The 57,671-nt window shown below is 64.2% G+C and carries 51 protein-coding genes (1 of these 51 running past the window's edge); 25 read left to right on the top strand and 26 right to left on the bottom strand.

Annotated elements, in window-relative coordinates; all coding sequences use genetic code 11:
- The 3 genes in view from VF617_RS14390 to VF617_RS14380 are tightly spaced (at most 35 nt apart) and all read left to right on the top strand, a layout consistent with a single transcriptional unit that may run on beyond the window.
- Nucleotides 1-521, top strand: the 3' portion of a protein-coding gene (locus VF617_RS14390) for an aldehyde dehydrogenase (protein WP_331015598.1). 898 nt of this gene lie to the left of the window's left edge; the window shows 521 of its 1,419 coding nt (coding positions 899-1,419); its start codon lies beyond the left edge, outside the window; it ends in the stop codon at nucleotides 519-521.
- 35 nt (nucleotides 522-556) lie between these two features.
- Complete coding sequence (locus tag VF617_RS14385) at nucleotides 557-1,393, top strand: p-hydroxycinnamoyl CoA hydratase/lyase (protein WP_331015597.1); 837 nt, start codon at nucleotides 557-559, stop codon at nucleotides 1,391-1,393.
- Nucleotides 1,394-1,399: 6 nt separating this feature from the next.
- Nucleotides 1,400-3,490, top strand: coding sequence for an acetate--CoA ligase family protein (locus VF617_RS14380; protein WP_331015596.1), 2,091 nt, complete (start codon nucleotides 1,400-1,402; stop codon nucleotides 3,488-3,490).
- A gap of 7 nt (nucleotides 3,491-3,497) precedes the next feature.
- On the opposite strand, the gene VF617_RS14375 is transcribed toward VF617_RS14380, so the two are convergent.
- The 6 genes from VF617_RS14375 to VF617_RS14350 all read right to left on the bottom strand — a co-directional run bounded on the left by VF617_RS14375 (nucleotide 3,498) and on the right by VF617_RS14350 (nucleotide 7,651).
- Nucleotides 3,498-3,947 carry a MarR family winged helix-turn-helix transcriptional regulator gene (locus VF617_RS14375; protein WP_331015595.1) on the bottom strand — a complete coding sequence of 150 codons (450 nt, stop codon included), beginning with the start codon at nucleotides 3,945-3,947 and terminating at the stop codon, nucleotides 3,498-3,500.
- A 166-nt stretch (nucleotides 3,948-4,113) separates the two neighbouring features.
- The gene (locus tag VF617_RS14370; RefSeq protein WP_331015594.1) at nucleotides 4,114-4,365 is read right to left on the bottom strand and encodes a hypothetical protein; all 252 of its coding nucleotides are present in this window, start codon (nucleotides 4,363-4,365) and stop codon (nucleotides 4,114-4,116) included.
- Between the two features lie 117 nt (nucleotides 4,366-4,482).
- Nucleotides 4,483-4,731: a hypothetical protein gene (locus VF617_RS14365; protein WP_331015593.1), complete on the bottom strand. Its 249-nt coding sequence runs from the start codon at nucleotides 4,729-4,731 to the stop codon at nucleotides 4,483-4,485.
- Complete coding sequence (locus tag VF617_RS14360) at nucleotides 4,670-4,999, bottom strand: MFS transporter (RefSeq protein ID WP_331015592.1); 330 nt, start codon at nucleotides 4,997-4,999, stop codon at nucleotides 4,670-4,672. The genes VF617_RS14365 and VF617_RS14360 overlap by 62 nt, the downstream gene beginning before the upstream one ends.
- Before the next feature lie 77 nt (nucleotides 5,000-5,076).
- Nucleotides 5,077-6,798: a GH39 family glycosyl hydrolase gene (locus VF617_RS14355; RefSeq protein ID WP_414714063.1), complete on the bottom strand. Its 1,722-nt coding sequence runs from the start codon at nucleotides 6,796-6,798 to the stop codon at nucleotides 5,077-5,079.
- Between the two features lie 256 nt (nucleotides 6,799-7,054).
- Nucleotides 7,055-7,651 carry a hypothetical protein gene (locus VF617_RS14350; RefSeq protein WP_331015591.1) on the bottom strand — a complete coding sequence of 199 codons (597 nt, stop codon included), beginning with the start codon at nucleotides 7,649-7,651 and terminating at the stop codon, nucleotides 7,055-7,057.
- A 302-nt stretch (nucleotides 7,652-7,953) separates the two neighbouring features.
- Between VF617_RS14350 and VF617_RS14345 the strand changes: the two genes are divergently transcribed.
- Together VF617_RS14345 and VF617_RS14340 are read left to right on the top strand one after the other, a co-directional pair.
- Entirely contained in the window at nucleotides 7,954-8,232 is a 279-nt protein-coding gene (locus VF617_RS14345) for a hypothetical protein (RefSeq protein ID WP_331015590.1), read from the top strand.
- 355 nt (nucleotides 8,233-8,587) lie between these two features.
- The gene (locus VF617_RS14340; protein ID WP_331015589.1) at nucleotides 8,588-11,356 is read left to right on the top strand and encodes a LamG-like jellyroll fold domain-containing protein; all 2,769 of its coding nucleotides are present in this window, start codon (nucleotides 8,588-8,590) and stop codon (nucleotides 11,354-11,356) included.
- A gap of 76 nt (nucleotides 11,357-11,432) precedes the next feature.
- Here the strand turns inward: VF617_RS14340 and VF617_RS14335 are convergent, their stop codons facing one another.
- Both VF617_RS14335 and VF617_RS14330 read right to left on the bottom strand, forming a co-directional pair.
- On the bottom strand, nucleotides 11,433-14,570 hold the full coding sequence (locus VF617_RS14335) for a TonB-dependent receptor plug domain-containing protein (RefSeq protein WP_331015588.1): 3,138 nt from the start codon (nucleotides 14,568-14,570) through the stop codon (nucleotides 11,433-11,435).
- Between the two features lie 232 nt (nucleotides 14,571-14,802).
- Entirely contained in the window at nucleotides 14,803-15,630 is an 828-nt protein-coding gene (locus tag VF617_RS14330) for an AraC family transcriptional regulator (RefSeq protein ID WP_331015587.1), read from the bottom strand.
- 285 nt (nucleotides 15,631-15,915) lie between these two features.
- Here VF617_RS14330 and VF617_RS14325 point away from each other — a divergent pair, with 285 nt between their 5' ends.
- Entirely contained in the window at nucleotides 15,916-16,302 is a 387-nt protein-coding gene (locus tag VF617_RS14325; protein WP_331015586.1) for a hypothetical protein, read from the top strand.
- A gap of 25 nt (nucleotides 16,303-16,327) precedes the next feature.
- Here VF617_RS14325 and VF617_RS14320 read toward each other — a convergent pair whose 3' ends face one another.
- Nucleotides 16,328-16,987 carry a hypothetical protein gene (locus tag VF617_RS14320; protein ID WP_331015585.1) on the bottom strand — a complete coding sequence of 220 codons (660 nt, stop codon included), beginning with the start codon at nucleotides 16,985-16,987 and terminating at the stop codon, nucleotides 16,328-16,330.
- A 192-nt stretch (nucleotides 16,988-17,179) separates the two neighbouring features.
- Between VF617_RS14320 and VF617_RS14315 the strand changes: the two genes are divergently transcribed.
- Both VF617_RS14315 and VF617_RS14310 read left to right on the top strand, forming a co-directional pair.
- Nucleotides 17,180-19,453, top strand: coding sequence for an ATP-grasp domain-containing protein (locus VF617_RS14315; RefSeq protein ID WP_331015584.1), 2,274 nt, complete (start codon nucleotides 17,180-17,182; stop codon nucleotides 19,451-19,453).
- Nucleotides 19,434-20,117, top strand: coding sequence for a hypothetical protein (locus tag VF617_RS14310; RefSeq protein WP_331015583.1), 684 nt, complete (start codon nucleotides 19,434-19,436; stop codon nucleotides 20,115-20,117). The genes VF617_RS14315 and VF617_RS14310 overlap by 20 nt, the downstream gene beginning before the upstream one ends.
- A 6-nt stretch (nucleotides 20,118-20,123) precedes the next feature.
- Here VF617_RS14310 and VF617_RS14305 read toward each other — a convergent pair whose 3' ends face one another.
- Both VF617_RS14305 and VF617_RS14300 read right to left on the bottom strand, forming a co-directional pair.
- Nucleotides 20,124-21,452: a pectate lyase gene (locus VF617_RS14305; RefSeq protein WP_331015582.1), complete on the bottom strand. Its 1,329-nt coding sequence runs from the start codon at nucleotides 21,450-21,452 to the stop codon at nucleotides 20,124-20,126.
- A 19-nt stretch (nucleotides 21,453-21,471) separates the two neighbouring features.
- Complete coding sequence (locus VF617_RS14300) at nucleotides 21,472-24,804, bottom strand: TonB-dependent receptor domain-containing protein (RefSeq protein WP_331015581.1); 3,333 nt, start codon at nucleotides 24,802-24,804, stop codon at nucleotides 21,472-21,474.
- Nucleotides 24,805-25,218: 414 nt separating this feature from the next.
- Here VF617_RS14300 and VF617_RS14295 point away from each other — a divergent pair, with 414 nt between their 5' ends.
- Entirely contained in the window at nucleotides 25,219-26,157 is a 939-nt protein-coding gene (locus tag VF617_RS14295; protein WP_331015580.1) for an alpha/beta hydrolase, read from the top strand.
- A gap of 465 nt (nucleotides 26,158-26,622) precedes the next feature.
- Here VF617_RS14295 and VF617_RS16525 read toward each other — a convergent pair whose 3' ends face one another.
- Nucleotides 26,623-26,865: an ankyrin repeat domain-containing protein gene (locus tag VF617_RS16525; protein WP_414714072.1), complete on the bottom strand. Its 243-nt coding sequence runs from the start codon at nucleotides 26,863-26,865 to the stop codon at nucleotides 26,623-26,625.
- 212 nt (nucleotides 26,866-27,077) lie between these two features.
- Here VF617_RS16525 and VF617_RS14290 point away from each other — a divergent pair, with 212 nt between their 5' ends.
- The 6 genes from VF617_RS14290 (at nucleotide 27,078) to VF617_RS14265 (ending at nucleotide 31,181) form a co-directional block, all read left to right on the top strand.
- Nucleotides 27,078-27,962 carry a helix-turn-helix domain-containing protein gene (locus tag VF617_RS14290; protein WP_331015579.1) on the top strand — a complete coding sequence of 295 codons (885 nt, stop codon included), beginning with the start codon at nucleotides 27,078-27,080 and terminating at the stop codon, nucleotides 27,960-27,962.
- 146 nt (nucleotides 27,963-28,108) lie between these two features.
- Entirely contained in the window at nucleotides 28,109-28,459 is a 351-nt protein-coding gene (locus tag VF617_RS14285) for a hypothetical protein (protein ID WP_331015578.1), read from the top strand.
- On the top strand, nucleotides 28,456-28,977 hold the full coding sequence (locus tag VF617_RS14280; protein ID WP_331015577.1) for a hypothetical protein: 522 nt from the start codon (nucleotides 28,456-28,458) through the stop codon (nucleotides 28,975-28,977). Before VF617_RS14285 ends, VF617_RS14280 begins: the two co-directional genes overlap by 4 nt.
- Nucleotides 28,974-29,603, top strand: coding sequence for a hypothetical protein (locus tag VF617_RS14275; protein WP_331015576.1), 630 nt, complete (start codon nucleotides 28,974-28,976; stop codon nucleotides 29,601-29,603). The genes VF617_RS14280 and VF617_RS14275 overlap by 4 nt, the downstream gene beginning before the upstream one ends.
- A gap of 70 nt (nucleotides 29,604-29,673) precedes the next feature.
- Complete coding sequence (locus VF617_RS14270) at nucleotides 29,674-29,895, top strand: hypothetical protein (protein ID WP_331015575.1); 222 nt, start codon at nucleotides 29,674-29,676, stop codon at nucleotides 29,893-29,895.
- A gap of 119 nt (nucleotides 29,896-30,014) precedes the next feature.
- Nucleotides 30,015-31,181 (top strand): glycoside hydrolase family 88/105 protein, encoded by a 1,167-nt coding sequence (locus tag VF617_RS14265; RefSeq protein WP_331015574.1) that lies wholly within the window; start codon nucleotides 30,015-30,017, stop codon nucleotides 31,179-31,181.
- Between the two features lie 34 nt (nucleotides 31,182-31,215).
- Here the strand turns inward: VF617_RS14265 and VF617_RS14260 are convergent, their stop codons facing one another.
- A complete protein-coding gene (locus VF617_RS14260; protein WP_331015573.1) occupies nucleotides 31,216-31,986 on the bottom strand; it encodes a FadR/GntR family transcriptional regulator in 771 nt (256 codons plus the stop codon).
- An 87-nt stretch (nucleotides 31,987-32,073) separates the two neighbouring features.
- Between VF617_RS14260 and manD the strand changes: the two genes are divergently transcribed.
- Entirely contained in the window at nucleotides 32,074-33,285 is a 1,212-nt protein-coding gene (gene manD / locus VF617_RS14255) for a D-mannonate dehydratase ManD (protein WP_331015572.1), read from the top strand.
- Here manD and VF617_RS14250 read toward each other — a convergent pair.
- Nucleotides 33,275-33,973 carry a LamG domain-containing protein gene (locus tag VF617_RS14250; protein ID WP_331015571.1) on the bottom strand — a complete coding sequence of 233 codons (699 nt, stop codon included), beginning with the start codon at nucleotides 33,971-33,973 and terminating at the stop codon, nucleotides 33,275-33,277. The two genes, manD and VF617_RS14250, sit on opposite strands and share 11 nt — an antisense overlap.
- A 13-nt stretch (nucleotides 33,974-33,986) precedes the next feature.
- Nucleotides 33,987-35,555: an aldehyde dehydrogenase (NADP(+)) gene (locus tag VF617_RS14245; RefSeq protein ID WP_331015570.1), complete on the bottom strand. Its 1,569-nt coding sequence runs from the start codon at nucleotides 35,553-35,555 to the stop codon at nucleotides 33,987-33,989.
- A 147-nt stretch (nucleotides 35,556-35,702) separates the two neighbouring features.
- Here VF617_RS14245 and VF617_RS14240 point away from each other — a divergent pair, with 147 nt between their 5' ends.
- From VF617_RS14240 to VF617_RS14225, 4 genes are all read left to right on the top strand, one after another.
- A complete protein-coding gene (locus VF617_RS14240) occupies nucleotides 35,703-36,476 on the top strand; it encodes a FadR/GntR family transcriptional regulator (protein ID WP_331015569.1) in 774 nt (257 codons plus the stop codon).
- Nucleotides 36,477-36,552: 76 nt separating this feature from the next.
- A complete protein-coding gene (gene araD1 / locus VF617_RS14235; RefSeq protein WP_331015568.1) occupies nucleotides 36,553-37,542 on the top strand; it encodes an AraD1 family protein in 990 nt (329 codons plus the stop codon).
- A gap of 47 nt (nucleotides 37,543-37,589) precedes the next feature.
- A complete protein-coding gene (locus VF617_RS14230) occupies nucleotides 37,590-39,134 on the top strand; it encodes an alpha-N-arabinofuranosidase (protein ID WP_331015567.1) in 1,545 nt (514 codons plus the stop codon).
- 4 nt (nucleotides 39,135-39,138) lie between these two features.
- Complete coding sequence (locus VF617_RS14225; protein ID WP_331015566.1) at nucleotides 39,139-41,463, top strand: glycoside hydrolase family 127 protein; 2,325 nt, start codon at nucleotides 39,139-39,141, stop codon at nucleotides 41,461-41,463.
- Here the strand turns inward: VF617_RS14225 and VF617_RS14220 are convergent, their stop codons facing one another.
- Nucleotides 41,464-42,471 carry an aldose epimerase family protein gene (locus tag VF617_RS14220; protein ID WP_331015565.1) on the bottom strand — a complete coding sequence of 336 codons (1,008 nt, stop codon included), beginning with the start codon at nucleotides 42,469-42,471 and terminating at the stop codon, nucleotides 41,464-41,466. It abuts the gene before it with no gap.
- An 87-nt stretch (nucleotides 42,472-42,558) separates the two neighbouring features.
- Here VF617_RS14220 and ytfQ point away from each other — a divergent pair, with 87 nt between their 5' ends.
- The 5 genes from ytfQ (at nucleotide 42,559) to VF617_RS14195 (ending at nucleotide 50,138) form a co-directional block, all read left to right on the top strand.
- Complete coding sequence (ytfQ, locus tag VF617_RS14215; protein ID WP_331015564.1) at nucleotides 42,559-43,530, top strand: galactofuranose ABC transporter, galactofuranose-binding protein YtfQ; 972 nt, start codon at nucleotides 42,559-42,561, stop codon at nucleotides 43,528-43,530.
- Nucleotides 43,505-45,019 carry a sugar ABC transporter ATP-binding protein gene (locus VF617_RS14210; RefSeq protein WP_331015563.1) on the top strand — a complete coding sequence of 505 codons (1,515 nt, stop codon included), beginning with the start codon at nucleotides 43,505-43,507 and terminating at the stop codon, nucleotides 45,017-45,019. The genes ytfQ and VF617_RS14210 overlap by 26 nt, the downstream gene beginning before the upstream one ends.
- Nucleotides 45,016-46,002 (top strand): ABC transporter permease, encoded by a 987-nt coding sequence (locus tag VF617_RS14205; protein WP_331015562.1) that lies wholly within the window; start codon nucleotides 45,016-45,018, stop codon nucleotides 46,000-46,002. The genes VF617_RS14210 and VF617_RS14205 overlap by 4 nt, the downstream gene beginning before the upstream one ends.
- Nucleotides 45,999-46,940 (top strand): galactofuranose ABC transporter, permease protein YjfF, encoded by a 942-nt coding sequence (yjfF, locus tag VF617_RS14200; protein WP_331015561.1) that lies wholly within the window; start codon nucleotides 45,999-46,001, stop codon nucleotides 46,938-46,940. Before VF617_RS14205 ends, yjfF begins: the two co-directional genes overlap by 4 nt.
- Before the next feature lie 81 nt (nucleotides 46,941-47,021).
- A complete protein-coding gene (locus VF617_RS14195) occupies nucleotides 47,022-50,138 on the top strand; it encodes a PAS domain S-box protein (protein ID WP_331015560.1) in 3,117 nt (1,038 codons plus the stop codon).
- On the opposite strand, the gene VF617_RS14190 is transcribed toward VF617_RS14195, so the two are convergent.
- The 10 genes from VF617_RS14190 to sufB form a co-directional block, all read right to left on the bottom strand.
- The gene (locus VF617_RS14190) at nucleotides 50,125-50,598 is read right to left on the bottom strand and encodes a GreA/GreB family elongation factor (RefSeq protein ID WP_331015559.1); all 474 of its coding nucleotides are present in this window, start codon (nucleotides 50,596-50,598) and stop codon (nucleotides 50,125-50,127) included. The genes VF617_RS14195 and VF617_RS14190 overlap by 14 nt on opposite strands.
- A complete protein-coding gene (locus VF617_RS14185) occupies nucleotides 50,598-50,960 on the bottom strand; it encodes an iron-sulfur cluster assembly accessory protein (protein WP_331015558.1) in 363 nt (120 codons plus the stop codon). Before VF617_RS14185 ends, VF617_RS14190 begins: the two co-directional genes overlap by 1 nt.
- Nucleotides 50,960-51,433, bottom strand: a complete 474-nt coding sequence (locus VF617_RS14180; protein ID WP_331015557.1) for an SUF system Fe-S cluster assembly protein — start codon at nucleotides 51,431-51,433, stop codon at nucleotides 50,960-50,962. The genes VF617_RS14185 and VF617_RS14180 overlap by 1 nt, the downstream gene beginning before the upstream one ends.
- Nucleotides 51,430-52,608: a cysteine desulfurase gene (locus tag VF617_RS14175; RefSeq protein ID WP_414714071.1), complete on the bottom strand. Its 1,179-nt coding sequence runs from the start codon at nucleotides 52,606-52,608 to the stop codon at nucleotides 51,430-51,432. Before VF617_RS14175 ends, VF617_RS14180 begins: the two co-directional genes overlap by 4 nt.
- Nucleotides 52,609-52,682: 74 nt before the next feature.
- Nucleotides 52,683-53,888, bottom strand: coding sequence for a SufD family Fe-S cluster assembly protein (locus VF617_RS14170; RefSeq protein WP_331015555.1), 1,206 nt, complete (start codon nucleotides 53,886-53,888; stop codon nucleotides 52,683-52,685).
- Nucleotides 53,885-54,208 (bottom strand): hypothetical protein, encoded by a 324-nt coding sequence (locus VF617_RS14165; protein WP_331015554.1) that lies wholly within the window; start codon nucleotides 54,206-54,208, stop codon nucleotides 53,885-53,887. The genes VF617_RS14170 and VF617_RS14165 overlap by 4 nt, the downstream gene beginning before the upstream one ends.
- Entirely contained in the window at nucleotides 54,205-55,041 is an 837-nt protein-coding gene (gene sufC, locus VF617_RS14160; RefSeq protein WP_331015553.1) for a Fe-S cluster assembly ATPase SufC, read from the bottom strand. The genes VF617_RS14165 and sufC overlap by 4 nt, the downstream gene beginning before the upstream one ends.
- Nucleotides 55,025-55,516 carry a hypothetical protein gene (locus VF617_RS14155; protein ID WP_331015552.1) on the bottom strand — a complete coding sequence of 164 codons (492 nt, stop codon included), beginning with the start codon at nucleotides 55,514-55,516 and terminating at the stop codon, nucleotides 55,025-55,027. The genes sufC and VF617_RS14155 overlap by 17 nt, the downstream gene beginning before the upstream one ends.
- Nucleotides 55,513-56,040, bottom strand: coding sequence for an endonuclease domain-containing protein (locus VF617_RS14150; protein WP_331015551.1), 528 nt, complete (start codon nucleotides 56,038-56,040; stop codon nucleotides 55,513-55,515). The genes VF617_RS14155 and VF617_RS14150 overlap by 4 nt, the downstream gene beginning before the upstream one ends.
- Nucleotides 56,037-57,509, bottom strand: a complete 1,473-nt coding sequence (sufB, locus tag VF617_RS14145; RefSeq protein ID WP_331015550.1) for a Fe-S cluster assembly protein SufB — start codon at nucleotides 57,507-57,509, stop codon at nucleotides 56,037-56,039. Before sufB ends, VF617_RS14150 begins: the two co-directional genes overlap by 4 nt.
- Nucleotides 57,510-57,671 lie beyond the last annotated feature (162 nt).

Below are 57,671 nucleotides of genomic sequence, written 5' to 3'. Positions count from 1 at the left end.
CGATGCCCTGTGGCGACCCGCGCGAGGGCAACACGCCGCTCGGGGCTGTGGTGGATCAGAAGACGGTCAAGGCTGTCCGCGGCCTCATCGAGGATGCCCTTGCCAACGGGGCGGAGCAGCTGGTCGGCGGGGAGACGAGCGGCGTGCTGATGCCGGCTCACGTGATCGACAAGGTCACGCCAGGCATGCGCCTCTTCCGCGACGAGAGTTTCGGCCCCGTGGTCGGCATCATCCGTGCGAAGGACGAAGAACAAGCCGTCACGCTGGCCAACGACACCGAATATGGACTGTCCGCGGCGGTGTTCACACGCGACACCGCTCGGGGCCTGCGGGTTGCCCGCCGGATCAAATCGGGCATCTGCCACGTCAACGGTCCTACGGTCCACGACGAGGCCCAGATGCCCTTCGGCGGCACCAAGGCATCTGGATACGGCCGCTTCGGCGGCAAGGCCGGCGTGGACGCCTTCACCGAGCTGCGCTGGATCACCATCGAGACGCTGCCCGGACACTTTCCGATCTGACGCCGAAAGCGTCCCCTAGCCACGAAGGATCAGCCATGACCGAGACCAGTTCCAACGGCGTCGTCGCCTATGAAGTGATCGACCGTATCGCCTGGGTGAAATTCAATCGACCCGACAAGCGTAACGCCATGAGCCCGACGCTGAACCGCGACATGATGGAGGTGCTCGACCTGCTCGAGCACCGGGACGACGTGGGCGTGTTGGTGCTGACCGGCGAGGGTGCGGCGTGGACCGCCGGCATGGACCTCAAGGAATATTTCCGCGAGACCGAAGCCTTGGGCCTGGCTGGCACGCGCAAGGCGCAGCGCGAGAGCTATGGCTGGTGGCGGCGGTTGCGCTGGTATCAGAAGCCGACGATCGCCTGCGTCAACGGCTGGTGCTTCGGCGGAGGCTACGGCCCGCTCTTCGCATGCGACCTCGCGTTCGCCGCTGAAGAGGCCCAGTTCGGCCTTAGCGAAATCAACTGGGGAATTCTCCCCGGGGGCGGCGCGACCAAGGTGGCGGTCGAGCTGATGCCGTTCCGCAAAGCGATGTACCACGCGATGATGGGCGAGAATATCGACGGCAAGACGGCAGCCGAATGGGGGCTGGTCAACGAGGCCCTGCCCCTGATCGCCCTGAAGACGCGGGTGACCGAAGTCGCGCAGGTGCTGCTCAAGAAGAATCCGGTGGCGCTCAAGGCGACCAAGGACGCCGTCCGCCGCGTCTCAACGATGAGCTATGACGATGCCGAGGATTATCTGATCCGCGCGCAGGAAGCGGCCAATTCCTACGATAATGAAGGGCGCAAGGAAGGCCTGCGTCAGTTCATCGACGAGAAGAGCTACAAGCCCGGACTGGGCGCGTACGACCTCTCGAAGCAGAAGGCCTGATCGCTCGTGGGCGAACGATCGCTGGAACGGCTGCTCAATCCGCGCTCGGTGGCGATTGTCGGTGCGTCCCCAACGCCCGGGGCCCTCGGCAATTCGGTGCTCGCCAATCTCGAACGACACGGCTTCCAGGGCGACATTCACCTGATCAACCCCAAGCGCGACGCGATCGGCGGGCGATCCTGCCTCAAGTCGATTGCGGAATTGCCAGAGGGCGTCGATGCCGCCGTGCTCGCAATACCCGGGCCGGCGGTGTTGGGCGCAGTGCGCGAATTGGCGGAACGCGGAGTCGGCGCGGCAGTGATCTTCGCCGCGGGTTTCGCTGAAGGCGGCGAGGACGGCCTTGCCGCACAACGCGAGATTGCGCGCATCGCTGACGAATGCAGCATGGTGATCGAGGGGCCGAACTGCCTCGGCATGACGAATTTTGTCGCCGGAATTCCCCTGACTTTCGTGGAGACGCCGCTGCACCCGTTCTCCGGCGAGGGCATTGGCATCGTCTCGCAGTCGGGGGCGATGGCGGTGGTGCTCGGCACCACGCTGATGGCCAAGGGGCTGCCGATCTCCCTTTCGATATCGACCGGCAACGAAGCCGCCAGCAGCGTCGAGGATTATGTCGAGCATCTGATCGCCGATGCCGACACCCGAGTGATCGCGATGATCGTCGAGCAGTTCCGCAAGCCCGTGCGTTTCCTCGCGCTCGCCGCACGAGCGCGCACGGCGGGCAAAACGATCGTGCTGCTCCACCCCGGCAAATCGAGCGCCGCGCGCGAATCCGCGGCCACGCATACCGGCGCGATGGCAGGCGACTATGCGCTGATGCGCGCCAAGGTCGAACGGGCGGGCGTGGTGCTGGTCGATGGGCTTGAGGAACTGGGCGACGTGGCCGACATCGCCCTGCGCGCACGTCCCGTCGGCGCAGGCGGCATAGCGGTTCTAACCGAAAGCGGCGCGTTCAAGGCGCTCACGCTGGACCTGTGCGAACAACTCGGGCTCGATCTTCCCGCCATGGGGGAGTTGACCACCACGAGTATGCGGAATGCCATCCCGGACTTCATCCCGGTGAGCAATCCAATGGACCTCACCGCACAGGCGCTGGTGGATCCCGATCTGTATCGCCGCACGCTCGAACCCCTGCTCGCCGATCCGACCTATGCCGCGGTGGTGCTAGGCATCATCCAGACCGACGAGACGACGGCGGCGCGCAAATTCCTCCCGATCATCGACGCGATCCGCGCGCTCGCCCCGCAAAAGCCCGTGCTGTTCGCGGGTCTCGACGACGGGGCCGCATTCAACCCCGATTATCTTTCTGGGCTGCGCGCGCTCGGCGTGCCCTATTTCCCCTCCCCCGACCGCGCCCTCCGCGCGCTCGCACATCTCTCACGGCTTTCGGGGCGGGAAATGGCGGCGAGCGACGCGCTCCCCATCGCGATCCAAATGTCCGCCGGCGTGGTTCCGGAATATCGCGCCAAGGCATTGCTCGGGCCGATCGGCATTGCCTTCCCCGAAGGCGGGTTCGCGGCGACGCTGGACGAAGCCCGGTCGATCGCCGCGCGGGTGGGCTATCCCGTGGCCATCAAGGCGCAGTCAGCGGCGCTCAGCCACAAGAGCGATGCGGGCGGCGTCATCCTTGGCATCGGCGATGCGGGGGCGCTCGCCGCGGCTTGGGACCGATTGTTCGAAAATGTCGCTGCCTATGACTCCGCCATCGCTGTGGACGGCGTGCAAATCGAGAAAATGGGGGCACGCGGCGTGGAACTGATCGTAGGCGCCAGGAACGATCCTGAATGGGGCCCGATCCTCCTTGCGGGTTTCGGCGGTGTTCAGGCCGAATTGCTCCAGGATGTCTGCCTGCTCGCGCCCGACCTTACTCACGCCGCGATCGTTGGCGAGCTCCGCCAGCTCAAAAGCGGCGCCCTGCTCGACGGCTATCGCGGTTCTCCCGCGTTGGATGTCGATGCTGTGGCGACGCTTATCGCTACTCTCGGTCGCATCCTGCTGGGCACACCTGCCATCCGCGAGATCGACCTGAATCCGGTCGTCGTCTATCCGGTGGGACAAGGCGTCGTCGCGCTTGATGCGCTGATACTCGCCGAGTAACAGGCGCCTATCGTTCCTTCGCCTCGATCCTCGCCAGCAGCGAGAGCAACTGCGCCCGGTCATCGGCGTCGAAACCCGACAGCATTTGCTCCTCATGCTCGCGGATGCGCGCGAGGCTTTGAGCAAGCTGCGCCTTTCCCGCCGGCGTCATGGCCAGCGCAAATGCGCGGCGATCGCCCGCAGGCACCTTGCGCTCGATCCAGCCGCGATCGACCAGCTCGTTGATGATCGCCACCATATTGGCGCGCTGGATGCCGAGCACGCGGCCCGCCGCACCCTGATTGATCCCCGGGTTCGCATCCACCACCGAGAGAATGCCAAACGGCACCTGGCGCATCCCGGTACCTTCGAGCGCGCGGGCGAAATCGCCGGCGAACGTGGACGACGCGCGGCGCAGGTGATAGCCGACGAGTTCGGTGAGGACACCCAGCTCGACATGCTCGTTCTGCACTGACACCAGCTTTCCACCCTCCGCTAGGGCCGGCTTATCGTGACTCAAGCGAGGCACGCAAGGCCGGCAGCAGCCTGATCGGCCGATCATGACAGGCGCTTGCAGCTCCGATGCCCGGAGTCGCTGGATGACCGATGCAACGCCGGGAACCCAGGTGATCCCCCGCAGGCGCTCACGCGTAGCGGTTGAGCACGTCTATGGTGAACGGCTTCAGGGCGTCGAAGCGGCCGGTCGCCATCTTGTGGAGCCATTCGGCATCGTTGAGCAACGCCCGGCCGACCGCGACGAGATCGAACTCCCCGCGTTCGAGACGCTCAATGAGCGCGTCCAGGCTTGCCGGCCGCGACACCTCTCCGCCCCAATTCGCGCGATACTCGCCGCTGAGCCCAACCGAGCCGACGGTGATCACGGCCCTGCCCGTCACCTTGCGCGCCCAGCCGGCGAGATTGAGCTCGCTCCCCGCGAATTCCGGCTCCCAGAATCGCCGCTGCGAGGCATGGAAGATATCGACCCCTGCCGCTACGAGTGGACCGAGCCATGCCTACAGGTCCTGCGGAGTCTCGGCCAGGCGCACCGAATAATCCTGTTGCTTGAACTGCGAAAAGCGGAAGGCGACAGGGAAACCGGGGCGGACGGCCCGGCGGATCGCAGCAATACTTCCCACTGCGAAACCCGTACGTTCGGCCTCGGCGGCGCCGGCGGCGGACGCCTCTGATGCCGGCGGCGTCTCATAGGCGAACCACCACCAGGTGGCCCAGACGAGGCCGACCTCTCCGGTGAAAAAGAACATCCAGCGCCTGCTCGCGAGATCGAGCCAGTGGACCTAAGTCAGGATGATCGCGATCAGCGGCGGCGCGATGACTGCGCCCAGCGGTTCCCGCATTGATCATGCCCATCGCCAGCGAGCGGTGATGCGCAGGAAACCACTCGGCAACCGCGCGCGTCGCCGCTGGGAATCCATCACCCTCGCCGGCCCCCAGCAGCAGGCGGCTTGCAGCCAGAGCCAGGACACCACCCGCCAGCCTGTGGCTCGCGCAGGCCAGCGACCAGAAGATCATGATGGCGAAAAAAACCCGCGCTTGGTCCCGATCCGATCGATCAGCCAGCCCCCGCCTGTCCCCCTATCGTGAACCGGCTACTTCGCCTCGATGACGATCAGCGACACGCCTTTCAGGGGCAGGTTGAAGTCAAGCCGCGCCTTGCCGCCTTTGGTGGCGAGCGACTGTTCGGGCCCCACCGCTACAAGCTGGGACGCCTTTTCCAGCTCCTGATATTGCGGGAATGTCGGCGCGGCAGGCGAGCCCATGCGCTTCCAGTGATCAAAGGCGTTGCTGTGCCTCTCATCCACGCGCCAGTGGGTGACCCTGGCACCGTTGAACGCCCGGCCCAGTCCGGCAATGTCCAGGGCTATGGCAGCGTCGGGACCCGGCACGTCATCGTCCCGATAATGCCAGACCATGATCGCGAGCTTCTTTGCATCGCGTGTGGCGAGGACGCCGACATCTGGCCCGGCGCGAACGCCCTTGGCGACGATGTCATCCAGAGCGACCTGACTGCTGCTGGCCGCGTCGAGCCGCTCGGAGCCCATCTTTTCGTACATGCGGAAGATATTCAGCACGGGCAGATCGATGCCGTTGGAGGCCAGTTGCCTGAATCCGGCAAACCAGGGCTGATCCTCGAAGGTGAAGGCCCAGGTAAGGACGCCTTCGAGCTTGACGCCGTGCCTTTCCGCCAGATCCCATTTGCGGGCGAAGCTGGCGGCAGTGTAGCTCGAATACATCAAGCCGTTGCGATAGCCCATCTGCGGCCCCGCGCAGGCGGCGCAGCCTTCCGGGTCGCTTTCCCCGATGATGATCGGCTTGGCCTTGTGGGCGGGCGACGCGGCAACCTTCCGGAAACCGGTGTTGATCCGCTGCAGATGGTTCGAGATTCCCATGCGCACATGGCCATCGACGAATTGCGGCGATCCCTTGGCGTGAAAGGCGATGAAGTCGGTGGGCGTGCCGGTCTCCCCCGTCGCATAATTCTTCCCATTGGCGACGTGCTCCATGAAGCCTTCCATGTAGCGGGCGTTATTGGCGGACGCGACATCGGCGCCGCCCACACGGGCGGTCGGCAGCGCACGCTTGACGGCGGCTATCGCGTAATCGTGGAGCTTGAAGAACTCCTCGGGCGTCGCCTTCCAGTAATCGGGACCGTCAGGTTCGTTCCAGACCTCGAAATACCATTTCTCGACTTCTTCGCGGCCGTAACGCTCAACGTTGTGCTTGGTCCATTGGTAGACCAGCTCACCCCATTTGTCGTAATCCTTGGGCGGATAGCCCCAGCCCCCGCCGATCATGTTATAGGGGAAACCCGGCCGCCATTCGTGCTGATAGGGCACATTTGCGGGTGCGGAAGACAGCGCCTGGGGCATGAAGCCGATCTGCAGATAGGGGCGGACGCCGCGCGCCAGATAGCTATCGAAAATCCCGTCGACGATCGTCCAGTTATAAACCGGATTGCCCTGCTTGTCCTCGGTATAGGCGTTGGTGCTGCCCCATTTGAAGGCCGAGGTGCCATCGCCGCTGCTGAGAAGATTATGCGTGCGGAAATATACCGAACCGGGCGAAAGCTCCCCCAGGTGCTTCATGAGTTTGCGGCCATCTTTCATGGTCGCATAATTCGGTTCGTCGGCGCCGAAGAACCGCCACATCCGAGGCAGGGGCCCGGAGCTTTTTGCAGCGTCCACAACGATAGTGACGGGAAAGGCCTCAACCGGCGCGGCCGGGGCTGTGGCGGCCGGGGGTGGGGTTGTCTGGGCGATGGCCGGGCTGGAGGTCAGGGTCAGGCAGGCTGCCAAGAATTTCCAGCTCATATCATTCCCTACCCTGATTGTGTGGGCCTCCGGGAAGACATCCCGTCTCACACCCACCTAGATAACCAATACCTTCCTTGCTTCGCAGCTTCGTTCGCCTTGTTCAAGCAAGCGCCCAGGTTGCGAATTCGAACCTTTTCCTTCGCGGCACTTGCTCTGAAGGGTGCCCGGATTGACACGGCGTGTCAGGAACGGGTCACAATTCCCTCAAGGCCAAGCAAGTTCAGGCTAGGCCGGTTTGCGCTCCGTGGCACGCCTAGCGGGAGTTCATCGCGACTGTGACCTGGTTCAGGCGAATGACATGCTCGCGTCCGCCGCCATCGATCTTGAAGGCGCCGCCCCATCCATAGCCCTTCAGCAGGCCGGTGCGCCAGGTTACGGTGCCTGCGGCGAAGCCATACTGGCCCTGGCCCAAAAGCTGATCGCCATTGTTATAGAACCGATACTGGCCGCCAGAGAGATTGATTCGGCCTAACCGAATCGGGTTGCTCGGCCGCCCATAACTATACACATTATAGTCGCCGGATCGGGGCGCTCCGCTGGTCTGCGCAAGCGGGGTCGGCGGCCGAACCGCCGGCATGGGCGCTTGTGCCGCCGGGCGTGGCGCCGCCTGAGCGGCAGGTGCCGTCGCCGGCTGCCCCCCCGCCCTTCGCAGGCGGTTAAGGCTCACCGCGCGCTGAAAGAAGCCGTCAGTCGAGAACGCGTTCTTTTCGCGGACGATCGCCTGCGTGCCGTCGGGCGTCAGGCGAAGGAACTCGGCGTCGGTCCACCCGCTTCCGTCGCTATATTGAATCGCCTGCCCGGGCTGATAGGTGTCTTGCGCGATGGCGGGTGCCGCCAGAGCAATGGCCACAGCGAAACAAGAGCGCTCCAGCCACCAGTCTCCGCGTCTTGATCCTTCATGCTTGCCCATTGCGCACTCCCTTTCAGGCAAGGTCGCACCCAGGGCATTACCAGGCAAGCGCTATCTCACAGGGACACCGACTGGCGCATATGCAGGACCTCATTTCGCGACGCAGAGCCGGCACACTATCGCGGCGTGGCAGGCGATTTGCGATGAGCGGGTGCGGACCGACCGCCTCCGGAGCGGGCGACTTCAATTTGCCATACGTGGCCTGGAACCTCGGAACCTATCATTTGTTAGTCGGGCGGAGAGTGAGCGATGCCTCGGCAGTTAATACGTTGCTGACATGCGCGATGTCTATTCCCTGCGCGGTGGTTGCAGGCCTCGGCCTGGCCCAATATGCCGATGGCGGTGCCTTCTCATTCTATAAGCAGAGTCCCGCGGCCTGGCCCGAATATTCCATGTCTCAAGCGCCGCGGTCAGACTGGTCCTATCCGATCGACCCGGTCGCATCGCAGGTCGCCGCTGGCGGGCAGCAGGCCAACCCGATCGACGCGTTGTATAGGGACGATGCTGTCGTCCGCCTGTGAACGCCGCACGCTTCGAATACACATCCGGAGACGCATCGCCGCCCGTTCAACGAGCCCGTTCTCGTGAATTGAATCACCCCGCCGAAGCTGTCGTGCAAGTCTCCCAGGGTTCTTGGACCCGCCCAGAGGGTGCTGAACTCCCCGCATCGCTTCAGGATGCTCCGCAGCCTGCCATCGAACACGAGATCGGCGACAGCGAGCTCCTGCAAGACAGCCTCCCTGCTTCGGAGACTTACTGAGTCAAGGCGCACATCACCCGTACGAGCCGGCTCTTGGCATGCCGACGCGGTCGAAAACTGTGGTAGTGAGCTCAGTATCGCGCTTCCTTCCAAGGCAGCTTTTCGAGAGACCGGTAGTGATCGCCGCAATACTCCGCATCGCAATACTCGCTACGGCATGCCTTTCTTCAGCAGGCATCGCCCAGACGCCCCCCGAGCCGCCTGGGGACGGACTGTTGTTCGCGCTGTCCGGCGGTAGGGGCGCGAAGCCCGAGCGCGCCGCTGGGGCGCCGGATCCGATATTCTCGCAAGGCGTGTCGATCGTCGCGGACGGGCGCAGCGGCGCTGCCCTGGCGCTTGCCGACGATCTGACGCTGGCCTGGCCCGCGGCGGGCAACATTCATGCCCAGCGCGGGACGGTGTCCTTCTTCTTCCGCGCCCGTACGCCGCTCGGCTCGACGCCGTTCGCGCTGTTCCGCGTCGGCGGCAGCGACGGGACGAGCTGGGACATGACCTGGGCCAGGATCGACTGGAACGGTCACGGCTTCGACGCCTTCGTGACCGATACTGGCCTGGCCCGCACGCGGGCCTCGTTCCGGATCGACGCGGTCCCGGCCCCGTCGGCCTGGACGCACATCGCCTTTGCATGGGACGAAACCATCGGGGTGCGCCTGTGGATCGACGGCAAGCCCGCCGCGCGCACAGATCGCAAGGCGGTTTACGACGCAGGGCTGTTCGGGTTCGGCCCCTTCCAGCGCATTGTGTCGCCCTATCAGGTGCAAAGTCAGTATAATTTCCGGCGCTCGGGCGATCTCGACGAACTGCGCATCTACGATCACATGCTTGAAGACGCCCAAGTCGCAGCCTTGGCCGCCGCGGAGACGCCCTCCGCGCCCGCGGCGCCCGCGCGCTCGCTGGCCGACACCGCCACGCGCGACCAATGGTGGCTGCGCCACGGCTGGACCCGCGAGGCTCCGGCTTATCTGGCGGACCCGGTCACGCGCATCCGCAAGGTCGAATTCAGCGATACGCGCGATCTGAAGCAACGCATGTTCCGAGGCGCGGACGGCATCCGCGAGACGACCTGGCCGGGGGTGTACAATCGCTCGCGCCTGGCGGGGCGAACCGACTATTTCGAGCTGCCCGACTGGAACGTCTATTCCACGGGCGGGCGGCGCTACACGCTGGTCTTGCCGGACGAGCGCTGGAACCGGGTGGAGATCACCGGGCCGGCATTCGGCAAGCTGATCGCAGGCGAGCGCGATACGGTGAACCAATGGGTGCCGCTGGCGCTGATGGGCGTCGCGCCCGATCGGCTGATCGCGTCGCAACGCCGGCTGCTCGACGCTACCTATGCCAACCATATGTGGAGCAACGGCCTCAGCCGTATCCGTGCGGACGAACTGCACAGCTACGAGGAGGGCATCAATGCGGTCGCCCAGGCCATGCAGCTGAGCTGGGGCGATCCGAGCGCGATTGAGCGCGCCATGGAAGTGGCGCGCAATTATCCGCGGCTCGCGCAAACCAATGAAGCCGGGCATTCGCACATCATCAGCTCTTATTTCAGCGGGACCGATATCGTCCGCGAGGGCGTCTGGGGCTGGCAGCGGCCATACGGTTTCCTCGTCGCGCATCCGGGGCTGCTTCTTGTCGATTACAATGGCGCGCCGGCCGTGAAATCGGTGGTGCTTCCGCTGCTCGACGGCTGGCTGGCCCATGGTCGCCAGGAGAAGGACGGGACCTGGAGTTTTCCTGCCGAGATCGAGTGGAAGACGGACGCCGTCAAAGGCAGCGGCGTGGCCAGCGCGGCCAACATGTTCTGGGCCGCCTGGGCCTGGACTCGCGACGACAAATATCTCCGTCCGATCATGGCCAATGTCAGCCGCCCCAATCTTGCCGGCCTGTCGCAGCTCAATGCTGATCTTCTGGCGCAACTGCCGGGGGGTCCGGCCCTGTCGAGTGCGGTCGCCACGGGGAGCGTCAAGGCTGGCGGCGCGAGCAATGACCGCAATCTGGGCGGCAGCTCGGACTCCGATTTCGCGCGCTTCGTGCGATGGCAGCGCACCGGCGACAAGGCGATCCTCGCCGATCTCTACGGAGCCGAGATCGAGTCGAACAGCCAGCGGATGCACTTGCTGACCGAGGGACATTTCTGGTCGGACCGCGTCAGCGTGCCAAGCGAATTGCTGCAACGGGCGCGATTGGGCGGCACCGCGCATCGCCGTAACGCCTATTACCCCGGAAACCTCGTTCGCTGGCGCTTTGCCGGCGCGGCCGCCGAAGACATCGCGATCCTTATCCCTGACGGCGACCCGCGCAGGTTCAAGGTTATCCTATACAATCTGAGCGGCAGCGCGGCGATGGCGCGGATGATCGGCGACCGGCTAGCTGCGGGGACCTGGAGAATGAGCGGGGGTGTGGATGCCGATGGCAACGACCGAGCCGACACGGCCGGGACGGCGAGTGACATTACGCTGGAGATGGGCGCGGGTGTCGATCTCGCCGCACCGCCGCGCCAGTCCATGGTTTACAGTTTCGAACTCGTCCGCCCCGGCGACGAACCGGCGACACGAGCCGATATCGGCGTCTCGGCCGACGATCTCGTCCTGCGGGGATCTAAGCTGGCCATCACGGTTCACGGGCTGGGCGCCAGGCCGACCCCTGCCGGTGTGGCGACGGTCAGCGATGCGACAGGGCTGACGGTAGCCACCGTTCGCTTTCCGGCGCTAGCGCCGCCAAACGACCTGCTGCCCAAGACCGCGACCGTCAGGGCAACGGTTCCACAAGGCGTGGCCACGAGCGAGCTGCGCGTCACGCTGCGCCTTGATGGCGATCCGAAGGAGGTCAGCGGCGAGAACAACAGCGCCGGCTATGGCAAGTATCTCGCGGGCCGGCCGGTAAGATAGGTTCCCGCCTGCTCCCCGGCACGGAAATGGGCGGCTCCGCGCGAAGCCGCCCACATCGTTCGGCCCAGCGGCCTATTTAGAAGTTAACGCGCGCGCCGACGCGGAAGTAGCGGCCCATGATGTTCGGGCCACCCCAGGCCGGGTTGAACTGGTAGATGTGATACGCGGCGCTCGGATCGAACACGGGGGCGATGTCCAGCACATTGAGCACGTTTGCGTAGATGGTGAACTTGTCGCCCACCTTCTGGCTCAGGCTCAAGTCCACATTCCACTGCGCCTCGGCTTCGCACAGGACCGGCGTCACGCCGTCTGCATAAACCGAGACGGAGCTGCCCCGGCTGGCCAGGCAGTCACCCTTGACGCCGCCGTAATCGATCGACGCCAGGTCGTAGCCACCGGTGTAATAGGCTGTGACCGAGCCGGTGAAGCCACCGATCTGCAGAGTATTCTGCCAGCTGCCGCGCCACTTGGGCGCACCCGAGCAGGATGTGACGTCACAAGGGCTGAGGGTGCCTTCATAACGCTGGGTCCCGGTTGGCAGGTCCTTTTCGAACCTCATGAGGTACGAAGCTTCGAACGAGCTGGTCAGCGTTGCGCCGCCGAAAGGGATGCGGACATTGGCGCCCAGGTCGATGCCGGACACGCGCTGTGCGTCGTTGTTCTGGAACGAGTATTGGATGAATCCGATGTGCGGAAGCAAAGTCGGGTTGTTCACGTCCGGCGCGCCTGGGACGACCGTGATGCCGGGAACGTTCACGACGCCATTATTCGAATAGTATTGGTTGCGGACATCCGAATAATCGGCTCCGCCGATGATGTCCCGGACCTCGATGTTCCAGTAATCCACGGTGAAGCTGACATTGCGCATAGGCTCGAAGATGCCGCCGACGGTGAAGCTGGTCGATTTCTCCGGGTCCAGCGCCGGGTTGCCCGTAGCGGTTAGGCCCACCGCGAAGCCTTGGGTCGCATAGGCGTTGCCCTGGTGCGCATTGATATAGGCGGCTTCCGCCGGCACCGCCGAACTCAGCGTGTAGGTCACGAAGCCGGTGGTCGGCAGACCGAAGGCCTCGTTGAACGAAGGTATCCGGAAGCCCTTCGAATAGGTGCCGCGAACCGCGAGCTGCGGGATCGGAGTGAACTTCGCGCCGATCTTGGGCGAGAAGTTGCTCTGTCCGGACGAGTAATCGTCATAGCGGCCCGATGCATTGATCTCGAGCTGGGGTAGGATCGGCGCGTTGATTTCGAAAAACGCCGACTTTACGTTACGAGAGCCGATCGCACCCACGGCATTGGCGCTGTAATAGCGATCATAGGGATTGCCCGAATTTTCAGGGTTGGCCGACGGATTGTTGATCGACTCGTGGCGGTACGACGCGCCGACCGCCGTCTGCAGCGGGCCGCCGGGGAGATCGAACAGGTTCTTCGCGATCGTGCCCGACACCTGCCACAAGTCCGAGAAGGAGCGATTGCGGTTCTCGGGTGCAATATACTGCCGGACCGCCTCTGAGTTCGCCGCCGGGTTCATGAAATTGTAGGTGCCCCGCGCCAGGACATCCAGAATGCGCTGCCCGTTCAGGAAGCCGTTCTGGATCACATCGAGCTGCACCTGCGATGCCGTCGCTTCGAACGTATAGTTCCAGTCATCCCCGAACGAGCCATTGATGCCCGCGGCGGCGCGAAGGCTCCGCGCCTCGCTCTGAATGTCGCGCGGGCGATCATAACGATACAGCAACTGGGTGCGGTAGCCCTGGGCGGCGAACGGGTTGTTGGGGTTCAGCGTGCCGTTCGTGGCGTTGCAACCGGTGTTGAGGTTGCCGTTGGTCGTGGTTGTACCGAAATTGCCCACGCCGGTCGGGCACACATATACCGGCAGGTACACGTTGGTCGGCTGCAGGAAGCCCGGAGGGGTCGGCGCCGGATAGGACGTGGCGCCCTGAAACGTCAGAGGGGCAAGCTGCGTATGCGTCTTCACCTGATAATAGTTGGCGGCAGCGTAGAACTCGGCGTTTTCGCCGATCCTGGCGGTGAACCGCCCGGCGAAGCCCAGGCGCTCCTGCTCCGGCTGGAGCTGCGAATAAAGAGCCCGCTGGTCCGCCGAGCACTGCAGGGTCCCGGCGCTCGTGCTCAGCGGCGTGCCAAGCTGTGCCGCCGTGGGTACTTGCACGGGAGTGAGGTTGCGGCAGCCCGCTGTCGGATTGAGAAGGTTGTACAGAGCGCCGGGAGAGACGCCGGCGACGGCGCCAACGGCGGCGCCCGTCGCGTCGACCGGGCGGCCCACGGGTACGGGCGTCGCTAGCAGGCCGTTGTAGATGAACTGGACACCGCTCGTGGCGCCGCTGGGCATCACGCTGTTCCAGGCGCCATTGGTCATGCAGACGTTAGAGCCGGCCGCATAGGTGCGCGCCGCAGCCCCCGTGCCCACGACACCTCCCAAGGATGTGCCGCAGAGGCCGCTCAGGTTGGACGTTCCGAACGGATACTGCCGATCCCGCGCCCAGAGCGCCTCCTGACGCTGATATTCGCCGTTGATATAGAAATTGAAGCCCTGGGCATCGAGATCGCCGTGACCGACGGTCAGATCGAAGCGCTGCTCGCCGGCATCGCCCTTCTGCGAGATACCGGCAGAGGCATTCGCGTGAATCCCGTTGATCTGCTTCTTCGTGATGACGTTGATCACGCCGGCGACCGCATCGGCGCCGTAGGTGGACGAAGCGCCGTCGCGCAGGACTTCGATGCGCTCGATGATCGCATTGGGGACCGTGTTGAGATCGACGAAATTGCGATGACCGTCATCGGCGAGCGGATAGGGCGCCATGCGCAGACCGTCGAAAATCGTCAGCGTGGACTGGACCGTCAGGCCGCGAAGCGAAACTGCGTTCGCGCCGGTGGCGAAGTTCGAGCCGGAGTTCCAGCCCTGGGTAATCGTGCCTGCGCCATTCGCGGAGACCCGCTGAACGGCTTCGGCGACGGTGTTGATGCCGCGCTCCTGGAGCGTCTCCGCGCTGAGGACGGTAACGGGCGAAGGTGTTTCCGCGTTGGTTCGGCGAAACAGCGAGCCCGTTACGACAATGCTCTCGGCGACCTCCTCGTCCTGGCTTTCGGCGGTCGCCGCGGTTTCGGTTGGCGCGGTCTGCGCGAAGGCAGCCGTGGGCACCGCCAGCACGGCGATGGCGCTGCCGAGAAACGTGCCCGCCAAATAATGTGTCTTACGCATGGTGATCTCCCTGTTCATCGGAGAGTGCCTCAATATCTGAGGATCGTCTCGCTATCTCCGCGTAGCTAGACGGGAAATCAACTCTGTAAACCGAGTAATTAGGGCATGTTGCTACGTAATCACGCACCTTTCGCTTTATATGTTCTGAAGTTTTACGTAATCTTTCTGGATTCTTTACAATACCTTTACAACTCTAGGCCCCGGAATATGATAAGGTTCCTATCTCAAATCTTCAAGCCAGGCTGGGAGGAACGTGGAATTCCTTTTTAAAGGCATGGCTGAATGCGCTCAGGTCGGAAAAGCCGAGCAGGAGGGACACCTCGGTCGCCGAGTGGTTGCCGCTCTTGAGCATGTTCATCGCCAACTGCATCCGCAGCTTGCGGTGGTAGCTGACGGGAGGCGCGCCGAAGACCGCGGAAAAATATCGCGACAAGTGAAAGCTGGACAACCCCGCCACATCCGCCAATTCCGACAGCGGAACATTGCGGGAGGTGATCGCATGCAGATGCGCACGCGCCATTTCCAGCCGATTCAGGATCTCACGGCGAGTCACCGCGCGTTTGAGATTCAGCTGCTGGATATGGGCGGAGGCATCCTCTCTTGCTCCTTGCAGGACAGCCGCCGCCGCGGCGGCCAGCGCCGGAGCGTGGGTTTCCCAATCTTCCGGGTGGCGGTGTGCGCGCGCGGCCGCGTTTGCGAGATCCACGCCTGTCTGCGTGCTCATCAGGGATCTTATAGCGGTGCGGCCGAGCAGTTGGGCTTGCGCCGGCGTGGTCGATGCGCTGGGGAGATATATGCAAAGGCCGCGCGATGGAGCACGCAGTGTCGCCTCATAGGCCTCCCCGCGATCCACGAGCAGCAGCCGGCCGGGGCTAAGTCGATAGGTGCGACCATCGACGTGGTAAAGCTCCTCGCCTTCGAGGCATAGTTTCAACGAGAGCGCCCGCCCCGTCATGATGGTCTCCCCCCTCCCAAGACTGGAGAGAACCACGCGGGGCCGATCGATCGCGGCAAGGGGCGCCGTCGCATGGTTTACCATTCGGACGGCATCAACGCGCACGCGACTTCCTTCTCACGCTGTCGATGGAAAGTACGCAGCCCGCAGATGAACGCCACATTACCAATGATCGAAATACGCAAGATCGAACAAGCCGAATCATAGGCTCCGGCCAGAAGGCCTGACACGTTAGGCGAGCCCCGTTTCGCATTGTTCGATGTTGCGCAATTCGCTGGACTGCCCTGTTTCAGGGCGTATCCGCAAGATCGAACAACCCCCGCCTCCTCAACAGGCCCTAACCCCGCATCGGGCTGCCGGAGCCCGAGTTGGCGGTAGAGGAAAAGCGGGATGAACGCCCTGGGACGATTGTATCAAGCGGAGGATCTGGAACGCCCGTCTATCCGGCGGGGCGGACTAACCCTGATCTTCGATCCGCTCGAGCTTTGGCTGGGTGACGTGCAGGTCCGGCTCTCGCCGCTCGAATGCGAATTGATGCTGATCCTGATGCAGCGCGGCCGTGCCCATTGGGCCATGGTCGATGATGTCCTTCGCGGTGGTGAATCGAGTGCGACGATCAGAGACGTGCTGGTGCACAGGATCCGCCGAAAATTCCTCGCGGCGGGTGGCGGTGATCCTATCGAGACTGTCCGCGGCTGGGGCTTGAAGCTTCGCGTCCCGCCCGACCATGGGCAATCGACCAGCGTGTGGATCGGGACGCGAACGCCGGCATTCTAAGCCGGTTTGCGCAGCAAAGGGCTTTCTAACCGGCGTTCGCCCAGACGCTCGCCGCTGCGGCCCTGTTCTTGCCTGGAAATGGGATGAGGCTGCGAAACGCATCGTCGAACACGCCGTCGATGCGAATGCTGAACGACAATTCCCCGCTCGCATCCGCCCCGTGAAACTGGTTCACCGTATCGAACCACGCCGAATAGCCGGCGACATAGTCGCGCTCGCCCGTGTGGGGATCGAGCATATAGAATGGCTTGCTCAAATTGGTGCGGAGCCAGATGAATTCGTGGCATAGCTCGGCGCTGTCATGGTCCTTGTGCGCGGAGACGGCACGGCCGTCCGGATCGTACATGATCAGCATCCGGCCCGTGGCCGCGAAGGGGAGCGTCGCGACGAAGTCCATAAGCGGGGCGAACTCCGCCGCCTCCGGAGAGGGCTCCCAGATTTCGGTCCGGTCGAGATCATAATAGTCTTCGGGTTCGCGCGAACGGGTCAGCTCGATCATGCGCGATCCGGGACGCGCTGGCGCATCGGCGTCCAGCAGAAACGGCCCCGTGTAGAACTGCCGGTCCCTGGCTCCTTCAAGCCGCTGACGCAGACGGTCGGTGATGAATGCGTCGAGCGCGCTCAGGCGCTCCACGTCGATATAAGGGTCAATATTCTTATAGCTGGGGTAACGGACACTGGTCATGGTTCAGTACTTAGATCGATTACGGCCCCTCGGTCCTAACCCAAGTTATATAATATTTTCCGGAACTTAATCCGAGATAGCGGTTTTATAATTCATTAAATAACTCTGGCGCGGTCTCGAAACACCCCAATCCCAACCCATCGCATGGTTTGGCGGTGGGTGACGCGGCGTTCTATAATTCTTGGAAGTTCAATGAAAATCTATGTAAGCGGGCTCTACGCCGGCGGCAATCCGCAGCCGGGGGTAGGCATCGTGCGGTCGCTGCGCCAGGGATATCCCGACGCCACGATCGTCGGCGTCGAATATTCGAATCGCGTCTCGGGAATCCATTATGACGAGCTCGACGAGCTCTGGATCCAGCGCCCCTGGGGCGAGCTGGACCTGGACAGCTATGCCGCCAAGGTCCGCGATGCGCTGGATGCGGGCGGCATGTGGATTTCGGGCAGCGACCTGGAGGCGATGTGGCTGGCAAGCATTTTCCCGGACGGCCACCGCAACCTGCTCGCCCCGCCAATGTCAGGGATCAAGCGCATCACCAAGCCGGTGGTCGAGGCGGCTTCGGAACTGCCGATCCGGATCCCGACCTATCTTTCGACCGAACATAGCGATTGGGACCTCCACGCCTTTTGCCGCGAGCATAATTGGCGCGTCTGGCTGAAAGGCCCGTATTACGACGCTTCGCGCACGCCGACGTGGGACGCCTTTACGGCGGTGCGCAATGCGCTCAGCAAAGTCTGGTCCACCGAGAAGCTGTTCCTCCAGGCGCATGTAAGCGGTTACGAGGAATCGGTCATGCTCTCGGCCTATAAGGGCGAGCTGCTCGGCGCGGTCAGCATGCGCAAGCGCGACATCACTCCGGAGGGCAAGACCTGGGCTGGCGACGTTTCCGAAGTGCCGCCGGCGTTCCTCGAGCCGCTGCGCCGCATGATCCGGGACACGAACTGGACTGGGGGGGGCGAGCTCGAGATGGTGCGCGACGCAGCGGATCAGCTCTGGCTGATCGAGATGAACCCGCGCTTCCCCGCCTGGGTCCATGGCGCGACGATCGCGGGGCATAATCTTCCCGCGCTGCTCGTCCAGGCCGCCAGCGGCGTGGAGGCCCAGCGTGCGCCGGCGACTTCGTTCGAGTTCACGCGCATCGTGCTCGAGGTTCCCGTCCGCCCCGATTATCCCCTGCCCCCGCTTCCCGAGCCCTTTGCCGGCGCGGTCGGCCATTCGATGAAGCATCCCTCGGGGCTTACGGCGCTTGCCGCGCGGCTGCACAAGATCGATCCCGATATGCTCGATGTGGCATTGGATCCGGAAGGCGGAGAACCGCCAAGCGGGGTGGCCGAGCTTCCCGAAACCTATGTGTCGGATATCGCCGCGCAGGATTTCGACACGATGCAGACGCCGCAATATATCTATATGGATTCCACCGCCGCGAGCCTGTTCAGGCAGGCCGCCGAACGCGCGCAACGCCTGAGCACCGATGGCGTCGAAGTGATCAGCGGCTATTCGATCAAGACCAACCCGGACAAGCGCCTGATCAAGCTGGCGCTGGACAATGGTTTTTATGCCGAGGCGATCAGCCTGGGCGAAGTCCAGACGGCGCTGGAAGTCGGCTTCCGCCCAGATCAGGTCATCCTCAACGGCCCCGGCAAATGGTGGCCCCAGGGCCTGATGCCACGCGAGCGGATGCATGCGGTGTTCTGCGACAGCGTGGCCGACCTCGACCGGGTCGTCACCGCCGTCGAAGCCGGTGAAATGTCAGCCAAGCATATCGGCATCCGCATCCGCACGCCCAATATCACTTCGCGCTTCGGCATTCCGCTCGACAGCCCCACCACCTTCGGCAAGCTGATCGCCGCGGTGAAGCGGCTGCCAGTCGACAGCGCATTCGGCATCCACTTTCACATGGCGAGCAGCCATGTCGGTGTCGCGCAATGGTGGCATCTATTCGAATCGATGCTGCGCTGGTGCCGCTCGATCGAGAGGCTGAGCGGGCGCACTATCGAGATGCTCGATATGGGTGGGGGCTGGTATCCCGACGATTGGCACGCGGACGAAACCTCGAAGATCGTCCACGCAGTCGAATTGGTCCGCACGATGCTTCCCGGCGTCCGCCAGATCGCGTCGGAGCCCGGCAAGGCGATGGCGCAGCCATCGATGGCGCTGGCGATGCGCATCCTGGAAATCCAGAAGCACGAGAACGACATGGTCGAGGCGGTCGTCGATGCCTCGATCGCCGAAATCCCGATGCATTTCTGGCAACCGCACCGGATGGTGCGCCAATGCGGCGATACCGGCGCGTTACAGCCGATCGGCCGCGGCAAGACCTATCTGATGGGCCGGCTCTGCATGGAGCACGACATCATCGCCTCCAACGTCCAGCTTCCCGAAGGCACCCGCGCCGGCGACCTTCTGATCTTCTGCGATGCCGGCGGTTATGACAGGAGCATGTCCTATGTATTTGGTCGAGGATAAGGCCAAGGCCTCTGAAGTCCGGACGGCGGACGCCAGCCTTGGCGAGGGTTTCATGCTCGCCTCCCCGGCTGCTTCTCCGGGCGGCAAGTGGGAGAATTTCCCCAACAGCCACATTTCGCATCACGGAGCAGCCTGTTGCGACATCGCGCACGAATGGCTGCTCGCTTTCGATTTTGCTCAGCTCAACGGCGGCGACATCCTGTCGGGGCCGCGCTGGATGCGCGAGCATTCAGCCTGGGGACCCTCTGCCTGGCCGATCCATTGGTGCGAGGCGGTCGACGCGCCGACCGTCGATTGCGGAGTCCATGCCGCGATAGCGCAAGAGGCGTTTATCGCCCGTGGCGTCCGCGCATTCCGCGCGCAGTTCATCCAGCGGTACAGCACGGAGGCGGCTACGTCCTGGCGCGAAAATTGGGGAAGCAAGGGCGTGTCCGATCACTGGATCGACGGCGATGCCATTTATCATGAGGGCAACGCAGTGCTTGTGGGCGAAGACGAACTGAAATTATGGGACGGCTCCGCCGGCTGGTGGATCAACCCGCGCGGAGAGGGCGGATATGGCAGCCTGGCGGCGGTGCGGATCGAAGCCGATCCGAGCACCTTTCCTGATGGGCTGCGCTGGGGCGAACGCCGTATAAAGCTCAACCAATGGGTCGCCGTGTAATTTATTTCAGCCTTTCGCCAGGTCGGCGAGCCATTCCTCGAGATTGGTATAGCCGTCGCCGTTCCGGTCCTTGTTGGCGTCCGAGGCACTTTTCGGATTGAGTCCGTGGCTGCGCTCCCAGGCATCGGGAAGCCCGTCCTGATCGCTGTCCTCGGGCGCAGGCGCGCTCTTGAGCTGGGGCCAACCGCCCACGTCGCGCTGACTGTCGATCTGGCTGCCCGTGCGGTCGCGCACGCCGGCTACGACGCGCACGTCCACCGCATCGCGGACCTTCGAAGCGCCGGCACTGGCGAGCACGCGGCGATATGCGCTGGCCTCGGGGTCCGAACGGACCGGAGCAACGTCTATCGGCTGAGCCAGGCGATAGCCCTCGGGCTGCACTCCAGTCACCAAGCTCCACGGATCACTGGGGATCGAGCCGTTCATGCTGTTGCCCGAGAAATAGGCCTTTGCCAGCATGTTGGCTTCGTTGAAGGCGATCGGCGCCTTCGACTGCGGCCCGGCGATATAGGCGTTGTCCACGAAATTGTAGCGGGAGAGCGTCGCCTTGTCCGCATTATAGCCCGAGCGGGTGCTGCCCCAATTATAGAAGACGTTGGACCGGAAATCGAAGAATGCGCCGATCGGGTCCACATCGGGGCCGCTGTAATTGCCCGGACGCGGCATCCGCGCCGAGTGGCTCGCCCACAGATTATGGTGGAAGCTGACCTTCGATCCCCGCCCGCCACGAACGAGGCTGCCATAGCCATGCTCGCCCTTGGCATGGAGCGAACGCGTCAGCGATTCCGAGATGATCGACCACTGCACCGTCACGTCGTAAAAGCCCTGCTCGGGTATCGTATAATTAGCCGATACCGATAGCGTCTCATCGACCGACCAGCTCGCCGACACATGATCGAGGATGATCCGCCGTCCCTTCGTGATGGTAATCGCGTCGGACTCGGTCTTCGACTCGTCGCCCAGTCGCGAGCGGATATAGCGGACCACGACATCGTCGGCCGATATCTGAAGCATATGATCGCGCAGCGTGATGCCGTCGCCGGGGGCGGACTGGCCCGCGATCGTCACGCGGCCTTCGCGGATCGCCAGCGGCTTGAGCAGTTTGATCGTGCCCGAAACCCGGAAGAGGATCGTCCGCGGGCCCTTGGTCTCGACGGCCGCGCGAAGGCTTCCCGGCCCCGAATCCTCGAGGTTGGTGACGAACAGCACGCGCCCGCCCCGCCCGCCGAGCGAGGCCGCCCCGGCCCCCTCTGCGCCAGGAAAGGCGGGGACGATATGCGAGGCCGCTGGCCCGCCCGCTTGCAAGGCGGACGCCATGAGCAACGTGAAAATCATGGCGCCTGCCTCTGCTGGGTTAGAAGATCACCCGCACGCCGCCGGTGAAGATCCGCCCGGTGCTTGCATAGGTCTGGGTGACGGGGTTTGCCGAATACATCGTGCGGTATTGCGGATCGTTGGTCAGGTTGCGCCCTTCCAGCGTCAGCTTGGCGAAGTCGGTGAGGTTCACCGCGACTGCGAAATCCACGTTGAGCGTGTCTTCGTTGTAGCCGAAGTCCGCGACCACTGGCGAGTTGCAGGGCCCGCCCGCGTTGGTCGTGATGCCCACCGCACAGGTGCCGCTGGCCAGCGGGAAGCGATTGACATAACGCTTGCGATACGCCCCCGACACACGCGCCGAGAATACGCTGTCCTCATAATAAAGCGTTGCGTTGAACGCATCGGGAGAGGTGTTGAGGAACGGCCCTTCGGCGAAACTGTTCGACGCGGTCGGGGTGGTTCCCGTCTGCGTCGCGGCCACCGCCGTGCCGGTGAGATAGTTCAGGCTCGACTGGATGTGCGTGTAGTTCGCAGTCACGCCCATCTTGTCGAACGGCGCGGGCAGGAAGAAGAAGTTGCTCTGGACGTTGACTTCCAAACCCTTGATCTCTCCGCCCGGCGCGTCCTGGAACTGGCGCACGTTGAAGGTGCCGCCGTTGATCACATAGTTGCGGAAGGCGACGTTGGTGAAATTGGCGACCACCGCGTCATAGATTTCGGGCGGAAGCACGGCGCGCAGCGGCGCCTCGCCGGCGATCTGCTGTGGGAAGCTGCCGATATCCTTCTTGAACAGAGTCAATGCAATCAGCCCCGAGCGGCCGAAATACTTCTCGAAGCTCAGATCGAAGTTTCGTGCGCGGAACGGATTGAGCATCGGATTGCCGATGGTTACCGAAGGCGCCGCGCCGGCCGAGTTGAGGCCGCCCGTGAACGACGGGAAAGAAGTGGTCCCCGGCGTCAGGCTTGCGAGCTGCGGACGCGAAATCACGTCGGCGGCCGCAAAGCGGACCAGGAAATCCTCCATCGGCTCGTAGTTCACGTTAACCGAGGGCAGCCAGTCATAATATTCGTTGCTGGCCCGGACCGGGAAGCCCGCGACGCCATCGGTGCCGCCGATCGACCCCTCGCCAGTGACACGCGTGCGTGCGACGCGCATCCCCACATTGCCGCGCAAGGGCCGGCCGAGCAGCTGGGCATTGTAATCGACCTGAAAATAGCCCGAAAGGTCGTTTTCAGTCACGGAATTGCGCTGGCGCCCGTCAGGCGCGGCGCGGAAATCGCCCCATTTGTTCACGCAATTGCAGTCGATGCCGAACTGGCTGACGAACTTGTTCAGGTCGGGCGCATAGAAGCTGGTAGGCGTGCCCTGCGAAACCTGAAGCCCTTGGCCAAAGCCGAGCGTCTGGCCCAGATCGGTGATCTGGAGACCGGCCTCCTGGAGCGTCGGGTTGATCGCTTCGATGTCCTGGCTGCGGCGGCCCTGATCGGCTTCATATTTGAAGCGCTTCCAGGTTCCGCCGAACTTGATCGACATCTCCGGCAGTGGTTCATAAGTGAAATTCATCCGCGCGACGCGGAATTCATTATCGACCCGCGTGTTGAAATAGCGGATCGTCGAGAGGCCTTTCACCAGCGTCCAGCTCGCCGGATTGGCGACGTCGAAACCTGGGTTGAAGACCGGCATCTTGCCGCCGTTCCGATCATCGAACGTATATCCGTCGCGATCGATGGTATTGAACTCGGCGAGCAGGCCGGTTGCGCGGAAGGTAGATTTCGACCAGCCGATGGTCGCGTCGTAGAACAAATCGTCCAAAATATCCTGATGGACGTTGAGCGTGCCCTGCTTGAATTCGGTGCTGCCATATTGCGCATCGGTGGAAGTGCGCCAATCCACATCGTCCAGCACCAGATAATCGGCTTGGCCCGCGGCATTGACGTTCGCCGCGCGGATCTTGGTGTTCGGCCGACCGATCAATTCATTATAGAATGCCGTTTGGGTCGCCGATGCAATGAAACCCCGCGATGCGGAATTGTTGTAATAATCGAATGGATTGAGATTGTTCGGGTTCATGCTGTTGAGATAGCCCGGCAGCACGACGTTGCCCGATAGAGTCCCGTCGCAATCGATCACGGCGCTGGGCACGCAGTTCGGATACAGCGCGACGCGATCGGCATTGCCATTGGCAGTGCCGATGGCGCGCAGCCCATTGGCGCCGGTCTGCTGGGCTCGCGCATTGGTGCCGTTGCGGTTCAGGCCGATCGTGGTGATGCCTGAGGTCTCGCTGTCCTGATCGTAGCGCGAATAGACGCCGTCCAGGGTGATTTCTGTGTGCTCGCTCGGCTTCCACTGCATCGTCGCAGTCGCGCCCAGCCGCTCATAATCGAGCTTCTGACGACCGATCGAAGGAAGCGCAGGGATGATCGTCGTTGGGGTGATCAGCGCATAAGCCGCCGGATCCGAACCGAAAGTCGCGCCCGTGCCGCCGGGGCGGGCGAAGCCGAACGTGTTCGGTGTGACGCCGTTGATCTGCGAATTGCGGTAGGTGTATTCGAACTGGCCGATGCTGCGGCGATACGAATCGATCTGCTGGCTCTGCTTCTGGTACGCGATCGAACCCAGAACTCCGAAAGTGTCCGTAAGCCTGACCGAGGCCAGGGCCGACAGGCGCGGATTCCACGTCTTGCCATTCTCGCGATATTCCCCCTCGGCGCCTATCGCGAAGCGATTGCCCTTATGGGCCAGCGGACGTCCGGTGGTGAGATCGATGATCGCGCCGAGCGAGCCTTCGTCATTCTCCGCCGCGGTTGTCTTGGTGATCTTGACGCCGCCGAACAGTTCGGAGGCGAAAGTGTTGAAGTCGAAGCCGCGGCTGCGGTTCGCGCCGGCATCGGACTGGTTGCCCCCCGCGATGTTCTGCGCGTCCGCGCCGTTCAGTCGAGTCGACTGGAAGTCGCCGCCCAGGCCGCGAACCGTAATCGAACGGCCCTCGCCATTGTCGCGATCGATCGACACGCCTGGCAGGCGCTGGATTGATTCAGCCAGGTTGGCGTCCGGGAAGTCGGCGATATCCTCGGCGGTGATCGCATCGACGATCTGGTTCGACTGGCGCTTCACGTTGAGCGCGTTCTGGAGCGATGCACGGAAACCGGTGACAACGATCGCCTCGCCTTGCGTCTCGGAATCCTGCGACTCCCCCTCAGCGGCCGATGCCGCAGGATCCTGCGGAGCTTCCGCCGGCGCAGCCGCGGGGGGCGCCTGTTGCGCTTGCGCCGGGGCGGCCATCACGAGGGCGAGACCGAGCGCGCCAAGCGCCGATCCATCGCGCAGAACGGAGGCGAGCGCCAGGCGGCGCCGGGCACTCGTCGCCACTATGCTATTCATTTCATTAGACACTTGGAATCCTCCTGCCGACGCAATTTAAGGTGGCGGCTGCACCCGGGTGCGGAGGGTCGGTCGTCTCTGGCAGGCGCAATGCGCCGACACGCCAGAGTTCCTCCCCAAAGCCACCCGCGGATCTCCGCCCGCTTGGCGCAAGCGCGACACACGCTCGTCGTCCCTTATTCTTCCCTCCTAACGCGGGTATGTCAACCGGTGTCATAAGTCTGATTGAGACAGCCGGAGCAGTGCGGCATTCTTGTAACAGTGCAGGGAACGCGACCATGCTTTGAGCCTCCCGCCATGCAACTTTGTGCGCCGCACAACGGTTCAGGACCGATGATACAAAAATTGAAAAAGGAGCTGGCGCATGCCGGGCCTCCTCTCGATTCGCCCAAGAGCCGTGGCATGCGTACCGGGCTTGCCGGTTGGCTCGGCGCAGGCACGGCCGCACTGGCGGCGAGCGCGGTGGTCAATGGGATCAACGCACGGCGTGCCGAGGCAAAGACGCCGCCGGCTGGGGCCTTCATCGAGGTGGATGGCGTACGCTTGCATTATGTCGAGCGAGGCGAAGGACCCGCCGTCGTGCTGCTCCACGGCAACGCCGTGACGTTGCAGGACTTCCAGCTCAGCGGCGTCCTCGATCTTGCCGCAAAGGGCCACCGCGTGCTGGCGTTCGATCGGCCGGGGTTCGGCTATAGCGAGCGTCCCCGCTCGACGGTCTGGACTCCGGCGGCCCAAGCCAGGCTGCTCGCCCGAGCGCTCGAGCAACTGGGCGTCGGGAAGGCCGTGATCCTGGGCCATAGCTGGGGCACCCAGGTCGCGCTCAACATGGCGCTCGATCATCCCGAGGCCGTCAAAGGCCTCGTCCTGATCTCCGGCTATTATTACGGGACCATGCGTCCGGACGTCATTCCGGCCTCGCTTCCTGCCATTCCGGTTGTCGGCGAAGTGATGGCCTGGACGATATCCCCCCTCATGGGTCTTCTAAGTGGTCCGGCAGGACTGAAGGCCGCGTTCGCCCCGGCGCCCGTTTCCGACAAGATGGCGGACTTTCCGGCGGGAATGGCTCTGCGGCCTTCGCAGATCCGCGCCACTGCGGCGGAAGCGGCCCTGATGCTGCCGGCCGCAATTGCCCTCGCGCCACGCTACGCGGAGCTGGATGTGCCGATGATAATCATGGCGGGCGAAGGCGACCTGATTGTTCACCCGGCGAAGCATGCGGAGCGCCTCGCCCAGGACATTACCGGCGCGGAACTACGGATGGTGGCCGCGCAGGGGCATATGCTGCATTTTGCCGTCCCCGAGCAGGTGACCGCCGCGCTCGCGGAGCTCGCCGAGCGCTAGGCGGCTTCGTGCGGCCCCGGTCAGATCGCCACCCGCCCCGTCACATGCTCAGTTTCCAATACGGGAGCCTACGCTCCCCATCGCGGCGGGGTTGATGAGCCTGACCTCGTCGGCGCGGCTTGCGTCGATGCTCGATTTGCTCGTGCTGTTGTACAGGGTCCAGTCCAGGCCCTTCTCTCCCTGCACCAGCACGATGCCGGGCCGTGCCGACCTTCATGATCGTACCCGGACGCCAATTCAGCCCGCCGCTGGTCCAAATCAGCACGGACTTGCCGACCGCAAAAGTGGAGGGAGCCCCCCAATGGCACTCGTTCGTCCCACCGAGGCGCCGGAGCGCGAGGGAGAGGCATGGGTCCACGGCCAGCCAGGCGGGCTGGCCGGGGGCTTGCACGACCGCGACGTTAGGAAGGCGGGCCTCGATCATGGCCACGATCTCGGGCGAACTCGATTTGCGCGCATAGTCGATCAACGGACGCGGCGTTTCAAAGCCGACGACATATTCCTCATAGGTCTCACCGCGGGGTCCGCACCGCGCTCCAGCAGGTAGCGTACCGCTTCGGCCCGCTTGAATGCCACTGCGGTGGAAAGGGCTGTATCGCCCCTGTGGTGATAGTTCACGTCAAAGCCTGCATCCAGGTACTCGCGCAGCAGTGTGATGTTGGCGTCGGTCGCAGCGGCGAAAAGCCGCGGTCGCCGCCCGGTCCATATCCTGCGCCGCCAGCGATACCATCACGATCGCAATCGCTATTGCCGAACATCCTGCATTAGGCGCTCCACCCGCCTAAACCGTTGGAGTGGCGGGGCGTTTCGGGGCTTGTCGAGCAATTGTTCGTATAAGCCAAACGGGGCTAGCTCGCTGTTCGAGACATGATAGGCAATGCCTGAGCAGCACGCTTGCGACCTCGTCCCGGGGAACTTGATTGGCCGACCAACTTGCAGAGACCGCCTGGGCGATTCGCTATTGGCGGCCCGATGCCCGGCTGGCTCCTTATGTTTCGGGGTATCACGACTTCAGCATAATCGTGCCCCACGGCAAGCGGCAGTTGGACACCTTCTTTCCCGGATGGGCGAACATTCGCATGACGTTCGATGCCCAGCCCTGGTCGATCAAGATCGGCAGGAAGATATTCGATCCCGTGCCAGAAAACGCCCTTTTCGGCCCCACCAGCCACGCCGGCTATTCCAATGCGGGCACAGGGCGGCTTGTCGGCTTCGGGCTTACTCCGGCAGGCTGGGTGCAGTTCTTTCCAAACAAGGACCTGTCGCGATTTGCGGACCAAATCGTGGGGCTCGAAACAATATTGCCCGACTGTGCGAACCTCCGTCATGCTCTAGAGGCGGCGCCGGACGTGCCTGCGGTGCTCGACGCGTACCTTCTTGGTCGCCTGCAGCCTCAAGCACCGGAAAATTCGCAGATCGCGCATCTCGCGGCAGTACTGGGAGACGCATCGATCTTGACCGTCCAGCAACTGTCGATCCGGGTGGGCCTGACCCCAGGGCAACTCCTTCGCCTGGCAAAGGTCGCTTTCGGCTTCACCCCGAAATTGCTGTTGCGGCGTGCGCGGTTTCTTCGAGCCCTGGACGCGCTGGAGACAGTCGAGCGCGGCCATTGGAAGGACGCCGCCGCCCAGGCCGGCTATTGGGACGGATCGCATTTCCTGCGCGACTGCCACTTGTTCATGGGGCAGCCCCTGGGCGACTATCTGAAGATGCCGCGGCCAATCAATCGCGCCTCTCGGCAATTGCGTGCGCAGGTGCTGGGCGCGCCTATGCAGTCGCTGCATCAACCCGATCCGCCAGCTTAAGCGATCACCCAATTGTAAAAAATTTCTATGTTTAAAATATACGCTAACGTGTAGATATTTGGCAGAAAATTCTGGACAGCGGTAGCGCGTGCCAGCGTGCGGGCCTTCGTGCCCGGCGATTGATGCTGCCAAAAGGGGAGTTGATCATGTCAATGCATCTAACTCGGTTTGCGTTGGGCTCGTTCGCTGTCGCTGCCGCCTTTTACAGCACGCCCGCCACCGCGGGCACCGGCTGCAACGGCGTAGTGAATGTCTTCGTGTGGGGCTGCGCACCCTGGGACAATAATAACGGCCCCCAATACCCTTATTATCGCAAGAAGGCAGTGGTCCTCCCGGCAAAGGGCACCCAGATCGTCACCAAGGACGGCATCCGGATGGCATTGCGCAACGGCACTTATTATCCGCTCATCGGGCAGGACGGAGCCGGCATCATCAGCCGCGACGGCGCCGGCGTGATCGGACAGGACGGCGCGGGCTTCCGCGTGTGGTCGCAATGACCGCTGGCACCGCAACCGGAACGCTCCGCATGGAGTCCCTTGCAAGCGCGCTTCTCGCAGCTGTCGTCACTTCGGCATTCGCGGGCGCGGCAAACGCCCAGACGTTCAACCGCTTCGACAAGGTCGAGGCCGAAACCGACCTCGGTCAGCCTTGGCGCCCCTGCCATGTAAACGCCGCACTGAAAGGCGCGTACGACGTCGTATGCGACGACTATGTCAATTATATCGTCTACGACACGCGGGTGCGAAAGGCCGGCGGTGCGCCAGCCGCTGCAACGGCCGCCAGCCCGGTGACCCCGGGCGATTGGAAAACCGGCGATCTCGTCCTCGTTTCCCCGACCTCGATGCACAGTGATTGGCGGTTATGCGCCTATCATCGCCCCGTGCAGAACGGCCATGAGGTCGTCTGCGCAAACCGCCAGCACACCATCGTCGTCGGGAAAAGCGATTGGATCAGAGTCGATCCCGACTTCCCTGCTGCGGCTGCAGCAGCCGTCGGCGCGGAGCCGCAGTCGTGAAGCGCCCGGTTTGCGCAGGGCTCGCCATAGCCGTCGCCAGCCTTCCGGGCGCTGCCCTGGCTCAGGCCTGGAAGCCCGGCGAGATCGTCCTTGGTTCCCCCACCACGATTCAGGCGGGCTTCCGTCGATGCGAGGTGATCCGCGGCCCGGAAGCCAATAATTATTTCGTTCTCAACTGCCTGCAGTGGTTCCTCGATCATAATGGCAAGAAGAAGCGGTACGAGGCAGTGACTCGCGTGTCCGGCGATTGGATCAAGCCCAACGATCCCTCGTTCGAGCCCGACATGCAATTCGCATCGGTTCGCGCCGCTGCTGCAACGGCCGCTCGTCCCGCCCCTCCGCGCGCCGCTCCTGTCCAGGCGGCGGGCGGGCCGGCAAAGGCCGGTTCGTACCATTGCGTGTTCTTCATCAACGGAATGCTGCAAACCGTGCCGGGCTTCACGCTGATAGGGAACGGATATCGACATCAAAATGGCGGCGGGGGGACCATCCGGCGCGTGGGGGGCACGATCGAATTCGTAGGCGGGCCGCTCGACGGCCAGGCGGGCAAAGTCGGCCCGAACACGGTCCATCTCTATAACGACAAGCGCACCCGCACGGTCATCGACTGCGATACCAAGGGCTAAACCGCTAAGCATGCCGAGCGGGGCAGCGCCCAGCCGGCCTGTCCTCCACGCCCGCGGCGAAGGGAATGCAATGATCTGGCTGAAGATCGTCATGATCATCTTCATGACGATAGGCTTATGGCGCAGCGTGCGCGCGATGGGCTTGCCGGTTCTGTTCCAAGGGCGGCGCTATTTTCGCCAGCCGGACGGACGCTACCGGCGCTGGTACGGCGGTCGTGCGAAGCTGCCCGAGGAGATCGGGTTGTCAGCCAAGCCGCCTGCCGATCACCGACTGCCACTTGACCAGGGCTGATCTCACCTGCCGAGACCGCAATAATGGGGCGTGACGCCGGCCGGATGCCGCCGCTTGACTCGCCCCGTGCGCCTGAACATCGTTTGGTGACCGCAATCGGAGCGGCGCAGGAGATGTCCATGAAGTCGTTGCTCGCGCCGCTCGCCGTCTTTCTTGCGCTGCAGGCATGTTCGCCTGTGTCGCCGCCCGCTACGACTTCGGCGCCCGCCTCCGGTGAGTTGCCCTCTCGCGGCCAAGTGCTGCGCTCCATGGAGCGAATGGCGGATTGGCAGCTGAGCCATCTGGGCGATCTGAGCTACATCCCGCTCGCGAGTTCGAGCACAAGAAACCCGCGCGACTGGCAGCAGGCCGCGTTCTGGGTGGCCCTGACGCATCTCGCCGACCGCAGCGGCAAGACGGCCTACCGCGACGCGATTTTCACGAAGGGGCGCGAGCTGGGCTGGAAGCTGGGCGACAGGCTCTATCATGCCGACGATCATCTGATCGGTTCCGCCTGGATCTGGGCGGCGCGTCACGGCGCCGGGGCGGAGGCCATCGCCCCGACCCGCGCGGTCTTCGATCAGATCCTTGCCGCGCCCAAAACGCATGACCTGGCCTTTTCCACACAAAAGGGCGATCCGTCCTGCACCACGCGCTGGTGCTGGTGCGACGCCTTGTTCATGGCCCCGCCGACGCTTGAAGCCCTGAGTCGCGACACCGGCGATCCCCGCTATGCGGCCTTCTCGCATAGCGAATACAAGGCGACGGCCGATTATCTGTTCGATTCGGCCGACCAACTGTTCTTTCGCGACAGCCGGTTCTTCGACCGGCGCGGCGAGCATGGCGAAAAGCTGTTCTGGAGCCGCGGCAATGGCTGGGTGATATCGGGCCTGGCGCGGCTGATCCCGGAAATAGCGCCCAACGACCCCCGCCGGACTTATTATATAGACCTGTTCAAGGCGATGGCGGAGCGGCTTGCGCCTCTCCAGCGCGCCAACGGCTATTGGCCGCCTTCGTTGCTGGGCGATCCGGAACGCTCGCAGGACGAATCGAGCGGAACGGGCTTTTACGTCCACGCTTTGGCCTGGGGCATCAAGGCGAGCATCCTGGAGCGAGATCGCTTCCTTCCCGAAGTGGCGCGCGGCTGGGCGGCGCTGGAGCGTGCGATACAGCCAGACGGGCGGCTAGGCTGGGTCCAGCAGGTCAGCGATCGGCCCGAGGCAGTGAAGGCAGAGGACACCCAATTCTATGGCGTGGGCGCCTATCTGCTGGCCGGTGCGGCGGTTTACGATCTGGCGGGTAAATGAGACCGGCGGGCCTCGCCAGTTGATGAGGCCCGTTTCACACCGATCCGATTCTCAGGCGCTTGGCGACGCTGTCACGCCGCGCGTCCAGTTCGCCGCGCGTGCGCTCCATCGCTTCCAGCTCGGTCGCCTCGAGCAGATCATCGACCACACCACGCAAATGACTCCGCATCGCGGCCCGCGCGGCATTGGGATCGCGCGCCCGAAGCGCCGCGAGAATCGGCCGGTGCTCCTCCACCCGGGGCATAACACCGCCGCGCTTGGCCCGGGCGAACATGTTGGCGCAAAGCGGCGACTTGGTCCTCAGGTCCCACAGATATTCGACTACGCTCCGGATCGCGGCATTTCCCGTGGCGTTGGCGATCGCCAGATGGAAGCGGTGATCGGCGTCCATCACCGATGGGTTGCTCGAATCGTCCGCCGCCATTTCCGCGACCAGCCTGTCTAGTTCGTCGAGCTGCTCGTCGGTGATCGAAACCGCCGCGAGCGCCACCGCCTCGCCTTCGAACAATATCCGCGCCTCGGTCAGGTCGAACGCGCCCACGTCGAAGTTAAGCGCATCCTCGCGCGCGCCGGTCCCGTGATCGCGCCTGGTGACATAAAGGCCCGAGCCTCGCCGCGCCTCGATCCAGCCCTTCATCTCGAGCGCGATCATCGCTTCGCGAATCGTGGGGCGGCTGACCTTGTAATCCTCGGCCAGGTCGCGCTCGCCGGGCAGGCGAGTGCCGGGGGACCAATGCCCTGCTTCGATCCGTGCCGTTATCGACGCCGCTACTCGCTGGTAGAGCTTGTTGCCCGTGATTTTCATTATTGCCCCCTAACCCATATGCCGCAGGTTGACACCGTCGGCCAGACAATAGGATATTGGTCAGGCCACTTTCCGGGGAATCCGTACTTGCCGCACATAATCAATGCCCGCGTCATCGTGACCTGTCCCGGCCGCAACTTCGTCACGCTCAAGATCGAGACCGATCAAGGTGTCTATGGGATCGGCGACGCCACGCTTAACGGGCGCGAACTGGCCGTCGCGAGCTACCTGACCGACCACGTCATCCCGTGCCTGATCGGGCGCGACGCGCATCGTATCGAGGACATCTGGCAATATCTCTACAAGGGCGCCTATTGGCGCCGCGGGCCGGTAACGATGAGCGCGATCGCAGCGGTCGACATGGCGCTGTGGGACATCAAGGGGAAGGTGGCAGGCCTTCCTGTCTATCAGCTGCTGGGCGGAGCGAGCCGTGAAGGCTGCATGGTCTATGGCCACGCCAACGGCGCAGATATCGAAGAGACGATCGAGCGCGGGCAGGAATATCTAGAGCAAGGCTATAAGGCCGTGCGGCTGCAATCGGGTGTGCCGGGCATCGCCACCACTTATGGCGTGTCGGGCGAGCGCTTTTATTACGAGCCGGCCAAGGGTTCGCTGCCCGACGAGACAATCTGGTCGACCTCCAAATATATGAACCATGTGCCCAAGCTGTTCGAGAGGGCGCGCGATGCGCTGGGCTGGGATGTCCATCTGCTCCACGATGTGCATCATCGCCTCACTCCGATCGAGGCCGGAAGGCTGGGCAAGGACCTCGAACCCTATCGCCTGTTCTGGCTCGAGGATACGACGCCGGCGGAAAATCAGGCTGCGTTCCGGCTGATCCGTCAGCATACGACCACGCCGCTAGCCGTGGGAGAGATCTTCAATTCGATCTGGGACGCCAAGCAGCTGATCGAGGAGCAGTTGATCGACTATATTCGCGCCACCGTGGTGCATGCCGGCGGCATCACCCATCTGCGCCGCATCGCCGCGCTTGCCGATCTCTACCAGGTCCGCACCGGCTGCCACGGCGCGACCGATCTCTCGCCCGTCACGATGGCCGCCGCGCTCCATTTCGGCCTGTCGGTGCCCAATTTCGGCATTCAGGAATATATGCGGCACTCAGCCGAGACCGACGCGGTTTTTCCGCATGGCTATTCGCTGACCGACGGCCTGATGCACCCCGGCGAGGCACCTGGCCTCGGCGTCGATATCGACGAGGAACTGGCGGCGAAATACGAATATAAGCGCGCCTATCTGCCCGTGAACCGGCTGGAAGACGGGACCATGTTCAATTGGTGAGCCGAGTGAACTCCGCCGGGCCGAGCGCCGTGTGCGTGAAGCGCGCTTCGCGGATCGCGCCGTTGAATGGATTCACCCGGTTCATGCGCATGCCCGCCGAAGCTCGGCCCGGGCCCTGCGGCGTGAATGGCGTCGCCACCTCCATCTGAAGCTGCCCATCGACGAACGAGCGATAGGTCGTGCCGTCATAGCTCTGGGCGACATGATACCAGGCGCCGATCGGAAATGTCTTTTCCGGCGCCATCATCGTCTGCCGATAGCCTTGCCCGACCATGAAAGCGTCGAGATACCAGCGGTCTTCGACAACGCGGATTTCGAACAGCATCCGCGTGCTTCCCTTGCCTGGCGCGACTGCCGGCTGCTCGTCCGATTCAAGATGGAACCAGCGCTGCTCGAACGCGCCGCCTTCCGGGCGGAATACAGCCTCGAACGTAAACTGCTTCGCGCCCGCCAGAGGATGTGCGCCGATGAACACTCCGTCATCGACACCGTCGAACGCCATCGCCTTACCGAACGGGCTTGCGACAAGCTTGGGGGCGCCCGCGATCTCGACGGACAGCCCCCAGACCCCGCGCAGATTGTCGAAGGTCCACACGCGGGCTTTCGGAGTCGCAAGGGCGCGCAGCGGCGCCACGCAGGCGGCACCAACGCCCCCCGCGAGCAGCCCCCGGCGATCGAGCTTGTACATTGCTTTTCGCCCCCTAGGCCGGCTTGCCGTCGATACGGCGGGGAAGGGCAGCATCTCCATCGCGAAGCTCCTCGGGCAGGAGCGCCTCGGGGAGGTCCTGATAGGCCACTGGCCGCAGGAACCGATCGATCGCCAGTGTCCCCACCGAAGTGCTGCGCCCGTCCGAAGTCGAAGGGAACGGTCCGCCATGCACCTGCGCGTCGGTGACTTCGACGCCGGTCGGCCATCCATTGGCGAGGATGCGCCCCGCAAGGCGCTCGAGTCGGGGCAACAGGCGCTTCGCAAGCTCGGTGTCGCCCTCCTCCAGGTGCAGCGTGGTCGTGAGCTGCCCTTCGAGTAGGTCGACGACCGACAGCATCTCGTCCAGATCGGCGCAGCGCACGAGCAGCGAAGCCGCGCCGAACACTTCCTCGGCATGGCTCGGATCGGCGAGGAAGTCCTTGCCGGTCATCGTGAACAAGGCCGCCTGGCCGGAAGTAGGCCCACCGGCCTCCTGGCCCTGCGCCACGCAGCTGAGCGCCGGCACGGAGGCCCAGCGCGCGACACCCTCGGCATATGCCTTGTGGATTCCGGGCGTAAGCATGACCTGCGAGGGCGCGCCGGCCATCGCATCGCTCGCGGCAGTGACGAAGCGGTCGAGCGCCGGGCCTTCGATGGCCAGGACCAGCCCGGGATTGGTGCAGAACTGCCCCGCGCCCATCGTCAGGCTGCCGACAAATGCGGCGCCCAACGCTTCGGCGCGCGCATCGAGCGCGGCGGGAAGCAGGAAGACCGGATTGATGCTGCTCATCTCGGCATAGACCGGGATCGGCACGGGGCGATTGGCCGCGAGCTTCATCAGTTGCGTGCCCCCGCCGCGCGACCCGGTGAATCCGACCGCCTTGATCCGGGGATCCGTAACGAGCGCCGCACCGACCGAATTGCCGGGCCCGTTGATGAGCGAAAACACGCCGGCGGGCATGCCGGTCTTCTCGGCCGCGCGCGTGATCGCGCCGGCGACCAGTTCAGCGGTCCCCGGATGCGCGGAATGGCCCTTCACCACCACGGGGCAGCCCGCCGCCAGTGCCGACGCGGTGTCGCCCCCGCCCACCGAGAAAGCGAGCGGGAAGTTGCTCGCGCCGAATACCGTGACCGGCCCAAGCGGCACCATCCGCATGCGCAAGTCGGGCTTGGGCGGGGTGCGCTCTGGCATCGCATGGTCGATCCGCACGCGAAGATATTCGCCGAGCCGAAGCTCCTTGGCGAAAAGGCGCATCTGGTTTGCGGTGCGTCCGCGCTCTCCCGTCAGGCGCGCTTGCGGCAAGCCGCTCTCCTGCATTGCGCGCTCGACAAGAGCATCGCCCAGCGCCTCGATCTCATCGGCGATGGCATCGAGGAATTCGGCGCGCTTTTGCCGTGGCAATGCCGAATAGATCGGGAAAGCGGCTTCGGCTGCCGCGCATGCGGCCTCGACATCGTCAAGCGTCGCGACGCTGAAGCCCGGCTCGATCTCCGCACCCGTTGCCGCGGCCACCGCGCGGAAGCCCGCGCCGTCACGCTTCACTCGCTTCGAAGCAATGAACAATTCCCCGGTCAACGCCATTTGCAGATCTCCTCAACTTCGTAGTCGAGCCGGTACACGAAACCGCCGGCATAGCGCACGAAATAGGTTGCGGCAGGGCCTGGCGCAAACAATGGTCAGACAAAATATGCATTGTTGCACGGGTTGCGAGGGCGCTAGGACCGAACGATGCAAGCCAGCGCCAAGACCAGCAAGGCACCCGATGCCCGCGCCCGGCGGAAATCGCTGCGCCTGCATGGCACGATCGCACGCGACCTGGGCATTCTTATCGTTTCGGGCCGTTATGCACCGGGCGAAACACTCAACAACGAAGTTGCCGCCAGCGACCGGCTTCACGTTTCGCGAACCGCCTATCGCGAAGCGCTGCGCATCCTGGCGGCCAAGGGCCTGGTGGAATCGCGCCCGCGGACCGGCACGCGCGTCAGCGAGCGCGCCAAATGGCATTTGCTCGATCCCGATGTGCTATCCTGGATCTTCGAGTTCGAGCCCGACGACCACTTGCTCGCCAGCCTGTTCGAGTTGCGCAAGATCGTTGAGCCGGAGGCGGCAAGGCTCGCCGCGGAGCGCCGCACCGATACGCATCTCACGCAGATGTCCGATGCGCTGGCCGGGATGATGCGCCATACGCTGGCCGTGGAAGAGGGCCGGCTGGCCGATCAGAACTTTCATGCGGCTCTGCTCGATGCTTCGGGCAATCCCTTCCTCGCTTCGCTCACCAGCAGTGTCAGCGCGGCAGTGGCCTGGACGACGATCTTCAAGCAGCGCAACAGCCCGTTACGCCGGGACCCCCTGCCCGATCACCAGCGCGTATATGACGCCATCGCGGCCGGGGATGCCACGGCGGCGCAACGTGCGATGGCCGATCTCGTCGAAATGGCGTTCCTGGATACGACGCGTTCGCGCACCCCCAGGACCCGGCCGCCAGCAGCGTCCGCAATATAGCGAGCCGTGTCTCGGGGGCGTTGCTGTGGCCCGAATCCTGATATAGTCTGATTATTGAATTTCGCGGGGAGAGGATATGACGCTGCGGTTAGTGCAGTTTGCCGAATCGAACGGAGCTCGCGGCGTAGCCCTCCTTGCGGGAAATACCGCTGCGACGCGCATCGACGGGATCACCACTACCTATGAACTGGTCCTGGCTGCACTACGCCAGGGAGTTTCTCTCGCTGCGGCGGCGCAGGAGCGCGCCGGCGGCCAGGTTGATCTTGCCGCGGCCGAGGCGGAGGGCCGGCTGCTCGCCCCGATCGACCATCCCGATCCCGCGCATTGCCATCTCTCCGGCACTGGCCTCACCCATCTCGGCTCGGCCGAGGGGCGCGATCAGATGCACAAGGCCGCGGCGGGGGGCACGCTCACCGATTCGATGCGGATGTTCCTGATGGGCGTGGAAGGCGGCAAGCCCGAAGGCGACGTGCCCGGCGTCCAGCCCGAATGGTTCTACAAGGGCGACGGCACTGCCCTCGTCGGCACTGGCGCTCCTTTGTGCTCGCCCGATTTCGCGCTGGATGGCAGCGAAGAGCCCGAGATCGCCGGCATCTACGTGATCGACGACGCAGGGCGTCCGCGCCGCATCGGCTATGCGCTGGGCAATGAATTCTCCGACCACATCACCGAGCGCGGGAATTATCTGTGGCTGGCGCACTCCAAGCTTCGCCACGCGTCGCTGGGTGCGGAGCTGCTGACAGGTGAGCTTCCGGCGGACGTGCGCGGCGCCAGCCGAGTGATCCGCGACGGCGCGTTGCTGTGGGAAAAGCCGTTCCTTTCGGGGGAGGCGAACATGTCGCACGCGCTCGCCAATCTGGAGCACCATCATTTCAAATATGCGCAGTTCCGGCGGCCCGGCGACGTGCATGTTCATTTCTTCGGCACCGCGACCCTGTCGTTCGCCGACGGCATTCGCACCCAGCCCGGCGACGTGTTCGAAGTATCGGCGCCGCCCTTCACCATCGCCTTGCGCAACCCGCTGACGCGCGCGGCTCCCGAGGACGCGACCGTCCTGCCCCTATAGTTCGACTTATGCGCGCCGCCGTTAGGCCGCGATGACAGGAGAGTGAGATGAAATTGCTGAAGCACATGCTCTTGCCCGCGCTGGCGATGATGGCGCTCGCCGCCCCGGCGGCAGCGCAAGCCCCGGCGCAGGCGACGCTCACCGTGGACATGGAAAAGCCCGGCGCGAAGATCGAGCCCGCGGTCTATGGCCAGTTCGCCGAGCATCTGGGCCGCGGCATCTACGAAGGCATATGGGTGGGCGAGAAGTCGCCGATTCCCAACACCAACGGATATCGCAACGACGTGACCGCGGCGCTCAAGAAGCTCAAAGTGCCGGTGATCCGTTGGCCCGGCGGCTGCTTCGCGGACGAATATGACTGGCGCGACGGCATAGGCCCGCGCGACAAGCGCCCCATCCGCGTCAACAACCATTGGGGCGGCGTCACGGAGGACAATGCCTTCGGCACGCACGAATTCATGAACTATTCCGAGATGGTCGGCGCCGACGCCTATGTCGCCGGCAACATGGGCTCGGGCACTCCGCGCGAAATGGCGCAATGGGTCGAATATATGATGCACACCCAGGGAAGCCTGGCGGAGGAGCGCAAGCGCAACGGCCGCGAGCAGCCGTGGAAAATCAAATATTTCGGCGTGGGCAATGAAAGCTGGGGCTGCGGCGGCAGCATGCGGGCTGAATATTCGGCCGATCTCCACCGCCGCTATCAGGAATTCATCAAGACGCCCGTGGGCGCGCCCAAGGTCATCAAGGTAGCCACCGGCGCCAACGCGGCGGACTATAATTTCACCGAAGTGCTGATGCGCGAAGCCCGCAACAGGATGCAGGCGCTGAGCATGCATTATTACACCCTGCCCACGGGCAAATGGAACAAGAAGGGCGCCGCGACGGGGTTTACCGAGGCGGAATGGGCCTCCACGCTTTCCCGCGCGATCTTCATGGAAGAGCTGGTTTCCAAGCACGCAGCGGTGATGGACAAGTACGATCCGCAAAAGCGGGTCGCGCTCTATGTGGACGAATGGGGTACCTGGTACGACCAGGAAGCTGGCTCGACGCCGGGCTTCCTCTATCAGCAGAACAGCCTGCGTGACGCGCATGTCGCCGCGCTGACGCTCAACATCTTCCACCGCCACACCGATCGCGTGAAGCTCACGGCCATCGCGCAGATGGTCAACGTGCTTCAGGCGATGATCCTGACCGACAAGGAGAAGATGCTGCTTACGCCGACCTATCACATTTTCGAAATGTACCAGCCGTTCCAGGGAGCGACGCCTTATCCGGCGACGGTGCAGGGCCCGGCCTATGCCAATGGCGAATTCTCGATGGCGATGGTGGACGCATCGGTGGCGCGCGGGGCCGACGGAAAGCTCTATGTCGCGCTGGTCAATGTCGATCCAAGCAAGCCGGCGCGCGTCACTACGGCCCTGACGGGCAAGGCGCGCGGGCGGATCATCACCGGGCCGTCGATCGACACGCACAACACGTTCGACAAGCCCAACACGATCCAGCCCGGCCCCTATGCGGGCACGACCGTGAACGGCAAGCTTGTGTTCGACCTGCCGGCGAAATCGGTCGCGGTCGTAATGGTCGAATAGCCGGATGCCGACGCGGCGCACCTTCCTGGGATCGGTGAGCGCGCTCGCGCTTGCTGGTCCCGTTGCCGCGGCGGCGGCACCGGAGGAAAAGCGCGTCCGCGCCCAGGCGCTGCCGATGGAAGCCGTGCGGCTCAAGCCCTCGCTTTTCCTCGACGCGCTGGAAGCGAACCGCCGCGTGCTGCTGGCGATCGAGCCCGACCGGCTGCTCCACAATTTCCTCGCCGGAGCCGGGCTCAAGCCCAAGGCGCTGGTTTATGGGGGCTGGGAAGCCCGGGGAATCGCGGGGCACAGCCTGGGCCATTATCTCAGCGCCTGCGCGCTGATGCACGCCCAGACCGGCGACCCGGAAGTACGCGCGCGCATCGCCTATATCATCGCCGAACTGGCCCGCTGCCAGGCGGCGCATGGCGACGGCTATGTGGGGGGCACGACCGTCGAACGCGGCGGCAAGTTCGTCGACGGCAAGATCGTGTTCGAAGAGTTGCGCCAGGGGAATATCCGCACCGGGGGCTTCGACATCAATGGCGGCTGGGTGCCGCTCTACACGTGGCACAAGGTGCATGCGGGGCTGCTCGACGCATATCGGCTGGGCAAGATCGATGCGGCTCGCGCAGTGATGCTGGCGATGGCCGGCTATCTCGCGACGATCCTCGAAGGGCTCGACGATGCGCAGATGCAGAAGTTGCTCGTCGCCGAATATGGCGGCCTCAACCATAGCTATGCCGAGACCTATGCGCTGACCGGCGACCCGCGCTGGCTGCGCATCGCCAACCGCATTCGCGACCGCCGCGTGCTCGAACCGCTGGCCGCCGGCTCGAACAAGCTGCCCGGGCTGCATGCCAACACCCAGATCCCCAAGCTGATCGGCCTGGCGCGCCTTTACGAGCTTGGCGGCGATCCGCGCGACGCCCAGGCCGCGCGCTTCTTCCACGAGACCGTCACCCGGCATCACAGCTATGTGATCGGCGGCAATTCGGAGCGCGAGCATTTCGGACCGCCCGACACCATCGCGCCCTACATCACCGATCGCACGTGCGAGGCGTGCAACAGCTACAACATGCTCAAGCTCACGCGGCATCTGTGGGGATGGCAGCCCGATGCCGCGCTGTTCGATTATTATGAGCGGGTCCAGCTCAACCATATCCTCGCGCATCAGCATCCGAAGACCGGCATGTTCGCCTATTTCATGCCGCTCGCATCGGGCGCGAGACGGACTTGGTCTAGCCTGGAGGACAGCTTCTGGTGCTGCGTAGGATCGGGGATGGAAAGCCACGCCAAGCATGGCGATTCTATCTGGTGGCACGACGATGCGGCGCTCTATCTGAACCTGTTCACTCCCTCGTCCGCCGAGTGGCGGGGCATGAAAGTCGATCTGGAAACGCGCTTTCCATTTGGGGAGGAATTGACGTTGCGTATCGCGAAGGCGCCGCGCGCGCCGCGCACGGTGGCCATACGGTTGCCGGGCTGGTGCCGATCGCCTGTGCTCAAGATCAACGGCGCGCCGGCCACATTCGAAAGCGTCGCCGGCTATGCGCGGATCGAACGGCGCTGGCGTAGCGGCGACCGGATCGAACTTGCGCTTCCTATGCACATCCGCACCGAGCCGACGCCTGACGATCCCCGGCTGGTGGCCTATCTGCACGGCCCACTCGTGCTCGCCGCCGACCTCGGCCCCGCCGCCGAGCCCTTCCATAAGCCCGCGCCGGCTTTGGTAGGGGCTGACCCCACGCTGGCGCTGACGGCGCTCGACCGCGGCGAGCACCGCTTCTGGATCGAAAGCGCCAGGCCCGAGCCGCTAAAGCTTGCCCCCTTCTTCGCGCAATATGATCGCCGTACCGCCGTCTATTTTCCCGCCTTTACGGAGGGGCAATGGGCGAAGGAGGAATCGGCATTCCGGGCCGCCGAGACTGCCCGCGTGGCGCTTGAAGCGCGTACGGTGGATGTGATCCAGCTCGGCGAGATGCAGCCAGAGCGCGACCATGGCTTTCGCTTCAACCACGCCGACCTGCTTTCCTGGGGCGGGCGCAGCGGCCGCCAGGCCTGGTGGGGCCTAGGCAATTACATGGAGTTCGATCTCGCGGTGCGCGACGGGCCGATGACGTTGCGCGTGCTTTACTGGGGGGAGGAAGTGACCAAGCACTTCATCATCTCGATCGATGGCCAACCGATCGCAACCGAGCGCCGCGCGGCCAAGGCGGTGAAGGAGTTCGTCGCGGTGGATTACCCGCTCCCGCCCGTGCTCACGCAAGGCAAGAGGCAGGTGCGGATCCGCTTCGAGACCAAGGGCAGTGACGCGCCGATCTATGAAGTGCGCACGCTTTCGGCCTGATCAATCGCTCACGGAAAATCGCAACACGATCGTGTTGCGGTACACCTCCCCCGGATCGAGCCGCGCCGAGGGGAATTCGGGGCGGTTGGGCGAATCGGGGAAGAGCTGGGGCTCGAGCGCAATGCCGTCGCCCTGGCGATAGGCGCGGCCGCGCTTCCCGATTACCTTGCCATCAAGGAAATTCCCGGAATAGAATTGCAGTCCGGGGGCTGTGACGAGCATCTCCATGACGCGGCCGGAGACGGGATCCTCGAGCCGGGCGGCGGGGCGCAGCGTTCCCGCTTCGCCATCCAGCACGTAATTGTGATCATAGCCGAGCCCGACGCGGATCTGGGGGTCCCTGGCATCGCGCACGCGGGCGCCGATGGCCGCGCCCTCGCGGAAATCGAACGGCGTATCCGCGACCGAATCAAGTGCCCCGGTCGGGATGAGCGTTTCGTCCACCGGGGTATAATGCGAGGCGTGGATCGTCAGCCTGTGCCCCATCGCATCGCGGTCCGCGCCCGCAAGGTTGAAATAGGCGTGGTTGGTGATGTTGACGATGGTCGGCGCGTCGGTGGTGGCCTGATAATCGATGGTGAGCTCGTTCGCGTCGCTAAGGGTGTAGGTCGCGGTGATTTCGAGAGCGCCCGGATAGCCGTCCTCGCCGTCCGGGCTCCGACAGGAGAGCGTCACGCTGGAGGAAGTCGCCGAGCGCACTTCCCAGACCCGCTGATCGAGCCCAGCAGTGCCGCCATGCAAGTGGTTCGCGCCATCGTTGGTCGTCAGCGCATAGCCGCGCCGGTCCAGCGTGAAGCGCCCCTCCGCAATACGGTTGGCATAGCGCCCGACGGTCGAACCGAAGAAATTGCGGCTGGCGAGATATTCCTCGGGCGTATCGTGACCGAGGACGACATCGTCCAACATACCATGACGATCGGGCACGCGAAGCGCCTGGAGCGTCGCGCCAATCGCCAGGATTGTTGCTGAAACGCCATTCGCATTGGTGAGCGTCACAGTCCCGTTCATCACTCGCTCCGATTAATCAGACAGTTGCGCTTGTGCAGGATCGCGCATAGCAATTCCACGGGAATAGATCGAAAAGAAGAGGTGAGGATGTTCGCTCGGTCCGGCTCGTTCGCGGCGTTCGCGATGCTCGTGCTCCTTTCCGCCTGCGGTAGCGGGCAGAGCGCGGGCGGCGGCAAGACCGTGGTGGGCTTCGCACAGATCGGCTCGGAATCGGGCTGGCGCGCGGCCGAGACCAAGATGGCCAAGCTTTCCGCCGAGCAACGCGGCATAGATTTGCGCATCTCGGACGCCCAGCAGCGCCAGGAAAACCAGATCAAGGCGATCCGCGCCTTCATCGCGCAGGGCGTCGATGCGATCTTCCTGGCGCCGGTGGTGGCGACGGGATGGGATGCCGTGCTCAAGGAAGCCCAGGCCGCGAAAATCCCCGTGGTGCTGCTCGACCGCTCGATCGACACCGTGGACAAGAACCTCTATCTCTCCGCAGTAACCTCCGACACCGTCCACGAAGGCCGTGTCGCCGGCGACTGGCTCACCAAGCAGGTGGCCGGCAAGCCGTGCCGTGTCGTGGAAATCCAGGGGACTGTCGGGTCGAGCCCCGCGACCAATCGCAAGAAGGGCTTCGACGAAGCGATCGCCAAGGCCCCGAACGTGAAGCTCGCGCGCAGCCAATCGGGCGACTTCACGCGCACCAAGGCCAAGGAAGTGATGGAAAGCTTCGTCAAGGCCGAGGGTGCGGCCAATATCTGCGCGGTCTATGCGCATAATGACGACATGATGATCGGCGCCATTCAGGCGATGAAGGAAGCCGGGATGAAGCCGGGCAAGGACGTGCTGACCGTCTCCATCGACGCAGTGCCGGACATCTTCAAGGCGATGGCCGATGGCGACGCCAATGCCACTGTCGAGCTGACCCCGGACATGGCCGGCCCCGCCTTCGACTTGCTCGCTGCGTACAAGAAGGACGGAAAGGCGCCGCAGAAATGGGTGCAGACCCCGTCCAAGCTCTATCTGCCGGACACCGCCGGGGCGGAATATGAGCGGCGCAAGAACCTCTACTGAGGTGCTCAACGCCAGGGGGATAAGCCGCGCCTTTCCCGGCGTGCTCGCACTCGACCATGTCGATTTCGAGCTGCGTGGCGGAGAAATCCACGCGCTGATGGGCGAAAATGGCGCGGGCAAATCCACGCTGATCAAAATCCTTACTGGGGCGCTTTCGCCCAGCGGCGGCGCAATGACGCTGGCCGGCGCGCCCTATGCGCCCGGCGGCACGGCGGCGGCGCAGCGGGCCGGCGTCTGGGCCGTACACCAGGAAATCAGCGTGCTGCCCAATCTCAGCGTCGCCGAGAACCTGTTTCTCGGCCATCAGCCGACGCGCTTAGGGATCGTCCGCACGCGCGAGATGCACGCCGCCGCGCGCGCCGTGCTGGCCGAACTGGATCTCGATCTCGATGTCACGCGATTGCTCGGCGGCTACCCGGTGGCGGTGCAGCAGCTCATCGCCATCGCACGCGCGGCATGCGGCGAAGCGCGCGTGTTGGTGCTCGACGAGCCGACCGCAAGCCTCGACGCGGCCGAAGTCGAGATACTGTTCGCGCTCGTCCGCCGCCTCGCGGCAAAGGGCGTCGCCATCGTTCTGATCACCCATTTCCTCGACCAGGCATATTCGGTGAGTGATCGCTTCACGGTATTGCGCAACGGCAAGCTGATAGGCACGCGCGCCGCCGCTGAACTGCCCCGCGGCGAATTGGTCTCGATGATGCTTGGCAAGGAACTGGCCGCGCATATCGCGCGCGCGCCGGGCGCGGGCGGAAGCGAGCGACCACTCGTCGCGCGCTTCCGCGGGCTCGGCCGCAAGGGCAGCGTCGAGGGTTTCGACCTAGATCTTCATGCCGGCGAAGCAGTGGGCGTAGCGGGCCTGCTGGGTTCGGGCCGTACAGAGACCGCGATGCTGATGTTCGGCGCGGACGCGGCCGAGCGCGGCTCGATCGAAGTGGATGGCCGCGAGGCTCGCCTGCGCGCACCCCGCGATGCGATCCGCCTGGGCTTCGGTTTCAGTCCCGAGGAGCGCAAGACCGATGGGATCGTCGGCGCGCTTTCGGTGCGCGAGAATATCGTGCTGGCGCTCCAGGCGCGCACCGGCTGGTTCCGCAAGATACCGCGCGCGCGGCAGGATGCGATCGCGCAGCATTATATCGCGCTCCTCGGCATCCGCACGCCCGATGCCGAAAAGCCGATTGAGCAGCTATCGGGCGGCAACCAGCAAAAGGCGCTGCTCGCGCGCTGGCTCGCCACTGAACCGCGCGTGCTCATCCTCGACGAGCCGACGCGCGGCATCGATGTCGGCGCGCATGCCGAGATCGTCCGGCTGATCGAGAGGCTGCGCGACGACGGCATGGCGCTGTACGTCATCTCCTCCGAACTCGAAGAGCTCGCGGCCTATGCCGACCGAGTCACGGTGATGCGCGACCGCAAGCAGGTCGGCATGCTGGAGGGCGAGCAGGTTTCGGTCGCCGGAATGGTAAGCGCAATCGCGGGGAGCGCTACGTGACCGCTCTCAGGAAAGCCGCGCCCCAGCTCGGCATGCTGGCGGCGTTGCTGCTTGCCAATTGGGTCATTTTTCCGGGCTTTTTCGATCTTTCGCTGCAGGGCGGGCGGCTGACCGGCAGCGTAGTTGATATCCTCAACCGCGGCGTGCCCGTGGCGCTGCTCGCGCTGGGCATGGCGGCGGTGATCGCGACTCGGGGAATCGACTTGTCGGTCGGCGCGGTGATGGCGATCGCAGGAGCCGTGGCCGCCACTTCGGTCGAGGCCGGCCACCCCTGGTATCTCGCCGTGGCGCTGGCGCTGGGCACCGGACTGATCGCAGGCCTGTGGAACGGGGCGCTGGTCGCGTTCCTGTCGATCCAGCCGATCGTCGCAACCTTGGTGCTGATGGTCGCGGGCCGCGGCATCGCGCAGCTCATCACCGAGGGCCGTATCGTCACTTTCGTCGAGCCGCATCTGGCGGCGATCGGCAGCGGCAGCTTTCTGGGCCTGCCGATACCGGTGCTGATCGTGATCGCGGTGGGCGCAGCGCTGGCATTGCTCACGCGCCGCACCGCCCTGGGGCTGTTCATCGAGGCGCTGGGCGTCAATCCGCGCGCCAGCCATCTCTCCGGCATCGGCACGCGCGGCTTGCTCCTCTGGGCCTATGCGCTATCCGGACTCATGGCTGCCCTGGCCGGAGTCATCGCGACCGCCGATATTCGCGGCGCGGACGCCAATAATGCCGGGCTCTGGCTCGAGCTCGACGCGATACTCGCGGTCGTGCTCGGCGGGGCTTCGCTGTTCGGCGGGCGGCTGTCCTTCGCCATGACGCTGGTGGGCGCGCTCACTCTCCAGGCGCTCAAGACCGGGATCCTGCTTTCGGGCTTCCCTCCGACCTTCAACCTGGTCGCGATGGCGGCGGTCATCACGATCCTGCTGATCGCCCAAGCGCCCGCCACTCGCGCGGCCTGGCGTCGGTTCGGCCGGCCGGAGACAGCGGCATGAAGCTGGGGCGCAACCTGCCTTCGCTGGTCACAATGGGCGTGTTCGTGCTGCTCTATGCCGCATGCGCCGCGCAATTCCCCTTCATGCTCTCGGGCCGCGTCGCGGGCAATCTGCTCACCGACAACGCCTTTCTGGGCGTGCTCGCGGTAGGCATGACGGTTGTGATCCTGTCGGGGGGGATCGACTTGTCGGTGGGCGCGGTGGTGGCGTTCGTCGGCGTGCTGCTGGCGATATTGATCGGCGACGGCGTGAACCCCTTTCTCGCTTTCACGCTTGCGCTGGCGGCGGGCACGGCGTTCGGCGCATTGCTCGGCGCGGCGATCCACTTGCTCCAGGCGCCGCCGTTCATCGTGACGCTCGCGGGAATGTTCCTCGCTCGGGGGGCGTGCTTCCTGCTCACCACCGAATCGATCCCGATCGATCATCCGGCTTATGCCGAGCTGGCGTCCGGCGGCGCGGGGCTGAGCGTGAGCGCCTGGGTGATGCTGCTCGCCTTCGCCGGCGGCGCGGTTATGCTGCGGCTCACGCGATTCGGCGCGGATGTGCGCGCGATCGGCGGGGATGCGCGCGCCGCTGAACTGATCGGCGTGCGGATCGGCCGCACCACCGCCGCGATCTATGCCTTTTCGGGGTTTTGCGCGGCGCTCGCCGGAATATTATTCTCGATCTACACCCAGTCCGCACATTCGCTTGCCGGCGTGGGCCTTGAGCTGGATGCCATCGCGGCAGTCGTGATCGGCGGCACGCTGCTCTCTGGCGGATATGGAGGGCTGCTGGGCAGCTTTTTCGGCGTGATGATCCTGGGCTTGATCCAGTCTTACATTATTTTCACCGGCACGCTTTCGAGCTGGTGGGCGAAGATCGCCGCTGGGCTGCTGCTGTTCCTGTTCATCGTGGTGCAGCGCGTTCTGATGCTCCTGCCGCGACGCGCCGAATAATCGGCCCGGGAACGCAACGGGCATTGCGGCGTTGTCGGTGGTCCGACATAACCCATGCCGGTCGCCCAAGAGATTGCTTGCATGAATGATGACAATGCGGGCTTTCTCAAGGGGGGAGGTCGGCTAAGCGAATTGATCGCGGCGTTCGACTGGTCTGCGACCAGCCTGGGGCCGATCCGAAGCTGGCCCGCCGCGATGCGCGCGCAGATCGGCATGATGCTGCGTTCGCCGATCCCGATCGTCACCCTGTGGGGCGAGCCGGGAGTCATGATCTATAATGACGGCTATGCCAAGTTCGCCGGGCGGCGCCACCCGCAGCTGCTTGGCATGAACGTTCGCGAGGCGTGGCCCGAAATCGCGGCCTTCAACGACAACATCGTCAAGACCGTGTTCCGCGAAGGCGGCACCATCGCACTCAAGGAACAGGAGCTTCTGCTCGACCGCCAGGGCGCGCTGGAGCCTGCATGGCTGGACCTGGATTACTCCCCCGTGATCGACGAGCACGGCACCCCGCTGGGAGTGATCGCGATCGTGGTGGAGACCACCGAAAAGGTGCTGGCCGATCGCCAGCTTCGCGACGAGCGCACCAGGCTCGAACAGATGTACGAGCAAGCACCCAATTTCATGGCGCTTCTCGAAGGCCCCGAACATCGCTTCGTCATGGCCAATCCAGCCTATCTCCAGTTGATCGATCATCGCGACGTTATCGGCAAGACGGTCGCTGAAGCGCTGCCGGATGCTGTCGAGCAGGGGTATCTCGCCTTGCTGGACCAGGTCTATGCAAGCGGCGAGGCGTTCGCCTCCACCGGGGCCAGATACGACGCCCAACCCATCCCCGGCGGGCCTGTGACCGAGCGCTTCGTCGATTTCGTGTTCCAGCCGATCACCGGGGCGGGAGGCAACGTCACGGGCATCTTCGTCGATGGCGTTGATGTGACTGAGCGCATCAAGGCGCAGGAAGCGATCAGCGCGAGCGAGGCGCAGTTCCGCACCTTCGCTCAGGCGATGCCCAATCATGTCTGGACCGCGCCCCCTTCGGGCGCGCTCGACTGGTTCAACCAGCGCGTGATGGAATATTGCGGCCGCCCTGAAGCGGAACTCAAAGGCATCGGCTGGGCGACGATCGTTCATCCCGACGATCGCGACTCGGCAGGCGAACGATGGGCGCATTCCCTTGAAACCGGTGAGGATTACGAAACCGAATTTCGCATCAAGCGCGGCGACGGGCAATATCGCTGGCACATCATCCGCGCGCTGCCGATCCGCGCCGAGGACGGCCGCGTCATCCGCTGGATCGGCACCAACACCGATATCCACGAGCAGAAGATCACCGAAGTCGAGACCGCGCGCGATCGCGACCGGATGTGGGCGCTCTCACAGGATCTGTTGCTGGTTTGCGATTATGAAGGGCTCATTACCGCCGTGAACCCCTCCGCGACGCGCATGCTGGGATGGCCCGAAGAGGAGATGGTCGGGCGCACGCTCGCCGACTTCGTCCATCCGGAAGATCTGGAAAGCACCGCCGCGGAAGTGGCAAAGCTCAGCCAGAGCCAGACGACGCTGGCCTTCGAAAATCGCTGGCGCTCGGCGCGAGACGGCTATCGCCTGATCGCCTGGACGGCGGTTCCCGAGAGCGGCCGCATCCACGGCGTGGGCCGTGACATCACGCGTGAGCGGGTCCTCGCCCGAGACCGCGAGCGAATCTGGAACCTCTCGCCGGTCGTCAAGGTCGTCGCGGACTTGAGCGGGACGATCACTTCGGTGAACCCTTCCTGGTCCCGCCTGCTCGGCTATTCGACCGAAGAGACCGTCGGCCGCAACTTTCTCGATTTCATCGAACCCGGAGACCTCGACGCGGTGAGGCGCCGCCTTAGCCAGTTGAATCTAGGCGAGCCCCTGCCCGAGCGGGACACGACCTTCATCGGCAAGAACGGCGAGCGGCGATGCATCGCATTCTCAACCGTGCCCGAAAACGACACGATCTACGGCTTCGGCCGCGACGTCACGGGAGAGCGAGAAGCCGCCGAGGCGCTGGCCACTACCGAGGAAGCGTTGCGCCAATCGCAGAAGATGGAAGCGGTGGGACAGCTCACCGGCGGCATCGCGCATGATTTCAACAATCTGCTCCAGGGCATCACCGGCAGCCTGGAGATTATCGAACGGCGCGTGGCGCAGGGGCGGGTTGCGGAGATCGGCCGCTTCCTTTCGGGAGCCACCGCCGCCGCCAATCGCGCCGCCGCGCTCACGCATCGCCTGCTCGCTTTCTCGCGCCGCCAGCCGCTCGATCCGCGCCCGGTACGCGCCAACCCCCTGATGGCCTCCATGGAGGATCTGCTCCGCCGCACGATCGGCGAGCGGATCGAACTCGAGCTGGTGCTGGCGGGCGGCCTCTGGCTCACCCTGTGCGATCCCAACCAGCTTGAAAACGCGATCCTGAACCTGGTGATCAACGCCCGCGACGCCATGCCCGATGGCGGCAAGCTGACGATCGAGACGTGCAACGCGCATCTGGACGACGCCTATGCCGCCCGGCAGCGCGACGTGAAGCCCGGCCAATATATCTGCATCTGCGTGACCGACACGGGCATCGGCATGGACGCAGATACGATCGCCAAGGCTTTCGAGCCCTTCTTCACCACCAAGCCGATCGGCCAGGGCACCGGGCTGGGCCTTTCGATGATCTACGGCTTCGCCCGCCAGTCGGACGGATATGCAAAGATCTATAGCGAAATCGGTGAAGGCACGACCTTCAAGCTGTACCTGCCTCGCTTCCGTGGCGAAGCGGAGGGCGAAGAGGAAGTGCCGCACCTGACCGACGCGCATGCGACCGATGCGGGCGAAGTCGTGCTCGTAGTGGAGGACGAGCCCGTGGTGCGCGGGCTGATCGTGGAGACGCTGAGCGAGCTTGGCTATCGTGCGATCGAGGCGGCGGACGGTCCCAAGGGCGTCGAGATTCTTCAATCGCAGAGGCGCATCGACTTGCTGATCACCGATATCGGCCTGCCCGGGCTCAACGGGCGTCAAGTGGCGGATGCGGGCCGCAGCCTCCGCCCCGGGCTGAAGGTCCTGTTCATGACCGGCTATGCCGAGAATGCCGCGCTCGCTTCGGGCTTCCTCGAGCCGGGCATGACGATGATCACCAAGCCCTTCGCAATGGAAGCGCTGGCGACGCGCATCAAGACGATCATCGAGAGCTAGGGATCGGCGTCACCGAGACGATCTCGATCGCCTCCGTCTTCCTGTTGAAATCGACGCGCTCGCCTTCCTCCGCGCCGATCAGCGCGTGCGCGAGCGGCGCGGAAAAGGCGATGCGGTCTGCGGCGGGATCGGCCTCGTCATGCCCCACGATATCGATCGCGCGCGCCTTGCCCGCGAGTTTGATGGTGACGCGCGATCCGATCCCCGCCACGCCCGGCTCGGGCGGCGGCGCGATCTGCGCGGTGGTTCGGCGGGTGTTCCAATAGCGCAATTCGCGCTTGAGCACGGCGCGCGGCTCTTCCGCTGTTTCGGCCTCGATCGCCGCTTCGAGTTCGCCGACTTTAGCCTCGATCAGCGCGAGTCCGCGCGCCGTCACCATGTTCGGGCCGGCCGGCAAAGGCAGCTCGAACTTGGGCTCCTTATGCTCTTCGTCGCTCTCGCGGCGGAACGCTACGCTCATCAGACAGTAAAACTCTCACCGCAACCACATGCTCCCTTGGCATTGGGATTCTCGAAAACGAAGCCCGCGGCGAAATCGTCCTCGACCCAATCCATCGTCGAGCCGACAAGATAGAGGATCGAGCCGCCATCCACATAGAGGGTGCCGCCCGGCGTCTCGATTTTCTCGTCGAATGGCTTGGCTTCGGTCACATAATCGACCGAATAGGCAAGCCCCGAACATCCCCGCTTTGGGGTCGACAGCTTGACCCCGATCGCACTCTCCGGAGCCTTCGACATCAACTCCGCCACGCGCGCCTGGGCATTGGAGGTGAGGTTCAGCGCTGCGGGGCGCTCGCGGACCCTAGTGAGGTTTTCTGGCATCACAGCATCCCCAGTTCGAGCTTCGCATCGTCGGTCATCTTCTGCGGGTCCCAGGGCGGATCCCAGACGAGATTGACTTCGGCATGGCCGACTCCGGGCACCGAGCCGACGCGCAATTCGACTTCGGCGGGCATGCTTTCGGCGACCGGGCAGTGCGGCGTGGTGAGCGTCATCATCACCACGGCGTGCCCGTCATCGGTAACTTCGACGCCGTAGATCAGGCCGAGATCGTAGATGTTCACCGGGATTTCGGGATCGTAGATTTCCTTGAGCGCCTCGACGATCGCCGCCTGCAGCGCCCCGCCGTTGCCCGTGACCGGATCGGCCTGCGGCTTTTGCGCCAGGAAGCCGGCGAGATAATCCTTCTTGCGCTCGAAACCTTCGCGAACATCGCGATCATCGTCCACACGCACCTTTGGGGGCGGCGCGACGGCATCGACCTGCTCTACTTCGAACTTGCGTTCCTCGTTCACCCGAAAATCCTCGTAACTCTTTGAATTCCTGTGATAAGTCCGTCTATATCACTTGCATTATTATACACGCCGAAGCTTGCCCGCGCGGTCGCCGGCACGCCGAGTGCGTCCATCAGCGGCTGCGCGCAGTGATGGCCCGCGCGGATCGCGACATTGCCCTCGTCCAATATGGTGGCGACGTCGTGCGGGTGCACCCCCTCGACCGAAAAGCTGACGATCCCGGCGGCGTCGTCGGGCCCGAACAGCCGCACGCTGTTGAGCCTGGAAAGCGCCTCGCGCGCCTGGCGAACCAGCGCGGTTTCGTGGCGCTCGATGCGGCCCAGCCCGATGCTCTGGACATAATCGATCGCCGCGTGCAGCCCGACCACGCCGACGATATGCGGCGTCCCGGCCTCGAACCGTCCGGGCGGCGGGGCGTAGGTGGTGCCGGCAAAGCTCACCCGATCGATCATCGATCCCCCGCCCTGATAAGGCGGCATCGCGTCGAGCAATTCGTAGCGGCCCCAAAGCACCCCGATCCCCGTGGGGCCGTAAAGCTTGTGCCCCGAGAAGACGTAGAAATCGCAATCGAGATGGGCGACATCCACGGGCATCCTCGGCACGGCCTGACAGCCATCGATCAGGATCTTGGCGCCCACCGAATGCGCCAACGCGGCGGCGCGCCTGGCATCGAGCACCGATCCGAGCACGTTCGAGACATGCGCCAGCGCGACCAGCTTGTGCTGCGGCGTGAGCATCGCCGCCATTGCATCGAGATCGATGCGATGATCGACAGTGAGCGGTACCACGTCGATATGCGCGCCGATCTTCTCCGCGATCATCTGCCAGGGGACGATGTTCGAATGATGCTCGAGCGTGGAAAGCAGGATGCGGTCGCCCGCTTTCAGCTGCGTGCCCGCCCAGCTTGCCGCGACGAGGTTGATAGCTTCGGTCGCGCCACGGACGAAGACGATTTCGCGTTCCTGTCCGCCGATAAACTCCGCCACGCGCCGCCGCGCGGCTTCATAAGCGAGCGTCATGTCCGCCGAGCGCTGATACACGCCGCGGTGCACGGTCGCATAGGTTTCGGCGTATCCACGGGTGATCGCATCGATCACCGGCTGGGGCTTCTGCGAGGTCGCGGCGGTGTCCAGATATGCCCAGCCGGCCGGAATCGCCGGGAAATCCGCGAGCACGTCCAAGGCTTCTGTCGCTCTCCCATTGGGAGAGGGAGGGAGCAGCGAAGCTGCGGAAGGGTGAGGGTAGGCTGTCATTGGCTACCCTCACCCTTCCCACTCGGCTGCGCCAAGCGGGATGGTTGGGTGAGCAGCGCCCCGCGCTGCTCAGGCGATGCCGGGGGCATCGCCGACACAACCATTTCGCTCTCCCAACGGGAGAGGGAGTTTTCCAGCCACTTGTCCGCATCCGCCTCGAACGCTTCGCGCACACCCTCATCGCCGATCCGTGCCAGCGCATCGGCGACGAACGCGCGCGTCAGCATGGCTGTCGCCCGCGCTTCGTCGACGCCGCGGCTTTGCAGATAGAAAAGCGCGTTCCGGTCCAGCTCGCCGACCGTAGCGCCATGCGCGCACTTCACATCGTCGGCGAAGATTTCAAGTTCGGGCTTGAGGTTCACCGTTGCCGAGCGATCCAGCAGCAGCCCGCGCAGCGATTGCTCGCCATCGGTCTTCTGCGCCCCGCGTGCCACCTCTACCCGCGCGGCGAGGCTCACCGCCGACTTGTCCGCCGCCACTGCGCGCCAGATCTGCCGCGAGCTGCCGTCGGTCTCCTCGTGGCGCACGCTCACGGCGCATTCCTGGCGCTGGCTGCCGCGCGTCAACAGCGCGCCGCCCATTTCGGCGAACGCGCCCTTGCCGGTCAGCGTCAGCGCACCATCGATCCGCGACCCCATCGCCCCCGCGCCCAGGAAAATCGAGACGTAGCTCGCCGCCTCGCCGACATCGGCCTCATCGCGGATCGAAACGAACCCCTCATCCTGCAACAGCCGCACCGAGCGCATCAGCCGCGCGCCCTTTGCAAGCAAGGCCGTCGTCAGCCGGTTCGCCCATCCCGCGCCCGCATAGGTCTCGACCACCGAAGCGACCGCGTCCACGCCGAGCACGATGCGCGCGGGAACATGACTCTCGCCGCCCGAACCGAGATGGACGATCTGGATGCCCGTCACCGCGGCCTGCTTGTCGAGCGTCAACGCCCAGCCTTCGCCTTCGGCCAAGCTGCCGAGCGGGTGGGCGGCGCCGGGCACGATCCGCCCAACCTGAATCGGACCGGGGCGGCTATGCGCCGGCTCGAACACGCCATCAATGAAGCAGAGGCGCGGTCCGTGGAGGTCGAGGAACAGCGCGGCGGGATCGACGCCCGTCGCGTGCGGAGCAGTAGCAACCGCAGCCCGCAGCGCATCCATATCCGCCCAGCGCCACTCCTCGAGCCTGGGAGAGGGCAGTTCCAGCGTCGTCATTGCGCCGCCCGCCGGGCCATCGACTTGCGAATATCGGCAAGCAAATCGGGCTTGCGGCGATCCACACAAACCCGCACCGTTGCACCGTCTCGCGCACCCTTGCGCACGCAAGTCGCCGCCGCCGTGCAAAGCGCTCTATCGAGCCGCGCGTTACCGGTAGTCTTGTTCAGCCCGCAGGTGAACTTGCCGCGCGGATCGCGGCCAACGGTGACCGAAACCTCCGAGAGCCGCCGTCCGATGACGACGATATCGAACTCCTCCGCCTGCGAAGGCGCAGGCGCTGTCTGGAGCAGGGCCGCAAGAACGAACGCCGCGATCATGCCGCCAACACCCCATAGCCTTCACGCTCGAGCCGCAGCGCCAGCTCGGCCCCGCCGCTGCGGGTGATGCGGCCCATTTCCAGCACATGGACGAAATCGGGGCGCACATAATCGAGCAGCCGCTGGTAGTGCGTGATCAGGATCACAGCCTTGTCCGGCGCGCGCATGATCCGGTTGATGCCGTCCCCGACCGCCTTGAGCGCATCGATATCGAGGCCACTGTCGGTCTCATCCAGGATCGCGAGCCGTGGGCCGATGATGCCCATCTGCACCATCTCGTTGCGCTTCTTCTCACCACCCGAAAAGCCGACATTGACGGGGCGCTTGAGCATCTCCTGATCCATGCCGAGCGCATCGGCCTGCGCCCGCGCCAGCTTCAGGAACTCGCCGCCCGAAAGCGCCGCCTCCCCCCGCCCGCGCCGCTGCGAATTGAGCGCTTCGCGCAGGAACTGGACGTTGGAAACGCCCGGAATCTCGACCGGATATTGGAAGCCGAGGAACAACCCGGCGGCGGCGCGCTCATGCGGCGCCATTTCGAGCAGGTCCACCCATTCCCCCTCCGCTCGCCCTGAGCTTGTCGAAGGGTGCGTAGGCTGGGCATCGGACTCGGGTGCTTCGACAAGCTCAGCATGAGCGGGTCTGGGGCAAAACATCACGCTGCCCCCGGTCGGCTCGTATCCGGGGCGCCCACCAAGCACATAACCGAGCGTCGATTTGCCCGCCCCATTCGGGCCCATGATCGCGTGCACTTCGCCCGCGTTCACGCTGAGCGTCAGGCCCTTCAGGATTTCCTTGCCGTCGATTTCGACGCGGAGTTCATTGATCTTGAGCATTGGTGATCCTGACGGCGGGTTCGTTGGGCGCTTGCGGCGGGGGCGGCAGCTTGAGCACTCGCTGCTTATCGGCCTGCTCGTTATCGCCCGGCTGGATCGGCCCGATCATGCCGGGAAACGGGGCCGCCTTGGGCTGGACGAGCTTGGGCATTTCGAAAACCTGAGGGCGCGTCATGCCGCTCCGGGCGCCGCCCAGCGTCGCCGGCTCCAATGCTGTGAGCTCGACGCAATCGGTGACCACATCCGCGGTCTTGGCATAGCAGACCGGCGTCGCCTGGCAGGCAGTGGTGTCCCGCCGCTGGCTGCCGCTCGATACCATGATCCGGCAATTGCGCAGCTTGTCGTCCGCGCCCTTGTCGAACAGCATCGTCGTGGTGCCATAGGTGGCGCGCACGACTATCTCTTCGTTCTCCTCCTCGGCGGGAGGCAGAACCGGCACGTCCTGTACGAGCAGGAGGAACGCAGCGGCGATCACCCGACCGAGCCCTCAAGCGAAATCCCCAGCAGCTTCTGCGCCTTGCCCTCTTCAAGCCCCTCCCCTTCAGGGGAGGGGTTGGGGTGGGGGTTGTTCCAGCGAGCCGGCGCCGCGCGAAGTGCCTCACCAATCGAGTGAACGGCACCTTCCATATTGCTGATCACGTCATAGTTGCTCACTCGAACGACGCGAAAGCCGAGGATTGCTAACTCATCATCGCGCAGCCGATCCTTCGCTTCATCATGGGTGTCACCATCGACCTCAACGATCAGCGCTTTTTGCGAACAGAGGAAGTCGGCAATAAATGGCCCGACAATGGCCTGCCTACGAAACTTGTGCCCATTCAATTGCGAGTTGGAGATAGGCCGCCAGAGACGCTTCTCGGGCTCGGTCGGGTTCCGGCGCATTTCATCCGCGCGCTGCTTCAGCCACTGGAGCCGTTCGATGGACAGCCCCCACCCCAAACCCCTCCCCTGAAGGGGAGGGGCTTTTTTGTTCCAGCCCTTGTCCAGCGACTGGGTCACCCCACGCTCCCCTCAAGCGAAATCCCCAGCAGCTTCTGCGCTTCCACCGCGAATTCCATCGGCAGTTGCTTTAGCACTTCGCGCGCGAAGCCGTTGACGATCAGCGCCACCGCGGCCTCGGAATCCAGCCCGCGCTGCATCGCGTAGAACATCTGATCCTCGCTGATCTTTGAAGTCGTCGCTTCATGCTCGATCTGCGCGCTGGGGTTCTTCACTTCGATATAGGGCACCGTGTGCGCGCCGCATTGATCGCCGAGCAACAGGCTGTCGCACTGGGTGAAGTTGCGAACATTCTCCGCGCCGGCATTGACCAGAACCCTGCCCCGGTATGTGTTGTTCGACTTGCCCGCGCTGATGCCCTTCGAGACGATCGTCGAGCGGGTGTTCTTGCCGATGTGCAGCATCTTGGTGCCGGTATCGGCCTGCTGGTGCCCGTTGGTGACCGCCACCGAATAGAATTCTCCGACCGATCCGTCGCCCTGCAGGATGCAGCTGGGGTATTTCCAGGTGATCGCACTGCCGGTTTCCACCTGGGTCCAGCTCACCTTCGAGTTGCGCCCGGCGCAGAGCGCGCGCTTGGTCACGAAGTTGAAGATACCACCCTTGCCGTTCTCGTCGCCGGGATACCAGTTCTGGACAGTCGAATATTTGATCTCGGCATCATCGAGCGCGACCAATTCCACCACCGCCGCATGGAGCTGGTTTTCGTCGCGCATCGGCGCGGTGCAGCCTTCCAGATACGAGACGTAGCTGCCCTTGTCGGCAATGATCAGCGTGCGCTCGAACTGGCCGGTATTTTCGGCATTGATGCGGAAATAGGTGCTGAGCTCCATCGGGCAGCGCACGCCTTCGGGGATGTAGACGAACGTCCCGTCGGAGAAGACCGCCGCGTTGAGGCAGGCGAAGTAATTGTCGCGCTGCGGAACCACCGAGCCGAGATATTTGCGGACCAAATCGGGGAATTCACGGATCGCTTCGGAGATCGAGCGGAAGATGACGCCGGCCCGTTCGAGCTCGGCGCGGAAGGTGGTGGCGACGGAGACGCTGTCGAACACCGCGTCGACCGCGACTTTGCGCGCGCCCTCCACGCCGGCGAGCACCTTCTGCTCCTCGATCGGGATCCCGAGCTTCTCGTAGGTGCGGCGGATTTCGGGGTCGAGCTCGTCCAGCGAGGCGATCGTCGGCTTCGCCTTCGGCTCGGCGTAATAATAAGCGTCCTGGAAATCGATTCGAGGGATGTCGAGCTTGGCCCAGGTCACTTCTTCCATCGTCAGCCAGGCGCGATAGGCCTTGAGCCGCCATTCGAGCATCCACTCGGGCTCGTTCTTCTTGGCCGAGATGAAGCGGACCGTGTCCTCGTTGAGGCCCTTGGGCGCGAAATCCTGCTCGATGTCGGAGCTGAAGCCCCATTCGTAGTTCGAGGCGCGGTCCACCGCCTCCTGGGCTTCGCGGTTGCGGATATCGGTCATGTCTTTTGCTCTCCGGCGAAGGCCGGGGCCCAGCCCTGCACCTCCGCTTCCTGGGCCCCGGCCTTCGCCGGGGAGCGGGCAAGCTGCTCGAGGCTGACGCCCTGGAGAGCGCCTCGGACCGCGTCGTTCGCGATATGGAGGTGGGGCTTGACCCGGCAGCTA

This window comes from Sphingomonas sp., assembly GCF_036388215.1.
In the GTDB taxonomy this organism is placed as follows: domain Bacteria; phylum Pseudomonadota; class Alphaproteobacteria; order Sphingomonadales; family Sphingomonadaceae; genus Sphingomonas.
Note: the sequence above shows the minus strand (reverse complement) of the source record. Positions and strands in the feature narration are given on the sequence as shown.

Coding starts and splice junctions, on each gene's coding strand:
- VF617_RS14385 (WP_331015597.1), top strand. CDS start 557: ATGACCGAGACCAGTTCCAACGGCGTCGTCGCCTATGAAGTGATCGAC.
- VF617_RS14230 (WP_331015567.1), top strand. CDS start 37,590: ATGAAATTGCTGAAGCACATGCTCTTGCCCGCGCTGGCGATGATGGCG.
- VF617_RS14250 (WP_331015571.1), bottom strand. CDS start 33,973: ATGTACAAGCTCGATCGCCGGGGGCTGCTCGCGGGGGGCGTTGGTGCC.
- yjfF (WP_331015561.1), top strand. CDS start 45,999: ATGAAGCTGGGGCGCAACCTGCCTTCGCTGGTCACAATGGGCGTGTTC.
- VF617_RS14170 (WP_331015555.1), bottom strand. CDS start 53,888: ATGACGACGCTGGAACTGCCCTCTCCCAGGCTCGAGGAGTGGCGCTGG.
- VF617_RS14285 (WP_331015578.1), top strand. CDS start 28,109: ATGTCAATGCATCTAACTCGGTTTGCGTTGGGCTCGTTCGCTGTCGCT.
- VF617_RS14270 (WP_331015575.1), top strand. CDS start 29,674: ATGATCTGGCTGAAGATCGTCATGATCATCTTCATGACGATAGGCTTA.
- VF617_RS14365 (WP_331015593.1), bottom strand. CDS start 4,731: ATGTTCTTTTTCACCGGAGAGGTCGGCCTCGTCTGGGCCACCTGGTGG.
- VF617_RS14355 (WP_414714063.1), bottom strand. CDS start 6,798: ATGAGCTGGAAATTCTTGGCAGCCTGCCTGACCCTGACCTCCAGCCCG.
- VF617_RS14165 (WP_331015554.1), bottom strand. CDS start 54,208: ATGATCGCGGCGTTCGTTCTTGCGGCCCTGCTCCAGACAGCGCCTGCG.
- VF617_RS14315 (WP_331015584.1), top strand. CDS start 17,180: ATGAAAATCTATGTAAGCGGGCTCTACGCCGGCGGCAATCCGCAGCCG.
- sufB (WP_331015550.1), bottom strand. CDS start 57,509: ATGACCGATATCCGCAACCGCGAAGCCCAGGAGGCGGTGGACCGCGCC.
- VF617_RS14185 (WP_331015558.1), bottom strand. CDS start 50,960: ATGCCAGAAAACCTCACTAGGGTCCGCGAGCGCCCCGCAGCGCTGAAC.
- VF617_RS14320 (WP_331015585.1), bottom strand. CDS start 16,987: ATGACCAGTGTCCGTTACCCCAGCTATAAGAATATTGACCCTTATATC.
- VF617_RS14335 (WP_331015588.1), bottom strand. CDS start 14,570: ATGCGTAAGACACATTATTTGGCGGGCACGTTTCTCGGCAGCGCCATC.
- VF617_RS14305 (WP_331015582.1), bottom strand. CDS start 21,452: ATGATTTTCACGTTGCTCATGGCGTCCGCCTTGCAAGCGGGCGGGCCA.
- VF617_RS14310 (WP_331015583.1), top strand. CDS start 19,434: ATGTATTTGGTCGAGGATAAGGCCAAGGCCTCTGAAGTCCGGACGGCG.
- VF617_RS14225 (WP_331015566.1), top strand. CDS start 39,139: ATGCCGACGCGGCGCACCTTCCTGGGATCGGTGAGCGCGCTCGCGCTT.
- VF617_RS14265 (WP_331015574.1), top strand. CDS start 30,015: ATGAAGTCGTTGCTCGCGCCGCTCGCCGTCTTTCTTGCGCTGCAGGCA.
- sufC (WP_331015553.1), bottom strand. CDS start 55,041: ATGCTCAAGATCAATGAACTCCGCGTCGAAATCGACGGCAAGGAAATC.
- VF617_RS14325 (WP_331015586.1), top strand. CDS start 15,916: ATGAACGCCCTGGGACGATTGTATCAAGCGGAGGATCTGGAACGCCCG.
- VF617_RS14220 (WP_331015565.1), bottom strand. CDS start 42,471: ATGAACGGGACTGTGACGCTCACCAATGCGAATGGCGTTTCAGCAACA.
- VF617_RS14190 (WP_331015559.1), bottom strand. CDS start 50,598: ATGAGCGTAGCGTTCCGCCGCGAGAGCGACGAAGAGCATAAGGAGCCC.
- araD1 (WP_331015568.1), top strand. CDS start 36,553: ATGACGCTGCGGTTAGTGCAGTTTGCCGAATCGAACGGAGCTCGCGGC.
- VF617_RS14195 (WP_331015560.1), top strand. CDS start 47,022: ATGAATGATGACAATGCGGGCTTTCTCAAGGGGGGAGGTCGGCTAAGC.
- VF617_RS14360 (WP_331015592.1), bottom strand. CDS start 4,999: ATGATCTTCTGGTCGCTGGCCTGCGCGAGCCACAGGCTGGCGGGTGGT.
- VF617_RS14240 (WP_331015569.1), top strand. CDS start 35,703: ATGCAAGCCAGCGCCAAGACCAGCAAGGCACCCGATGCCCGCGCCCGG.
- VF617_RS14210 (WP_331015563.1), top strand. CDS start 43,505: ATGAGCGGCGCAAGAACCTCTACTGAGGTGCTCAACGCCAGGGGGATA.
- VF617_RS14280 (WP_331015577.1), top strand. CDS start 28,456: ATGACCGCTGGCACCGCAACCGGAACGCTCCGCATGGAGTCCCTTGCA.
- VF617_RS14245 (WP_331015570.1), bottom strand. CDS start 35,555: ATGGCGTTGACCGGGGAATTGTTCATTGCTTCGAAGCGAGTGAAGCGT.
- VF617_RS14295 (WP_331015580.1), top strand. CDS start 25,219: ATGCGTACCGGGCTTGCCGGTTGGCTCGGCGCAGGCACGGCCGCACTG.
- VF617_RS14260 (WP_331015573.1), bottom strand. CDS start 31,986: ATGAAAATCACGGGCAACAAGCTCTACCAGCGAGTAGCGGCGTCGATA.
- ytfQ (WP_331015564.1), top strand. CDS start 42,559: ATGTTCGCTCGGTCCGGCTCGTTCGCGGCGTTCGCGATGCTCGTGCTC.